Raw genomic sequence first — 57671 nt, 5'->3', positions numbered from 1 at the left:
CTGGAAGGGCACCGGGTCTTCTTCTTCGACAATGGCGGCGTCAAGTTCTGCCAGAGCCGCCTCCGGACCTTGCGTCTGGAGCAGGTAATTGACCAGATCCGCCAGAGGGGCGTTATCATCAGGAGCCGCCCTGTCCGCAAGTTGGCGCAGAAAGGCTTCGGCTTTGTCGTTTTCTTCGCGTGACAGATAGAACCGCAGCAGCATCTGCTTGGTTTCGACATCCTCGGGGAAGCGTTCCACCATGCCCAGCAACTGAGTTTCGATGCCTTCCATGTCATCATTCTGTGACAGGATGTTGAGCCGCTGACGCCAGTAGAGCATATTTTCCGGCTCACGTTCCAGCAGCCAGTCCAACTCGATCAGGGCCTGTGTCATGTCCCCGTTGAGCAGCAGGGCATCCAGCACCAGCTTGCGCAGCATCACATTGTCGGGCAACGCGCCCAGCAAGTCTTGTGCGGCACGCGCCTGTTCGCGCCGTGCGGGATCATCATTGGCCAGAGAAGCCGTGCGATAAGCCAGTGCAATGGCGATGGCCTTGGCGCGCGTGTCATCCGGTGCAAGCTCAACCGCTCTGGTGCCGTGGCGTTCCAGTTCTTCCCAGTTGGCGCCGTTAAAAGCCATCTCGCTCAGTAGGATGCGGGTTTCCGCATCATCTGGGTATTGCTCGGCAAGGCGCAGGAACTGGCCATAGGCACCGTGTATGTTGTTCTCCTGCTCCAGAAGTGTCGTGGCGAGCAAAGATCGTGCCTCGCGGTGGCTGCCGTCGAATTCGAAAACATTGCGCAGCTCGACCATGCCGCGCTCGTAATCGCCGCTTTCAATCAATTTCAGGCCGCTCTGGTAATATTCCTCAGCGCGTTCTTCGGATGATTTGCATGCGCTCAGCGCCATCGCAATGACTAATATGATAGGAACACTTTTAAACAATCCAGCTCTCCGCACTACATCAACATCCTCTTTAAAATAAAAGTGCTAACAGTTTATGCCAGAGTGATCTCATACACCAGAACATTGTACCTAGAACATCGTCCATTTACTCTGCAACATATCCGGCGGCCTTGAAGAGGTTTCGGCACTCGTTTGGTGGGAAGAAGTCACAGGTTTGGGCGACAGATTGAAAGAGCGCGTCGAATGTGTGGGCCTTGAGCCGTCGCAGGTGTGAGCTACCCCTCGAAATTCGGACACTGACGTAAGCTGCAAACTGTTGTCTGTTGATCTTCAACACTAAGGAGATTGACGATGTCGAAACGGAAGCAACATCACCCAGAGTTTAAGGTCAAGGTGGCGTTGGGAGCGCTGAAAGGCGAAGAAGAGGTCAGCGAGCTGGCCAGTAGGGCCGGGGTTCATCCGACGATGATCCATCAATGGAAGCGGGCTCTTCTTGAAGGCGCGTCTGGTGTATTTGAGTGTGGTGTCTGGAAGGCACCGGAAGTCGATGAAGGGCGGGCCGAAGACCTGCACGCCAAGATTGGGGAGTTGGCCGTCGCCAATGATTTTTTGTCCAGAAAGCTCAAACCTTGGACCGGCAAGTGAGGCGTAAGATGATCGAGCCCACCAATGCCGACTTGTCTATTGGCAAACAATGCAAGCTGCTGTCGATCTCGCGGTCGTCATTTTACTATGAGGCGCGACTGTTCTTTGATGTGTGCCAATGTCACCAGATCAGACCTTTGTCTGCGGCTGGCAGGGCGGCTGTTGCTGTAAATGCTATCGAAGGAGCGGCATCCAAACCGTGACAGGTCCAATCTGTGTTTGACGTGGCTCTATGGGCCAACACGACTATATTCTTATGCTGGCTCTTGCTGAGCTGCCGGCTCTGCCTGGCCTAATGGCCACCGCGCTGTCTTCCATGATCTTGCGCAGCCAGTTCACAGAAAACTCAGTTTGGTGATTTCGCGTTCGAGGTAGGCTTCTCATGAGTGCGCCGATCCTTCTGGAACCATCGGCTCGGCGTCGAGAAGCAGATCCCAAAATCGGCCACAACCTGTTTGCGTGGCAACCTGTCCGTTATCTTTGTTCCGAGACCGTGCCCACGTTTAAATACGCATTCAGAATAGTTCCCAAAACATTGGTTTGTTCGGCAATTTCACGTTCGCAGGTGTCGAATTGGCTGTAGCGTGTCGAATTAGTGCGCGCGACGATGAGGGCGCAATCAACGTTTTTCAGGAAGGCACGTGTGTCATCGTTGACCAGTACTGATGGTAGGTCAAAGACCATAATATCAGGTTTGTATTCCCTCTCGATGTGGTTGATAATATCCGCGGTTTCTTCAGCTAACAGTAGCCGCGTGGGATCACCTTCTGCCGCAAGTGACATTGAGACCGCTACGTTATCGCCGATTCGTAACGCTTGATCATTAAATTCTACGCGCCCGGCAAGCAGGTCGCCGATACCATGAGAGGGTGTTGCTCGGAAAAACGAGTGAACCGAAGGATCACGCAGATCCAGATCCATCAAGATAGCGCGCAGATCTTTTTGCCTGCCAAGACCCAATGCCAGATTGCACGCCGTGGTAGTTTTCCCAGAATTCGGCATTGGCGAGGTAATCGCCAGCCGTTTCCAGCCGTTCTGGCGCATCTGCAACAGGACCTTGGTGCGCAGTATGTCGAAGGGTGCCGCACTTGGTCCTGCCTGTCGGGTAACGACGCGGTGCTTGCTCAAATGCTGATCAGAGACGTCAATGGGAGTCAACGCCTCCCATAAGTCGGTTTGGAGTCCCTTATTTTTCTTTGTTCGTGAGGTACCATCATAATGCGTTTGGTGGGCCATAGGAGACGTAGGATTACGGGCCTCGCGGGCTTTTTCCAAAGCAGCTTGTAATTTTTCCATACTCTTTAGCCTTTTATTCTAACCAAGCCCCAGACGGGACAAGCCCTTCTGTACGATAAGCTCTAGAGAAAGATAATTAGTGTCTATATACCAAAGGGCTAAAGGAACACTTATCAATACAAACATAGTGGCACCGATGATGCTGGCGCGGCGTATAAAACGTCGCCTGGGGCTTTCCATATAGGGGATCGTTGCTATCAGGGTGATGTCGAAGCGACTCATCAGCTCTGCAGGGCGACGGATGGTGCGGTTAAGAAGCTCGAGCAAAACAAAATACACGCTGGCGAGTCCGATCCCTGCAGCGGCACCGGCAATTGCGATCAAGGGCCGGTTTGGGCCGGTTGGCACATTGGGAATCGTCGCGCTTTCGATGATGGTGATGCGCTGGCCTTGCGCCGTGGTTTCGATCCGTTCACTCATCTGAGAGGCGTTCAGGTTCAGCACGGCGGCGTTATAGCGGCTTTCGATGATCCCATATTCACGCTCCAAACCGTTCAGAATGATGCCATTGCTGGAACTCCGGGTGATGGCTTGTTGCAACTGTTCAAGCTCTGTTGTCGTGGTCGCGATGTCCCGTTCAATGAAATCTAGTCTTGTATCGATCTCAGCGAGGGTCGCCGTTAGGACTGGATCCTCGACAGAGATATCTTCCTCGGGTGTCAAAGTTGCCGCTTGATCCGCTGCGATGCTGGTCTCAATTCTCTCCACTAGAGCGCGCAGGCGGATGATGTTGGGGTGGGTTTCAGAATAGCGTAACAGCTCCTGATTAAGCTCTGCCTCGACATTTCTCAGGCGCTGTTCATCGGCGGTTAGGGTCCTTTGGTTTTCCCGCTGCCGCACTTCTCCTGTTGCCTCATAAACCTTGAGAATATCTTCGCGCTGTGCCTCATAGATGCTGCGTTCGCTTTCTAGTCTTTCCAGCCGTTCCTGCAGCAGTGTCTGTCTCCCCAGTCGGTAGCTCTGGTTCTCGGGAAGGGCTGCCACGTTGTCAGATTTGAACTGGGAAATTCTGGCACTTTGCATGGCAAGTTCCTCTTCCATGCGTTGAACTTCCTGCTGGAAAAATTGCAGCGTGTTTGCCGCCCGCGAAATGCGGAAGCTGGCGTTTTCGTCCAGAACGATGGTAACATATTCATTCACCACCGCCGCGGCGATACGGCCCGAACGTGCCTCGAACACGATGCGCAAAATCGTTGCCTGATTACGGCCTTCACTGCGCCGGATCTGTGTTGCTTGCCGCATCGCCAGCTCAACCTGATCAGGGTCCATTTCACCAATGTGTTCAAAGACATTTAGGCGATTGGCGATATCAATCAAGTTAGCGCGCGTCAAAAGCCTTTCCTGAATAATGTCAAGCTGTTCCAGCGCATCGGTCTGAATGGTCGAGCGGACCATCTCATCCGGGATCTGGGGCGCTTCGACCAGCAGGCGGGCCTCTGTCGACCACGTCTCGGGCAGCTTTAGCGCAGTGATCACTCCAAGGCCTGAGCCCAGCAGCACGAACAGCATCATCACCGGCATGCGGCGCACAAGAAGTTTCCAGTAGAATGCGATATCCAGATTCATTCTGCAGCCTTTTCAGGAAGATCCACCCGGTCGGTCAGGACCAGCAGCGGGGGGGCCGGTTTCAGAATCAGCCCGTCACGGATCAGCTCGTTGAGGATCGGCTTGCCGACAACCGTATTGCCCGCACTTGCCGCATAAACCAGCGCGAGATCGCACAGCTTGTTGATCGACCGCGGAATGCCTTCTGCCTCAAGGTGGATATGGCTCAGGGCAGGGGCGGTGATTTCATCCCCCGTGCCACCGACCCGTTGCAGACGGTGTTTGATATAGGCCACGCTGTCGGCGCGCGAAAAAGGGGCCAGATGATAGGTCGCGGTCACACGTTGGGCAAACTGGCGCAATTCAGGGCGCGAGATCAGATCGCGCAGCTCCGGCTGGCCGGCCAGGATGATCTGCAACAACTCGTCCTTGCCCGAATTGATGTTGGTCAGCATGCGCAGCTCTTCGAGCATCTCAGCGCCCAGGTTCTGCGCCTCATCGATGATCAGCACCACATGGCGCCCTGCGGCATATTCACTCACGACAAAGTTCTGGAAATGCTGGAACAGCGACACGTAATCTGTCTCAGACGGCAAGGCGACATCCAGCGCATTCAGCACCCAACGCAACAGATCGCCCCGGTCTCCCTGTGCGTTGGACACCAGACCCAGCGTGATGTCGTCATCCACTTTCCGCAGCAAAGCCTGCAGCAGCATCGTCTTACCCATCCCGACCTCACCGGTCAGCATCGTCAAGGGGGCATGCGTCATAAGCCCATATTCTAAAACGGAAAACGCGCGTGTGTGAGATTTTGACAGGAACAAGAAATCAGGATCGGGCGACAAGGAGAAAGGTCGCTCGCTGAAACCGAAATGTGTATTGTAAAGTTCAGCGGCCATAGCTCTGAAACTTTATCCTTATCCTGATACCGACAGCAAAGACGTAATCATCTTGCTTAATAGTTACCAGAAGGGGCTTTATTGCCAAAATAAGTATATTTCAAGGCGCGCATCTCTCCGAGTGTAGCGATATTGCTCCAAAATTTGATTCGAAAATACCGGCGGAGCAGGCCGACTGTTAACGCGTTAATTCTTCTCGCCTGACAATTAGTCACCTTACATGATCAATTTTTTCTACCTCTGCGGGTAAAATATTGATTTAAGCAAAAATTTCTATCAATTCCCCTAAAAATTTACCAAACAATGCTCTCTGGGCTATGCTTGGTACCAGACAAAATGCTAATAATTTTCTAAGTCGCATCTGGAAGACTTTATTAGGCATTTTTGCGCATGTGTTCTGTAATTAATGTTGTGTAAGTAAAAACGATGCGCGTTGTGTGTAACAGTATTTGGAGCCGGATCATTTAGTCCGGAAGTGTATATGACATTACATTTTGCGCCGCACGTTGTGGAGATTAAAGAACAGTCTCAGCAGATTCAGAAGCCAGAGGTGGCGTCCGGACCTGTGACCGGTGTTTACCGGGACAAGATCAAGCGTTTCTCTGATGTCGTAGCGACTTTAATCATAATACCTATTATATCACCTGTTATTGCACTCATGGCTTTGATCATCGCGTTTGACGGACATAGCCCGTTGTATTCACAACTGCGTGTTGGCAAGAACGCTCGGACCTTTCGAATCTGGAAACTGCGGACCATGATCTATGATGCAGATGATTTGCTTGAGGCGCATCTGGCCGAAAACCCCGAAGCCCGCGCCGAATGGGACAGGACTCAAAAGCTCAAGCATGATCCGCGGATTACTTTTGTCGGGCGTGTGCTGCGCAAAACCTCGATCGATGAGCTGCCCCAGTTGCTGAATGTGCTGAACGGTACGATGTCTCTTGTAGGCCCCCGCCCAATGATGGTGTGCCAAAAGGCGGCCTATCCCGGCAAAGGCTATTACCGTTTGCGTCCCGGCATCACCGGCCCATGGCAGGTGTCCGACCGTAATAAGGTCAGCTTTTCAGACCGCGCCCGCTATGATGATGCATATTATCAGGACGTTTCGTTCAAAACCGATATCCTGCTTTTGCTGCGTACCGTACTGGTCGTACTACGGGGAACCGGGTATTAGGCGTTTAATATCTACTCTTTGGTCTAAACCCCCTGTCTTTCAGACGGGTGCGCTTTAGCACGAAAAATGGTCCTATGTTCGTATTCCATGGGGAGGCATTGCGTCTACTACCACCTCGTTTGGTCGACCAAGTATAGCCATAAGGTGCTGCAGGGCGACATCAAACTGCGGGTCCGCGATATCTGCCGTCAAGTCTGTGAGCAGAGTGGCGTCGAGATCATCCGCGGCGTGCTCTCAAGCGACCACGTCCACACGTTCGTGTCAGTCCCGCCGAAACTGGCGATTAGCGACCTAAAGCGTTTCGACATTAACCTGAGACATATCCTGCAGCCTTGAAGTAGTTCCAGCACTCGGTCGGGTCGTAGAGATCGCAAATTGCTCCGATGGCCTCGAAGACCTCTGTGAAAGTTCTGGCCCCGATCTTTCGAAGATGGGCTTTCAGCTTTGAGAAGGCTTGTTCGATGGGATTCAAGTCCGGCGAGTATGGCGGCAGGTAGAGGAACCAGGCCCCATCGGAAGGTTTGTGCGTAGGATTACTCTAAGCAAAAACTGTGGACGAACATTTATGTTCGTTTGGTTTTGGACCTGTCGCGCTTTCGTGCCGCCCCAAGTGCTCGTTTAGGCCAAGTCAACCTTCGACAAACTTGGCGCGGATCAACCTAGCATTCATTCGAGCACGTCCTCTTTGATCTGATCCAGTATGTCTGTTCTGCTTGGCCATGTCTCTGGGCCGATATGGAGATGGCAACCACATCTCGTTGGGTTACGTATGCGTATTATCGCCTAAGACAACATACGCAGGTCGGATACGTGTGATCACTTCTTAAAAACTGCAGGATATGAAACCGATTGAAACAGACCGGCTCTAATCCAGTTTCTATTTTCGGTTGCTGGTTGGTATGCGCATGTACCGTCTATCCTTGAGTCGTGTAGTGGTCTCCTGCGGTTTCAAGTGCATCTGTTTTTGCAGCGGTAAGACACGCGCATAGACAGGGTGTCGCCGGAGTGACTCGGTCGCATTGCTAACGTCCAGAACTGCCTCACTTTCGGGGTTTTGCTCTAAAAACCAGACGCCGGACCCTAAAAGAAAAGCAAATAGCGAAAAGGGTGCTGACCAGATATGCACCGTCGCCAACGTGAAACAGACTCCGACCAACGTAAACACCCACCCGCGGCGCAGCAGCAACAGCGTCGTGTCTTTATCAAAAACCTTGCGCCCCACCTTCCAAATCAGGATGAAGTAGCCTGATGCCAGAAACGTAAATCCTGGAATGCCGTAGCGCATTGCTGTCAAAAGCCAGAAATTATCTACACTCGATCCCATGAAACGTGGGCGGACCCAGTCTTGGAAACCTAGCCCAAAGATCGGATTGGCCCAGACGTTCACCATCCCCCACTCAAAGATGTAAAGCCTTGTGTAAGCGGTTTGTGCAGAGAAGGTTGCATAAGTTAAAAATACCCGCATCGGCGTCCGGGTGGAGATCAAATCTACAGTGATATATGCCAGAATGACCATGATCAGCAGAAGCGTCCAGCGCGCCTGCATCCGTGCAAAGGCCCAAGACCAGCCGATCATAAAGAACTGCAGCAACATCGCGAGCAGCGCGCCGCTGGAGAGCGCAAAAAACGTGCAAAGCGCGATGATACCCGTACGGAATACCCTCTGTGGTCCGGCCAATTGCCCCTGTAGTGCTACATAAGTGAGCGGAACCGCGGTGGAACAGACGAGACCATATAAGATCGGGTGAGCGAAAACGACCTGAACCCGTTCCAGCCCCCAGCGCGTATTGTTGTTGTCGCTAGGACTGCGGACGCCAGGAATGGCATCGGCGATTGTCATCAGGATGGCGTTTCCGGTGACCTGTTCAATCAACACCGGAATGATGGTCAGCGCAACCAGAAGGCTCCATGCCTTACAGAACCCAAGAAAACTCTCCTTGTCGCGGATACAAGCGCGGGCCACCATATAGCCACCCAGAAACTCCATCGAGGTGGAGCCCGAGTTTTCAATGACCATTTCGGGATTATTGACCGCCAATGCGACGCTGACCCAGACCAGATACAAGATGAACAGGATGTCTGTCAGGCAGATCCGACCATATTCACCCCTGAGCATGTTCACGAACAGAAAGGGGGTCAGGATTAGCAGATAAAGCCGCAACGGCGACATCGCCAACGGCCCCAAGTCAAACCCCCATGGCAGGAACAGAAAGATGATATATAACAGCACTAGCCGCGGCACCCGCGATGTGGTTAGTGCTGCGGCAGGCGTGCCGCTAAGCGCTGTTGCACTTTTGAGGGGAGGAGCGTTGGAAATCATCCCTGCGCCTCAGTTTTCCTGCAGCCGGGTGGCGCCCAGACCCGCTTGATCTGCTTCTCCGCCAGCTCTGGTACGGAAATTATCCAGCGCATAAGGGGCTGCTGCCAGGCCATTTTCAAAGACGCGCGTGTAATGGCCAGGTTGCATCAAGGACATGTCCTGAATAGCGAGGTTGCCTACCACACGCCATCTTTGCCCAGTGACGCGGATTGCGGGCGCGACATTGTTCTGCAGTGTCACATTCACCGATTTATCTGCCACCTTGATCCGAGGCATCCAGTGTTTGGGCCCGCGGCCTGAGGGTGGGGGGATTTGTCCGCGTCGCGGTGCGCGGATCAGCGTGTTGTTGCGGATCGTCAGCCCGTCGGTTTCCCCTATGGAAATGCCATGCAGGTGGCCATTGATGATCACATTATCTTCTATCAGGATATTACGGTAAAACATCGCGCGACCTTTCCCTTGGCTGTCAACCGCTTCATTGCGCATGAACAAAGACTGGGTGTGATCGCCCGCCCCAATGTTGAGTACATTGCCCCGGATTATAATGTCGGTCGTTGGCGTTTCTGCGCCATTGGTCCAGAACTGGATCATGTCTGCGTGATCGCGGGCCTCCATATTCCGGCGAAAGTCATGTACGTAGTTATTTTCAATCAACAGGTTCGTCACCTTGACAAAGTTCATACCATCCGACCGCATGCCTGACAGATCATTACCACGTACAATGTTTCCATTACCTGAACCCATGGTCAGGCCTCGATAGAAATTTTTGAACATATTGTTTTCGATCCTGATGTCATTGCTGTTGCGGATACTCAGGCCCAGCCCAGCACCGTACCCGTCGCCTCTGATGCCCGTACCGTGGGCATTGTCCCCGTCGAACACTGAATCTGTGATAACGATGTTGCGCGCATTCTTTATTTCAAATGGCCGCTCCTTGAAGCTCCCGGATGTTGCACGATAGTCGAATAAAATCTGCTGAAAGACCATGTTTTGTGCATCGTTCAGACGCAGCCCGGTAAAGATCGCTGGCTGTTGCGAATCCTTCGAACGCAGTGTGACGGGGCCTGGGAAACGAGGGTCGACCTTACCTTTAGGCCACAAAGCCAGAATGCCGTATTCGCCGCCCTGCAGGACAAGTACATCACCTGCTTGTGCCACCCTGAGTGCGCCTAGAAGCCCGTCATCGTCCCGTACAGCGATCTCTCGAGCCTGCGTTATAACGGCACAGAGCATCCAAATTACAATACATCCGATCGTACGTGCTACACGGAGGCCCGGGCGCAGGACAGCTGCCTTTGGAGCGGATCGGTAGGTCGTTGTATGAAGCATTGGAATACCACTCTGTCTGTCGATGCGGTTGCTTTAATATCCAAAGGGATACGCGGGCAATAGATCGGCGCGCAAGCCTTTGAGGGATCACAACCCTGCGCTGATGGCACGGCCCATCAGCGCGGCACCTTCGGTTGTATAATGGTTGCTGTCAAACAATAGTGGCACGCCCTCCACCCAAGCCTGACAACTGTCCGGACCAGTTGGGCAGACTTGGCTCAGCAGGTCGATATGTTCGCCACCAGCCTGTGTGACGATGGCACGCAGTACCTCATCTCGCTGCCATTGTCCGGGCCGCAGATGGTTCTGCAATTGCACTGTCTCCTCCCGGCCCTGAAGGGCTGCGCGTGCCAGAATCCGAGGCAGGGTGGCCGCGTAGGTGACCGTATCGCCCAGTACCACCACTCGTGCCACACCGCTATCGCGCATTTTGACGATACCCGCTGCCAGCTCTGGCAGTTCGCTGTCGCGCCACACACCGCTAAGCACAACCGTTCTGGGCTGAGTCTGCGGCACCCACTCATCGTAGATGAAGGCGCTTAACTTGTGACAAAAGGTCGTCGGAGCATGATTTGGTAAGGGCCTGCAATTGGTTGAACTGGCCTGCACCACATTCAGATCAGGGCGCGCAGCGGCGATCCCGCCCCAGATATGGGCTGCATGACTGTCGCCAAATACCAATACAAGAGGACGAGTGTCTGCTGCCAGACAGTTCGCACTATCATAGGCTTTGAAACCACCGCTCCTTGGATCGAGGTGGCATTTGTGGTATTGCCAGCGTGCGCGAAATTCAGGCCGATCAAAATAGTCCGCATAAGCGTCCAGCGCGACCACCCGTGCCGGATAGTTGCGCAGCGCTTGGGGGTTTTGAATCAGACCCCAGCCCGCCGCCGCTCCGAGAACTAATGCTGCACTTGCTGGCCACAGCACCCGCCTGTTGGACAGTTGCGATGGCAGCTTACGAAAAGGCTGCTCGACATAGCGAGTACTAAGTGCAGCCACTATGATCGATACCAGCCCCAGGGTCAGCATCTCGACCGCCGACAGATAAGGGTCTGTACGCAGCTTCCACAGCACGATCAACGGCCAGTGCCACAAATACAAAGAGTATGAAATCTTGCCGATCCAGACCGGCCCCGATGTCGACAAAAGGCGTCCCGCAAAATTATTTCTTCCTGCGGCAATCAGCGCCACCGCACCAGTCACCGGTAATAGGGCTGCAGGCCCGGGGAATACACTGTTGGGAGTCAGCCAAAACAATCCTGCCGCGATGCAGGCCAGCCCAAAGGCAGCCAAGCCATTCGCGACCAGTCTGTGCGATGCGTTGCGCGCGCCACTAATTGCCAGAAGCGATCCCGCCCCCAACTCCCAATAGCGTGTGGGCAGCAGATAAAAGCTCGCGCGTGGCATCGGTTCGACCGCATAGACTGACAGTACGAATGAAACCAGCACGCTCAGTGTGAATAGCGGTAACAGAAACCGCCGAGCGTAACGATAAACCAGCCACATTGCGACTGGCACGAGAATATAGAACTGCTCCTCCACTCCTAGCGACCAAGTGTGCAGCAGCGGGTTTTCCTTGGCGTCGGGAGTGAAGTAATCCAGTTCGGACCAGAAAAAGATGTTAGATACAAACAGAAGTGCTGCGATAATTGAGCGCCCCAGCACTGCCATTTCGGACGGTAGCAAAATAAAGACGGAGAGAGCGATCGTCGCGATCAACACCGCAAACAACCCTGGCAGGATACGTAACGCGCGACGGCGGTAGAACTGCACAAGGTCAACACGCTCCGCCTCGAGGTCACGCATTAGAATAGATGTGATCAGATAACCCGAAATTACAAAGAAAATGTCCACCCCAGTGAACCCCCCGGTAATGCCGGGAACACCGAGATGAAAAAACAGGACAGCAAGAACCGCGATGGACCTGAGGCCATCAATTTCGGGCCGGTATTTCACCTCTCTCTCCTGCAGCATAAAGGGGCATGTGTAGGTCCAGCAGAACGTATTTTAAATACTACGCTGTAATATGGTCGTGTTAAACACGCCGCGCTTGAGATAGGCAAGCATGATATAGTTAACACAACGTTGCCGATGCCCCCATCATGCAGATGTAATCACCACAGAGCCACGAGGTTGGAGGCGGTCGTGCCTGTTTTGTGCACACGCAGGGTGTGCAGAGGCAACAACGTGCCTGTGGCACTACAGTCAAGGTTATGGTGCCTTCATCGACCAACCTTGCAGTGATGTCTCCACCATTGCCGACATATAACGCGCGGGGCAGGCCCGGCAGATCGGTGTTATTGTCGGGGGAAACGGGTATGCCTGACCGGATCGGCGCATTGAGGCTTTGACTATGGGAGGCGAACGTATCCATAGAGGGGCTCCTGATGTGAAACAGAGCAGTATTCATCACTTATAAAGATTGACATTTTCCTATAACACCCCGTGGTACGTATATCGTGCGGATGCGCGCAAGCTTCGCGGTGTTCAGTGAAATCGGGTAGACCGACCACGGGCCCAGCGGTGGATACGGGGCATATGGCTCAGGACTAGATGCGCCAAAAGGCGCGGATCGTTCGGCGTAATTTTACGGGCAGCGGCAAAATAGCGCCGGGCGAATTTAGGCCGCTCAGCACGCATAAGGTAGCTGCCAGCGGCGGCATAATGCCGAGCAAGCGCAGGGCCCACATGGCCCGCACGGCGCAACTTTCCCGTGATGTAGGCATAGCTCAGGACCGAATAGCGTGGGTTATGAGAAATATGGTCGTTGCCTGACGCTACCCGAGGCACATAGCTGAACACGTAAAGCGGCTGTGGCACGAACCCGAACTTACCCTGACGTGTCAGGCGCAACGTAAAATCCCAGTCGACATTATTACGCAGGCGTTCGTCAAATGGCCCGGCTGCAAGTACTGCAGATTTCTTCAGCAACATCGTGGGCATATCGATGAAGTTGCCTTCTAGCGTGGCGTCGAATAGATTCCCGCTGAGAGGTCTACGGTGGATGGGGGGCAACACGCGGGCGGCGGCTTGGGCACGGGCATCTTCGGTGGTGTCGGTGTGGGCGATGGCTGCGGCATAGACGCCGATGTAATCCTCAGGCAGAGAGCAAAACAGTGCCATTTCCTGCGCGAACCGGTCGAACAGGCTAATATCGTCGCTGTCCATGAAGGCTACGAGATCACCTGTCGCTGCCGCTAGCCCGCTGTTGCGAGCCGCCGCTGCTCCACCATTCTTTTCACGCCTGACCAGCCGTACGCGCGAGTCTTTCAAATCGGTTACCGCTCCTTCGATATCATCGGTGGAACAATCGTCCACAATCAGGATTTCAAGGTTCTGGTAACTTTGCGCGCAGATACTGCCCACCGAGCGGACAACTTCGTGGGCGCGGTTGTACACAGGCACCACAACACTGATTAGGTCACCGTATTTCACTGCGTCCCTCATAAAGATTTATTGCGTCAACAATTGCATAGACGCTGCATCGCGGCAAGGTTAGGCTGCGCTAAACGAAATGGAGCGTCTGGAAATGCTGCAAAATTATCGACTCGTCTGGGGTATTTTAAGTCGCCGAGAACGGGGACAGTTCATCCTCTTGATTGTAATGTCGATCCTAATGGCTTTGTTCGAGGTTGTAGGCGTTGCCGCAATCCTACCGTTTCTAGCGATGATCGGCGACCCCTCGATCATTGAGACGAACGTGGCCATTGCCCTGTTTGCGCGAGTGATTGGGTCGACTGATGTTAAACAGATTACGGTCGCCTTCGGGTTCACTGTTCTGGCGATGCTGGTGCTGGGCATGGCAGTGCGTGCCTTGGGGACATATGGCCAAGTAAGGTTCAGCATGATGCGTGCTTTTACCATCGCTACCAGGCTGCTACGGGTATACCTGCGCCAACCTTATGTCTGGTTCCTTACCCAGAACACATCCGAATTCGGCCAATCATTACTGTCGGAAATCGACATGGTTGTGCGCCAGTCCATTTTGCCCGCAGTTCTGCTCGTCTCCAACATTACGATCACCATACTGATCGTAGCGGTGCTGTTCATTACTGAACCAGCCGTAGCGCTTGGAGCATTTGGGCTACTGGGTGGGGTCTATGTTCTGATCTATTTCGCCCTGCGTAAACGCCTTGATCTCGTGGGCAAAGAACGGATCGACTTTAACAAGGAACGTTTCCGGACGGTGCAGGAAATCGGCGGTGGCATCAAGGAAATCAAGGTCATGGGTCTTGAAGACATAGCCCTGAGTCGATTCCACGGGCCCGCCTTTGGTATGGCGCGCACCCAAAGTGCGGCAAATGTGATGGGAAAGATCCCGCGCTTTGCTCTTGAAGCGGTGATTTATGGCGGCTTCATCTTAATGGTGTTGTTCATGCTCATCGTGAAAGAGCGTCAGATTGAGGAGCTATTGCCATTATTCGGCCTGCTAGGCCTGTCCAGCATCAAATTGTTTCCTGCTCTGCAGACGATTTACGCCCAACTTAGCCTGATCCGCTTTACCGCTCCCGCACTGACCCGACTGCATTGCGATGTCACTACCCTGTCAATCCCACCGGTCACGCCCGAAGGTGCGCCGATCCGCTTGAACAAAGTGCTGGAAATTTCGGATTTGCACTTCAGATATCCTGAATCTGACCGATCCACTCTGCACGGTATCTCAACCACAATTGCCGCGCGGAGCACAGTCGGTATTGTCGGTGGCACTGGTGCGGGCAAAACCACGGTGGTGGATCTGATCCTGGGCCTACTCGCCCCGACAGAGGGTGAAATCCGCGTCGATGGTACCCCGATCACTCCCGAGCGGAGGCGCGACTGGCAGAAAACACTGGGCTATGTTCCCCAAACAATTTTTTTAATTGATGACACGGTTGCGGCCAATATTGCTTTTGGGGTGCCCCCCGAAAAGGTGGACATGGCAGCCATCGAAGCTGCGGCCCGTACCGCCAACCTACACGAATTTGTTCTGAATAACCTGCCTGAGGGCTACAATACCCGGGTGGGCGAACGCGGAGTGCGCTTGTCAGGTGGCCAGCGCCAGCGCATTGGCATCGCGCGCGCGCTGTATTTCGATCCCGATGTACTAGTGCTGGATGAGGCAACGAGCGCGCTCGATAACCTCACCGAAAAGACCGTGATGGAAGCGGTTGATAATTTGGCTGGTGCAAAGACAATCATCATGATTGCCCATCGCCTCAGCACGGTACAAAACTGTGATACCATCTTGCTATTGTCGCATGGCAAGATCGTCGCCGAAGGCCACTATAAAGCCTTGATGCAGAACGAAGAGTTTCGCCGGATGGCCAACACATAAATGCAAGGATGCTTTGGTATGTCACAGAAGATTTTTGGAATCGGGTTTCACAAGACTGGAACAACCAGCTTCGGCGAGGCGCTTAAGGAACTGGGCTATAACGTCACTGGACCTAACTGGATTTATCACGGCAATATAGCGCGTACGTATCTGCCCCGCTGCCGTGCACTATCGCATGATTTTAATGCCTTTCAGGACAACCCATGGCCGTTGGTATACCGCGAGATGGATGCGATGTGGCCAAAGGCAAAATTCGTTCTGACGCTGCGCGATCCGCAAAAATGGATAGCCTCGCAAACAAGACACTTCTCGCGCGATACAACCCCAATGCGCAAGTTCATTTATGGAGCCGACAAGGGCCATCCCTCAGGCAACGAAGCACATTACATTGCCACCTACAAACGCCACAATTCAAATGTGCGTACTTATTTTGAGGGCCGCCCCGACAAACTTCTGGAACTGGATTTCGAAAATCCTGTGGATTGGGCACCGCTTTGTGCATTTCTGGGCAAACCCGTGCCAGATACCCCCTTTCCGCATACAAACCCAGCAGGAACAGATCGTAGTGTGAGTCTCCGTACAAAACTCCGGCGCAAGATACGTACCCTGTTTTCTGTCTGAAACCGACCACCAAGTATCGCCCCGATCTGCCGGTTCCACTCCACTTATGCATCAAAGGTATCAAGCCCTGGATAACGGGGCTGCTATACATGCACTGATCTATCTGCCCGTTCGTGCAGACACTCAGCGGTACAGACTGTTGCGCAAGGCATATCGAGCCTCTTGCGCGAAACTGCGCAGCCGGCGCTGCACCCGACCCCAAACCAATGCTCCACCGCGTTTGTTGCGTAGGGCGGCATATTGCGCGCGTATGCTTTGTGCCTCGTCGGGGTCGACGCCATCGCAGGCTGTGGTCCAGCTGGTATCCTTGGCATATCCTGCGGCGACCACAGCCTCAGCCATATCAGGATGAGCACGCAGCTGAGCGGCCACACGAGGCAGGTCACTGCGCCATGTGCCTACGCTCTTGGCTGAAATCTTCCGCACCCCTTTGAGAGCCTTCTGGGCCGCCTCGGAACTTTGACTAACCTTCTCGAAGTTTGAAAAGCTGTGCACTTTCGCCAGGAAAGGGAAGCGAGCCAGGATGAGATCCTGTTCGTGGTCCGGATTCATCACCAAATCCTCATAACGACAGATATGTATGCGCGGATGATCGCGCAAATGAGCAATCAACCTCTCGTTGCGCCGCCACTGAGGAAAATCACACCAGTACTCACCGATACGACTGCCATGCTGGGACACGACGATGTCGCGCGGATCGCGATCCATATACAGGCAGTGCATCTTCTTATCCCATGCCAGCAGCCGTTTGACGTGAATAAGGTCTGTCGGTTTCTTGGAGGCATAATTTGCACTTGCCTCTTTGGGGTACTCGAACAGGCTGATTTCGTGCTTACCAAACTTGTCGATGTCAAAGCAGGAGGTTAGCAGTTCGAAGGCCAGCGTCGTGCCAGACCGCGGCGAAGATCCGACAACATGGATGCGTTTGGGTCTGGGCATGGTTTTTCCTTTGATCGCCTAAGGGCGTATCATCCCGATAACCACATTGCGAAAATGCTTGGCCCTCAGAGCGGCGCGGTCGTGCTGCACCACGCTGCGCAGGCTCCAGAATGTAGCGCGAGAAACGTTAAATCCGAACAGAGTGACCCAGGCGGCGCTCCCTGCCAGCCTACCGCTATGCTTGCGGTGCAGGCGTACTGTGGCGTCCGTTAGCATCAAATCGCGCTTGTGGTTCAACTTACGCGCCGAGGCCGAGCCGTAATGTACGATCTTGCCCACCGGCGCAAACATCAGCAGCCAGCCCGCGTCGCGCATCCGCCTGCACCAGTCTGTTTCCTCGCCAAAGAAGAAGAAATCCTCATCCAGTTGTCCTACCTGCTCCAAAACCTCGCGGCGCAACATCATGTAACAACCCGAGATCACCTCGACCGCACGTTCATCATTGCGCTGCCAATGAGTCATTTGGTAGCGACCAAAGACCTTTGGCCGTTTCAACTTCCAAAGCCCTGAAGACATGAACATAAGATCCAGCAGCCGAGGCCACATCGAACAGGTTCGCTGCATAGTGCGGTCAGGGTTCAGCACGAGGCAACCCATGGCACCGACGGTTGAATGATTGTCCAGATAGCGCAGGCTCGCCCCCATCACATCGTCCAACAAATAGGTGTCAGAGTTCAGCAGCAGAATGTAGCGGCCTGTGCAGATTTCGAAACCCTGATTGTTGGCGGCGGCAAAACCGCGATTGTCGGCGTTACGGATTTGGGTGACCTGAGGGAACTCTGCTTCAACCATCTCAGGCGAGCCATCACTTGAGGCGTTGTCGACCACGATTACCTGTATGTCTAACCCCCCGGCTTTATCAAAGACTGAGGCCAGACAATCGCGCAGCATGTCGATCGTGTTCCACTCCACAATCACGATCGACAGGTCGGGGCGGGGATCGCTCATGTCATGCCCTCCGCTCGGCGGGCGATGATATCGCGGTAAAAGCTCAACATTAGCTCCGCTTTATCGTCCCAACTACCAAATGAATGCAGCCGTTCACGCGACCCTTGCCCCAGCTTTAGGCGCAGCGCAGGGTCCATAGCCAGTGCACGCACGGCTTCGGCGATACCGTTAGCAAAGTCGTCAGGCGTGGTTACCGGCACGCGGATGCCCGATGTGTCGTCAATCAGGAAATCGGGGCCTCCGTTGGCCGCCGTCACGATGGGGAGACCATGAGCCATGGCCTCAAAGAATACGCCGCCCATCGGCTCGCGGAAACTGGGAAAACAGAATACGTCCGAAGCGGCGTAATACTCTTCAACTTTTTCGCGGGGTATCTTGCCCAAAAAGGTAATCCTGTCGGCCACACCAAGTCGATCAGCTTCAGCCCGGCAGTTGGTCAAATCCTCTCCATCACCGGCACTTACCAGACGAACATTTGGCAGATCACGCAACCGCGCCATGGCGCGCACTGTGTCACGCAAACCTTTGGTACGGATAGTACGCCCGGCATGGAACAGCGTGAGTGTACCGACCTCGGATTGCCGCGTACGCTCAGGAGCAAAATTGCCGTAGCCCCGCTCGGGTAGCGCGTGAAACCGCCTGATTCCGACCGGGGCCAGCCGGGCGACCACATAAGGGGCGACCCCCAACACCAGATCAGCACCCGCATAGCCTGCGCGCAGGAACGGATCATAGCTCAGGCGCACATCATCGATCTGGCGCAGACGTGCGCTGATCGAACTGGTCGCCTGCACCTCTTTTTCGAATCCCGCGGGCGTCTTTAGCCCGCCGCCCAGAGGACCCACCACATAAGGGAAGCCAAGGTTACGTAGTGGCGTAGTATGTCGCATGCCTTGGGGCAAGATCTGGTGACCAATATGAAATGTCTCTCCGTTCCGCTGCGCATGTTTGATCCAGCGTCGCGCTTGGGCGTGAAACAGCGGCAGGGCCGGTTTCACCTGTGCGTTAAAGCGTTCGAGCTTGCGATAAAGAAATGGAATCTCAGGCCAAGTTACGACACGAGCCCGTGGCAACTGTTCGGCTAGGGGCACGGCGCCGATACGCGATGAAGCCAGACATGTCACATCCGCCATGCGCGATAGCGCCTCGACCCAGCGATAAGCCCACTCCGGTTCGCTCAAATCATTGCCATCAAGCGAGGGGGCGATAATAACGATACGCAGAGTGTCGGGCATTTTGGTCCTCAAAAAATTCCCTTGTCTGCTGAATCTGTGCAGACTTTGCTGATTTCAGCAAGATGTTAAAAACGTCGGCGGTGTCATGCGGACTAATATCGCCTGTGTGTATCAATAACAAGGAAACATGACTGATATCTTTACACGACAGCGACTTGCATGCCGCAGTGCAGGAAAATAGAAACCAAGATACTCACGCGGCGTTGACACCAGCCGACAACCGCCCAGACTCTCACCATCCTCGTTGCCGTCCGGCAACCGGGGTATGACATCGTCCGGGACGCCCGGACCCTAAGCTGGTATTCGCATGCAGCCTTTTTATTACACTGTCTCTACCAATTTCGGAGACCACATGAACAGCTGGCTGTGGCCAACGCTGATCCCGCAGATGCTTGAGCGGGAGGACGATGTGCGCCTTGTTGGCGTTGGTTCGCTATTGTCGCGCAATCTGGACCTGGTGCTAGGGCGCAAAATCATTTTTGGGACGGGGTCGGGTTACTCCAGCCCACCCAGCCCTGAACAGGCAAAGGCCTGGAAAGTCTACTGCGTACGTGGGCCGCTGACGGCGGGCCTGATGGGGCTAGACCCAAGCTTAGCGGTGACAGACGGGGCGTGGTTGATCAACCAGATCCCGCAATATGCAAGCCTGCCGACTGATCGGCACGGCACTGTGTTCGTGCCACACTGGACCAGTGCTAAGTTTGGCAATTGGGACCCTGTTTGTACGGCTGCGGGCGTGCATCTTGTTGATCCGCTTTGGGACTGTGCGCGGGTATTTTCCGACATAGCCAATGCCGAACTTGCCTTAGTAGAATCTTTGCACGGCGCTATTATCGCCGACTATTATCGCACACCTTGGATTCCAGTGGTATCTCCCAGCCGTATCCTAAAGTTCAAATGGCTGGACTGGTGCGGTTCGCTCGGATTGGACTATGCGCCGTATGAACTGCCGCCTTCAGACTACGTGGACTGCTTGATACAGCGTACCTCTCCCAATAGCGTGAACACCAATATACACCAGATCGAGGTACCTGCCGATACCTACGATGTAGTGCAGACAGCCCCCCCCCCCCGTAAAGCTGGTGCGACTTATTTCGCTAAACGCCGGCTTAAGTCGCGACTGCGCACGGTGCGCAACTATGGTATCGACCGGCTGGCCGATATGCGTAACGGCAAACTGTTTAGCAGTTGGAACAGGCAGCACACGGACCGAATGGCTGCTTATTTTACCAAATTGCAACACCAGTCCCCTTATTTGAGTGCGGATGACGTACGCAGCGCCAAGATTGAGGGGCTCAATATTGCGCTTGAAAAGATGCAGCGCGACTTCGAAAAAGGGCTGATATGAGCAGACAGACAGTTCCTGCGGCCCCGCCGCTTCTGAAAGATATTGATCATGGGTTCTGAAAAACCGCACAAGATCGACAAGTCCCGCTCTCAGCGGATTTGGCGACTGATCTCTTCGACATTTGATCCAAGGGTGTGGTTGCACGGTATCAAGGTATTGAATTACTATGGCCACACCCATGTGAGCGAACGGCGCAAGGCCACACTTGGCCGCGATGTACGCATCAGTCCTATGGCTAGTTTTGCCAATGCACAGAACCTGATCATCAAGAACCGCGCGCGTATTGGGGCGAATGTCAGCCTATGGGCGGGGCCGGGGCGTGGGCGCATTGTGATCGGTGAGGATACGATGATTGGCCCCAATGTGATGGTCACAGCCGCCAACTACCGCTTCAATGATGGCAGTCCTGTCACGTCGCAAGCAATGGACGAAAGTGATACCATCATTGGGGATGATGTATGGATCGGTCACGGCGCAACCATCCTGCCTGGTGCTAAAATCGGTGATGGTGCCGTGATCGGCGCAGGGGCTGTCGTCCGTGGTGAGGTGTCGGCAAACGCAGTGTTAGCGGGAAATCCCGCCAAAGTCGTGGGGTCCAGGCTCATCCGCGCAGCCGAAGATACCCTTGCCACCGTCACTGGGCCCGGCAATGTGCAGATCACTGCTCTGACCACCGCCGATCCCCCTGCCGCAGCATCAGTGGTTCCTGGTCAAGCGAAACGGCACTACTCGATCGACATGCCGCAGATGGCCCTGTCCGGCCTGAGCGAGGCCTGGCTGTTCAAGGAATTGGGGGATATCCATTGGCAAATGATCACCGAATTTTTGCAAAGCCCATCAAGCGCGCTTGCCAATGAGACAGGTGATAGGCTTTACGCCACATTCACACGGCTTTATCTTGAGGTGACACCCAAGCTACGCGACTTTCAGGAAAACGATATGCTCGAGTTGTCCTCCACGCTACAGCGCTATGGGGCCAGCTTCTTTTTCGGCATGCATGATCTGCGCGCTCAAGGTGCCGGGTGCCGGGCGCAAACAATGTCGACTTTCGCCAAATACGGCGAACGGGGCAAGAATACCTCGCTGATCAAAGGTACACCGACGCTTGTGGATCCCGACAGTGTGCCTTCAGTGGCCGAGTTCCCCGCCTTTGGCATTCAATACAGAGATCGCCGCGGCACAGAGCCTGCCGAAGCGATATTTGAATGTGAATACGAAATCCTGCCCTCGCATGATATCAACGGGGTTGGACTACTCTATTTTGCGGCCTATCCGACTATTTTTGATCTGTGCTTTGAAAAATTCGAGGGTAAGGGTTTTCTCATCGACTACAGCACTGTTAGCAAGGATTTGTATTACTATACCAATTCTGAACCAACGGAAACGCTGATCTTTCGGGTGCACAGCCGGGAAGAAGACAAGGAAACAATACGTCACACCGCCTCGTTATCGCGCAAGGGTGACGGCAAGCGCATGGGCGAGGTGATCAGCGTCAAGCGACGCTGATCAGATATACTGCAGACTGCGTCTTATACGAACACAAGAGCGTCTGCGTCCCATGTGAAGTGCGCCTCGTCTGAAAGATTAAAGTCGCTGACCGATCCATCCACGCTGTCGCTCCACTTATGGCCAAGGGTCCACCCCCAGTTGTGCATACCGTCACGCGCGACGAAATCGGTCGTCATGTCTTCTAAAACAACCTGACCGTTCAGAATAACCTGAAGATGGTCGTCTTCTCGGTCAAGGAGCACTGTCAAGTGGTGCTCGGTGTTCTCGCCGAGGTCGATATCGTCGACTTTATAAGTCTTGAGGCCTTCGTTTTGTGTAGCGACCCGCAAGATCAATTCATCCTCCGCGGCGGCCGCTGAGAGGCGCATGTGATTGTTGAACAAATGCCCTGTATCTGCAGAATTGTTCAAGGTGAATTTCATATCTACCACGATCTCATCCGTGTCACGGTAGTCTCCCAGCTTGCCTAGGACGACAACACCTGTCTCACTATCAAAGACAAAAGCGTCGCCATCTGTGATGTCCCCTTCATATGTTACATCGCCGCGCACCGCGTTATCCATGGTCAGTACGGATGCAAAGTCAGCGGAATATTGGGTGCTGAAATCATAGGCAAAACCCGGTACGGGCACATCGGCATTTCCAACGACAGGCTCGGGATACGCCTTTGAAGACATAACTTCCAACCAGTCCATTCTGTCCGGCGCATACTCTGCAAGAAAGTCTTCGGCGCTGACATAGTACCCGTTGGCCTCGTGGTTGAATGACTGAGCAATCGTATTATCTGCCACGATCCACTCAGAATTTCTTGCGACAACTCCTGGCATAGAAGACATAACGTTGTTGGTCAGTACCACATTGGTCGAGTCCTCAGACAGGCGGATCCTTGGGTTTTCTAGGTGACCTACATCCCGAGGCACTTCACCATCTGAATGCAGCAGGATATTGCCATTGATGGTTAAGCCATCTGTTTCACCCACGACGATGCTGTTAATATGCGCATTAATCAGTAGGTTATCCTCGATCGTGATATTGCGATAGAACATGTCTAATCCACCGTCCTGACTGTCTACCGCCTCGTTGCGCATAAAGATGCCTTGGGTATGATTGCCACTCCCTATATCCAGTAGGTTGTGACGAATGGTGATGTTGCTGCTGGGAAAATCGGTGCCGTTGGTCCAGAACTGGATCATGTCCGCATGATCGCCAGCATCCAGGTTACGCTTGAAATCATGGATGTGATTGCCTTCGATCAGAGCATCGACCACCTTGACCATCGTCAACCCGTCCGCGCGAACCGAGTGGATGTCGTTACCCGTAAAAGCAACGCCGGTCGTCTCACCGATGCCTACGGCTTTATAAAAGTCAAAGAACGTATTGTTCTCAACGGTCATGTTCGAACTCTCACGGACCGACAGGCCAACGCCGGTACCGAAACCATCAGCACGTATGTCTACGCCCTCGGCAATATCTCCCTCGAATACGGAGTTCTTGATCGTGATGCTGTCAGAATTAGTGACCTCGAAAGGACGGTCTAAGACCGATTTTCCAACCGGTGCATCATAATCAAACTTGAGACCGTCAAACACGATATTGCCCGCATCGCGCACCGCCAGTTCACCGATTACGGCGGGATTGTCCGGATCCATAGACCGGATCGTCACGGGGCTGTCAAATGTGATATCAAAGCCCAACCCTTTCCAGATTCCGATCTTGTCGTAGGTACCTGGGGCCAGTTGGATTATATCTCCGCCCTGTGCCTGGGACAGGGCAGTGTACAGCTGATTTACAGACGAAACGGTACTAATGGTCATAATATATACCTCTATATAGTTTGCGCTATACCGGGAGTGTCCGGCTTTGAGGCAGAGATGCGTTGTAAAGACCGCGTAACTTTGGCCGAAGGTTGTTTGAACTACGATTGGTGCGTTGCATTTTTAACTTTTTGTCCGAATTGGAACGCCGACATGAACAGGCTCCGGCAGGAGATCATGAGCGTGTGTTAATCTAAGAAGGCTGAGGAGCATTCCAGACCGAGCGCGCTAGGCTTCATGGAAACATAAATGCCTGATCCATGAGATCAGGTGCCAGAAATCTTGCGCCCCAAATGCTCAGGCGGTCATCGTCGCGGTAGACGGCCTTACCGTCTTTTTCGACTAGGTATATAGGTGCACACAGATAATCAGCAGGACTGACCGAGCGCACATTGCGATCTTCAAGCAGAGGTTCTATACTCGCCCTAAAACGCTGGTTGCGGATTTTTGTCGTCTTCAAGTCGGGTGCGCGAGGCATGGCGCTTCCGGTGTAATGAGCGCTAAAAAGCGCTTGAGGAACGAACCGGTCGATTTCTGGCACAGTATCAATAATGATCACCTCAAGGTCTCTCTGGCGAAGTTGCTTGATTGCTTCCTGTATCGCCTGAGCCACATATGCATGGTTTTTCTCAAAATGCGCAGTCTCTATCAGGCCAATTTCGGGTACGAACAGCGCCGGCCTTCCCGGTTCGCTTGGTGCTCGCAAACCTTCGACCGCTATCGCCCAGCGGGCGTGCAATACGACCGTTTTGATATGTGATGCTTCATCCAGAAAGGCTATTACTGCGCTATTCTGCTGATTGCATACCGATCTTCCCTCGCCGCGGTCCGCACGGATCATACCCAGCAGAGGTGGGCAACCTGCCGTCATCGCGACAAGGTCCAATATCTGGTGATCGATCATCTACTGGTGCATGCCCGGTAACAATGCATCAACATGAGAAGCGCCCCAGAACAGGGACCACCGCCAATGCTCGCAGCCGGTCTGTATCACGTCTATAAGAGTGATCAACCACGGTCTACTCACAGTCTACAGTCTAAGATCAGGAATTTCAGTCTTTGCCAGATAATAATTAAATCATGGTTAGTATATAGTTATTTATCCTGTATTCTACACGACAAGCGGTTTTTGGCCTGAAGTGAACCACCTGTCCGGCATCAGACCCCATTGTCGTCCACGCTGCAATCCGCTAGAATGTAAGACAGTTTTCTATAAGCTGGATCGATATGAATGTCTGACGTGGCGATCGTCATCCCGCACTATAATGACGTTACACGGTTGCTGCGTTGCCTCGCCGCATTGATACCACAAGCAGAAGCCTACCGGGCGGAAGTCATTGTGGTTGACAATAGCTCAAGCCAAAGCCTCGAGCCGCTGCGTGTATCCTATCCAGGCCTGCGCATCGTTACCGAACCCCTCAAGGGGGCAGCAGCCGCGCGCAATCGCGGTGCCCGTGATACCACAGCGGCCTATCTGTTCTTTCTGGATGCCGATTGTGTGCCGCATCCGGACTGGCTCGAAACCGCACTCAACATACGATCAACTGCCGATGTGGTAGGGGGGCGTGTCAGCGTTTTCGACGAAACCCCCGCTCCGCGCAGCGGTGCCGAGGCGTTCGAGACGGTGTTTGCCTTCGACAACCGAGGCTATGTAGAAAACAAGGGCTTTTCTGTGACTGCCAACTTGTTGACACGACGTGATGTCTTTGAAGATGTGGGGGAATTCGTACCTGGCCTCTCAGAAGATTTCGACTGGTGCCGACGCGCCACTGGCAAAGGCTATAGCCTAGTCTATGACGACACGCTACATGTCAGTCATCCCACCCGCTCGGACTGGGCAGCACTCCATCGCAAGTGGCAGCGCATAAATGCCGAAAGTTTTGGGCTGATTGGAACGGGGGTTGTTGCACGCATCACATGGAGCCTACGCGGTCTTGCGATGCCGGTCAGTATCGTGGTGCACAGTATGCGAATCCTGACGACGTCTCGACTGCATGGCATGCGAGAAAGAGCCGCTGCCTTTGCTACCCTAGCAAGATTGCGCATCCAACGCTGCGGTTGGATGCTACGTCAGGCTCTGACAGGACGCGCCTGAGCTGCAAGATTTCATTCTGAGGAGTTTTCTTTATCTGCGTGATTACTCACACGTCATTAATCTTTACATACTATCTTACCTTGGCAATACAGGTTACCATATGGATTCTTGAGAACTGGCACCCCAAGATGGCGAAATATGCCAAGAGACGCTGAAAAGACACTATACGACCGACAGGTGATCTGCTTGACAGGACGTGTGAAGCATAAAAAAAGTATACCTTGGCTGGGTGCTAAAATAAAAGAACCATCAAAATGAAAATTGCAGTTTTAGGTCTGGGCTATGTCGGCCTGTCAAATGCAGCTTTGCTTGCGCAAAACCATGATGTCATCGGCATCGATCTCAATGTGGAGCGCTTGGCTGCGGTCAATGCAGGACAAAGCCCGATCCAAGACACCGAACTGGCCGCATTTCTCGCCGACAAGGACCTGCGACTTACAACCTCTACAGATTCTGACACTGCCCTGCGTGAAGCAGATGTGGTGATCATAGCCACCCCTACCGACTACGACCCCAAGACAAACTATTTCAACACATCCAGCGTCGATACTGTGGCAGAACGCGCCCTCAAGATGAGCGAAACCAGTACTGTGGTGGTCAAATCCACGATTCCCGTTGGCTACATAGCAAATGCGCGAGCCCATTTCGACAGTGATCGGCTGATCTTTTCACCCGAATTCCTACGTGAGGGTCGTGCGCTTTACGACAACCTGCACCCCAGCCGCATCGTGGTGGGTGATACCGGCCCACGTGGACGTCAGTTCGCCGACCTCTTGTTGGAGGGTGCCGCAACATCAGACATCCCAGTACTGTTAACCGACCCGTCAGAGGCCGAAGCTATCAAACTTTTTGCCAACACTTACCTTGCAATGCGCGTGGCCTATTTCAACGAACTTGATAGCTATGCAATGGCCGGTGGCATAGACAGCCGCCAAATCATCGAAGGCATCTGCCTCGACCCGCGCATCGGACAGCATTACAACAATCCATCTTTTGGCTATGGCGGCTATTGCTTACCCAAGGACACCAAGCAGCTGCTGGCCAATTACGCTGCCGTACCGCAAAATCTGATGCAGGCTATTGTAGACGCCAATCGTACCCGAAAAGACTTCCTGTCCGAACAGATTCTTGCTCGGAAACCCGCCTTGGTCGGCGTGTACCGCCTAGCGATGAAAGAAGGGTCAGACAATTTCCGCCAAAGCTCGATCCAGGGGATCATGAAGCGAATTAAGGCCAAAGGAATCGAGGTTATCCTCTACGAACCCGAACTGCGCGAGCCCACGTTTTATGGCTCCAAAGTCATCACCGATCTCGCTACATTTAAGGCGCAAAGCGACATCATCATCGCCAACCGGCATGCCCCTGTCCTAGCAGATGTGTCGGATAAAATCTTTACCCGTGACCTGTTTCACTCCGATTAAAGCAGCAAGCACATTCCACACCGGTATACCACAGGCGCAGACACGGGCTATCGAACTGTAAATAGAACAGAAACTCAATGGCTCTGCGCGCAAATTCTATGCAGATGTTTTTTTACACATAATATCCAGTCGCTCTTTAAAGCGGTTACAGTTTTGATTGAATCAAAGGGGTTTCACAGCTGGGCAGTTTTCTGGCAATCCCCCCATTTTTAATGGGGTTCAGCCATAGAATTCAGGCGGCTGTTTTCAGTTTCATGGCGGGTGTGATGCCACCTATGCCCATGTTGGGTCGCTCATTGTTGTAAGTCCAGAGCCATTCAGTCGCTTGCTCTTGTGCCTCCTCGATGGTTTCAAAGATATATTGCCCCAGCCATTCGCCACGAACGGTGCGGTTGTAGCGTTCGATATAAGCGTTCTGCTGCGGCTTGCCCCGTTGCACGGCAACACATGCAAAGCATGTGTGAGAGTGGGGCTGGATGTATTCCAGCCGAACATTGCGTTTCTCAGCCCATTGCATCAGCTTGCCGCTGACATATTCGGTGCCATAACACCTTCGGAATAACGCTGATTGAGAGGCTATGATTGCCTGCGCAGCCGTCAAATAGCGCAGCAGGTGGTCATAGCCGGGTCTCAGGTCCCTACAGTGGTTTTGCACAAACCACACCGCAAAGGAGACCGACTATGACCGAGATGACTATTGCACAAGATACACCTGTTTTGGTTGCCATCGACATTGCCAAAGCGCGGCATGAAGTTTTGATTGCTGTTCCAGATAAGAAACGCCGACGCCGTTTAACCGTCTTGAACAGCCTTGCCGACTCTAACCGCCTCGTCACCGCGTTGAAGGAATACGGACGTCCAGTTCGTGTAGCCTTTGAGGCGACCGGTAATTATCACCGGGTCTTGCTGAGATCGCACGGGCCATAACCACGTGATTGCCCTCTCCCACAAGGTTCGGATCTTTGTAGCCAGCGATCCGGTGGACTTCCGCAAGGGTCATGACGGGCTGGCCGCTTTGGTGCAGAGCCACCTGCGCCAGAAGCCGTTTGATGGGTCGGTCTATGTGTTCCGGGCCAAGCGCGCGGATCGGCTGAAGCTGATCTACTGGGACGGTAGCGGGTTGGTGATGGCCTACAAACGGCTCGAAGATAACAGCTTCACATGGTCCCACTGCCCGGCAGTCGCTGCAAAGCAGCGATGAGAGGGGGCGATCAAGAACGGGGTGATGCGTCTGGAACCGGCTCAGTTTGAAGCGCTCTTTGCTGGTCTTGATTGGCGGCGGGTTCAGCCTTTAGAGGTGGCGGCACCTGCTGCGGCGGAGTGACTCACGGAGCCGTTTGCACGGGCCATGCTGCCTTTGTTTTGTCATGAGATTGGGCATGAGCGTGCCTGATAAATTACCTGATAATATCGCCGATCTGAAGGCGACCATTCGTGCGCAACAGGATCAGAATGCGCGACTTGAGGCCTTGGTTGCCTCGTTCAAGAAGGCGCTCTTCGGGTCCAAATCCGAGAAGATTGACCCGGCCCAGTATGAACTGGAATTCGAGGATATCGAGACCACCATCGCGCAGGTGGAAGCCGAGATCGACGCAGAAGAGCGGAACGCGCCCGTGCGGCCCCCAAAGCCGCGCCAGACCAATCGCGGATCACTACCCAAACATCTGGAACGGGTTGAGGTGGTCATTGAACCCGAGCGATCCTGCGCCTGCGGAACTGAGCGTCACGTCATTGGCGAGGATGTCAGCGAACGGCTGGACATCATTCCGGTCCAGTTCCGGGTAATTGTCACCCGCCGCCCTGAATACGCTTGCCGGTCCTGCGAGGGCAGGATTGCTCAGGCTCCTGCACCCGCCCACATCATCGCGGGCGGTATGCCAACCGAAGCAACGCTCGCCCCTTTCGGCAGATTTGCATAGCAAATCGCCTGTCGGGCAGTGCATGTGCTCGTCTCAAAATACGCGGACCACTAGCCACTTTATCGGCAGGCGCAAATCTATAGCCGTCAGGGGATCGATTTGGACCGCTCGACCTTGGCCGCATGGGTCGGCAAGTCGGCGTTTGAACTGACCCCGGTTTATGATGCGCTGACGGCCGATCTGAAGCGCTCCACCAAACTCTTCATGGACGAAACACCCGCACCGGTTCTGGCCCCAGGGCGCAAACGCACCAAAACCGGATACTTCTGGGCCCTTGCCCGTGATGACAGGCCATGGGGCGGGGATGATCCGCCCGGAGTGGCGTTTACCTATGCGCCCGGTCGGTCAGGGCAGCATGCGGATAACATCTTGAGCGGCTTCAGCGGCGCCCTGCAGGTTGATGGATACGCAGGCTATAACCGCTTGCTCAAACGCCCTACACAGGATGTGGTGCTGGCCTATTGCTGGGCACACGCGCGGCGAAAATTGCATGACGTCACCCAATCTGGCGCTGCTCCAATCGCGCAGGAAGGCCTGGCTCAAATCCAGGCACTCTACCATATCGAAAAAGACCTGCGCGGCCTGCCTGCCGATCAACGGCACGCTGCACGACAGGACCGCTCAGAACCCATCATCGACGCCTTCGAGCTCTGGCTCGCCCAGAACCGCGCCCGCGTCTCGGCAAAATCGCCGACCGGAGAGGCCCTGAAATACATCGCTAAATACTGGGAAGGGTTATGCCGGTTCATCGACGACGGTCGCATCGAACTGGATTCCAACGCCGTCGAGCGCACCATCCGTCCCATCGCCCTCAACCGCAAAACTGGGCCGTCATCGCATCCCTGATCGAGACCTGCAAACTCAGCGGGATCGAACCCATGGCTATCTGTCCGGTGTCCTGAGAGCTATCGCAGGCGGGCACAAACAAACAGACATAAAAGAGTTGCTGCCGTGGAACTACGCCAAACCCGTGTGAACGGCGCACCGCTTACGACTGATCAGACCTTGAACTTCGAACACCTACGGGCCCGCAGCAAGTAGACAGCAGCATCAGAAGCCGGATACATGTTAGCACCCGGTGGCGCGTCAGAAACTTCTCAAAATCACCTCTTGCGTTGAGGGCGGTTATACATGTTGCATTAACCTAGTTTTGTTAGAGTGAGCGTAGCGAAAGGACCATATCGTGCCGCGTAAACAGCCGTTCGGGCGACATTGATTTCCGGCTGCAGTTATTCTGCGTGCCGTGCGGATGTATCTGCGATATCAGTTGTCCTACCAAGACCTCGTTGATCTGCAGGCAGAACGGGGCCTGGACGTAGATCGATCTACTGTCTACCGCTGGGTTCAAAAGTTTGGCCCTGAATTGGCCAAGCGAACAGAGAAGCACCTTAAACGCAGCAGCCTCGATTGGCATGTTGACGAAACCTACATATGGGCCGGTGGAAAATGGCGGTACCTGTGGCGCGCAATTGATGCGAACGGCTAGCTGGTGGAGTTTCGCCTCACAGCAAGACGAGACGTCAAAGCTGCTAAAGCCTTTCTAAATAGAGCTATTGAACGGGTGCGCTTGCATCGACCCGTATCTATTTGCACGGACAAGGCACCGACATATCGTAAGGTGATCCGCGAGATCAATCACGATTATGACCCGCACTTCAACTCCGTTACTCACATCGGCCGCAAGTATCTCAACAACCGCATTGAGAGTGAACATGCGGCATTGAAGAGGTTGCTCGGTTACCGCCAGATTTTCCGATCATTGCGATCTGCGCAGGCGACGTTAGCGGGGATCGAGACGAAAAGGACACTCAAGAGAGACCACATTCACAACAAGCAGCCACGCGTTAAAGGCGAGATTGCATTCATGCATCAGCTCTTTCAGGAGGCTGCCTAAAATCAGCGTTCAGTTGTATAGTTTTGGCCCACGAACTTTAACGCGCGTCCAGCATCACGCCTTGCTCCGCTTGGCGTAAATTCGGTCATAGGCCTTCAAAAGCTGTGGGGTCGTGTGCGTCCAGGACAGGTTATCCAAGACACGGGCTCTGCCCTTTTTACCCATCTCAACTCCACGGGCGGAATCGGCAATCAACTCGGCGAGTTTGTTGGCAAAATCGACGGGATCGTTGGGCAAAGCATAAAGCGAAGCCTCGCCGGCCGACACACGCCCCTCAGTCAGGTCGAACTGTACGCTGGGTTTCTCTAGAGTCATGTACTCCATTGTCTTGTTCATCGTCGAGATATCGTTCATCGGGTTCTTGGGGTCAGGCGACACACCGATGTCAATCACGTTGAGAGCATCCAATAGATCCGGCCCGTAAAGCGGGCCTGTAAAGGTGAAATAATCGCCGACACCCTGCGCTTCGGCATCGGCAACAACCTCATCCAGAGTTGGGCCAAAACCTGCAATGACAAAATGTACGTCCGTATGGTTTAAGTCCTTGATCAGATGGCGCGCAGCCTGCACCAGCAAGTCCATCCCTTCCTGCTGGCCAATAACACCCACATAACCCATCACCGTTTTGGCACCCTTGCGGTAGACTGGATCACCCGGACCGGGCAGGAACGTATCGATTTTGGGCGCAGACCGGACTACGAACACATCCTCCGAGGCCATCTTGCCACGCCTAATTGCGATGTCACGGAAACTACCGTTGGTAGCCATAGACACGGACGCTGTTGCAAAGGTGAGTCGTTCACAGATCAGCATTATCTTGTAAAGCAGTCCCTGCTTGTCGAATTTCGCCTCGTACAATTCAGGGCAGACATCGTGGTGATCAAACAGATAGCTGACGCCCCAAAACCGGTACCACAGCGCCAACACGAAAATCAAATCTGGCGGATTGCAACCCTGGATAACCTGAAAGGGTTTGCGCCGCCATACCGTCCGAGCCAGACAAAACCAGTGCCACATGGCATGCAGGTATTCGCGTGCATAGGCCACAGCCCCTGAATGAGCTTCAGGCGGCTCCGAATGGCGATAAATGTGAACGCCGTCGATCACCTCGTAGGTTTTGTTCCAACCGCAGCCCATAGGACAGATCACAGATACTTCATAGCCTGCCTGTTGCAGCGAGGTTGCCTCAAGCCAGACGCGCCGATCCAGCGGGACCGGCAGATTTTCTACCACAATCAGAATGTGCCGGTCAGAATGTAACGCCATGAAAGACCCTGTCACAATTGTGTGAAATTAAGGTATCTCATCACAGTGTAAAGATATCCTGAATCACTAGAAGTACCTATAGATCAGCTAGATGTATTCTACTAGGGCTTGTTGACGTTCAGGATTCCCAATTGGCGCGACTTCTGATTCAAGGTTGCAAACAATGGAGAGCAGCCTTGATCCGACGGGTACTGACCGATGCCCATTGAGCGATTATTGAACCCTTTTGCCGTAGAACTTCGAAGCATGCGGGCCAAACTGGCCGCGATTCGCGCTTGTGTATTGAAGCCGCTCTGTGGATCGTGCACACAGGGGCGAAGGGGCGTGAACTACCCAAGGAGTTCGGTAAGTGGAATTCGATCTTGAAACGGTTCCGCCGGTGGGTGAAAGCCGATGCTTTTTATCGCATGTTCAGAGCCTTATCCTCTGGTGTCAATTTTGAGTATGCAACGATTGACGGCTCTATCGTCAAAGTCCACCGCTCTGGTCAGGGCGAAAAGGAAGGCTCTCAGCCAGGCCATAGGACATTCGCGTGGTGGGATCACAACCAAGATACTTGCCCTCACAGGCGCCTTGGGAAATCTCATCAATTTCTGCCTGATGCCTGGTCAGGCACATGATCGAAGCGCCGTGCCCGATCTCATTGACGGCCTGTCCGCCGATCGCATGTTGGTTCACCGCGCATTTGATGCGGATTGGTTGCGGGCAGAATTGGCCTATTTTGTTGAAGAAGTCGCCGTGATTTGGGGGGTTGGCCGCCTCGCGGCGTTGGTCCCGGGCTTATTGTTCCGCCCGTTGTACTGGGCGGCTTGTTGTTCTGTCGTTTTGGTGGTTCAGATCATATCGCGATCCTTGTTCCGGCGGTCTTGGGCCTTAGTTTTGCAAGTTTTCGGAGGTTCTGGGCGATTGCTGCGAGTGTAAATTCGTCCTGTACACCGCAGGTGCCTCGAAGCCGGAGCCGCCCCAGGCCGAGAGTGCGTTTGAGGTGGGCGAAGAGCATCTCGACCTTTTTGCGTTTGGCCTGGGCCTTGGGGTTGAAGGGAGACTTGGCAGCCAGTCGGGCAAAGTCACGCGCGTCCTCATGTTCTTCGCGACCGATGAAGCGGGTGTTAGTGTTTGGGCAGCATTTTGGTTTTGAGGGGCACGCATCGCATATTGCTTTGGTGGCGCGGTATCTGCGCCGCCCGGTTTTTGGCTCTTTCCTGCGCGGGTCAGAATAGTTCCGGCGGGACTGCAACAGGTGCTGGCCTTCAGGGCAGGTATAGCGGTCGTTGTCTTCGTCCCATTCGAAGTCGGAACGGGAAAATGAGCAATCCTTACGCTCCGACTTGTCCCCTCTCATGCATGTAAACATGCACTGCCGGGCAATGGACCAGAGGGATAAACGGAATGATGCTGCGCTTCTTTGTCAGCCACGCGAGGTTCTCCGCCGATCCATAGGCAGTATCCGCAACGAGCCAGTCCGGTTTGATACCAAAGCGCTCTTCTGTTCGACCAACCATGGTTTGCGCCGCGCCCACTTCGGCCTGCCTGATTGAGCGTGTCGCCTCGATATCCACGATGACGGAATGGTCCGTGTCGATCAGATAGTTGTTCGAATACGTGAAGATCGCAGGGCCCTTGCGCGCCGCAGTCTATTACCGGCAGGGCATTGCACAGCAATGTCCCGAGAGGCATTGGCTGGCCGGGTCGGAATGCGACGTGAATTTGGGTTTGACAGATGTTGACGCTCCAAACGCTTTGTCGTCAAGAACATCAAGGTATTCCCGGACAGCCTGGGGCGCATCATCCGGATCGATGGCGGATGCGTCCCAATCTGCCTGAGCAGTTGAGTTCATTCTGTCGACATCTGCTTCGATTAAGCTGGCATCAACAGCAAATCCATGACCACCGACCAGACCTTCCGAGATACAGCGTGCAACGGTGGCTTCGCACAGGAACTGCCCAATTCATAAGACAAGAGGGGCGGTATTTAGAGAACGTGCTGTGATCGGGTACCTTTTGGTTCAAGCCGAGGCGGCAGAACCAGCGATAGGCCAGGTTCAAATGAACTTCGTCACAAAGCCGCCGTTCTGACCGGATGCCCATAGCATATCCAACTATCAGCATCCGTACGATCAGTTCAGGATCAATCGAGGGACGTCCGAGGTGGCTGTAATACTGCTTCAACTGCTGGCGGATTGTGCCAACGTCCAGAAACCGGTCAATCTCCCGCAGCATATGGTCCGACGGGACATGCGCCTCCATGTCAAAGTCGTAAAACAGCAGCGCCGGAGCTTCCTGAATGCCCATCATCGCAAAATCCTCCCCCAATCCACAATAGCGAGTGAATCAAAGGACTTGCTTCAAAGCAACAAGACTTCTTCAACAAAATAAGCCGAAAACGGCATAACCCCGGTCATCCCACCAAAATCCATTCGTCGACTCCCCTCAACCTTCGACAAAGAGACATACAAGTGGCGGCACTTGATCGAGAATTACTTTGGCAAACTCAAGGAAAACAGAGGTATTGCAATACGATCATGCAAAACGGGCCAGAGCTTTGCTGCGTTCATATCATTGGCCGCTGCGCTCATTCAAATCAGGTGAACGTCAACAAACCCTAGCAATCAGATGTTAGGGTTGCGTGAACCTCACATGGCGGTACCGCAGCAGGGGCGATCTGCCACATCGCAGGCGCCAGAACCAAACCCTGGTCCGCCCATCTCAGAATCCGGACCAAGATACCAAAGCATACTTGAAGTGGGCGTTCGAAAATGAAGACTAGCTGACCGGCGATATTATCGAACCGGCTGGAAAGGCTGCCCTATCCAGCAATCAACCCCATGGATTCAAGCTTCAGGAGCACCTGATGAGCACAGTTATCCACATCTACATTTTCGGTCTCAACACGCAACTCAGGATTTTCTGGCACGTCATAGGGATCGGAGATGCCAGTGAATTCCTTGATCTTGCCTTCGCGCGCCAGCTTGTACAGCCCCTTGCGGTCGCGACGTTCGCATTCCTCGATCGACGTGGCCACGTGCACTTCGATAAAGGCACCAAAGGCTTCCACGTCCTCGCGCACCGCACGGCGGGTAGAGGCATAGGGTGCGATGGGCGCACAGATCGCGATACCGCCGTTCTTGGTGATCTCGCTGGCCACATAGCCGATGCGCCGGATGTTCAGGTCGCGGTGCTCTTTGGAGAACCCCAGTTCTGAGCTGAGGTTTTTACGCACGATATCGCCATCCAGCAGCGTCACAGGGCGCCCGCCCATCTCCATCAGCTTGACCATCAAGGCATTGGCGATGGTGGATTTACCCGAGCCGGAAAACCCGGTGAAGAACACGGTAAAGCCCTGCTGGTTGCGGGGGGGCCGCGTGCGGCGCAGCTCGGTCACTACCTCGGGGAAAGAGAACCATTCGGGGATCTCAAGACCTTCCTGCAAGCGGCGGCGCAACTCGGTGCCCGAAATGTTCAGGATGGTCACGTCATCCTTGTCCTTGATCTCGTCCATCGGTTCGTATTGGGCGCGTTCCTGCACCCAGACCATATGTTTGAAATCAACCATTTCGATGCCCATTTCTTCCTGATGCGCGCGGAACATGTCCTGCGCGTCATAGGGGCCATAGAAATCATCACCGGCGGAGTTCTTGCCGGGGCCTGCGTGATCGCGGCCCACGATGAAATGGGTGCAGCCGTGGTTCTTGCGGATCAGACCGTGCCAGACCGCCTCACGCGGGCCGGCCATGCGCATGGCAAGGTTCAGCAGGCTCATCGACGTGGTGGCGGCGGGGTATTTGTCCAGCACCGCCTCATAGCAGCGCACGCGGGTGAAGTGATCGACGTCCCCGGGTTTGGTCATGCCCACGACGGGATGGATCAGCAGGTTGGCTTGTGCTTCGCGGGCGGCACGGAACGTCAGTTCCTGATGCGCGCGGTGCAGCGGGTTGCGGGTCTGAAACGCCACGACCTTGCGCCAGCCCACTTTGCGGAAATAAGCGCGCAGTTCATTTGGCGTGTCACGACGCGCACGGAAATCATAGTGCACAGGCTGCTGGATGCCGGTCACGGGGCCGCCCAGATAGATCTTGCCTACGTGGTTATGCAGGTAGTTCACCGCCGGATGCGCAGAATCGTCCGCACCAAAGACTTTTTCCGCCTCATGGGCCTTGTTGGGCTCCCAACGGTCGGTGACGGTCATGGTGGCGAGGATCACACCTTCCTGATCGCGCAGGGCGATGTCCTGCCCGATCTCCAGCCCTTCGGCGAATTTCTCATCCACATCCAGATTGATCGGCATCGGCCAAAGCGCGCCATCGGTGGTGCGCATGGTGTCGACGACGGAATTGTAATCCGCTTCGCTGAGGAACCCCTTGAGCGGATTGAACCCCCCGTTCATCAACAGCTCCAGATCACAGATCTGGCGCGGCGTGAGATCCCAGCTGATCAGGTTGCCAGCCTCAGTCTTGAGCTTTTGCGCTGACTCGTATGACACATAAAGTTCGGGGATCGGGGCAAGGTTCAAAGCGTTCATAAAATATTCCTACGGTACTCGGTTTTTGCTGCACATGCATAATTATGGGGTCTGGGCGTCTTTAAGGACTCCAGCCCGCGCAATTCAAGTGTTTTCGTGTGAAAGAGTGAATGTGAAAGGTCTGGCTGCGTGATCTTGCCGATCATTGCGAACAAAGCCCACAGCTACGTCAAAGTCATGCCTGAGATGAACTTTGGAAACAGACTGGATGACGCGATGATCCATATTGGTCGAAAACATCTGAACAATTGTTTCAAACGCAGCAGCAGGATATATACAAAAGTAGAACTTTTATGATTTTGTGTTTTTTTGACGGGCCCATCAACTAAGGCGGCGCGTCGATGTCACCTGCAGAAAACGATGAGCCGTTCAGGCGGGACTGACTGATGGCAAAAGCAATTGGGTGCCCTGTAAACAGATCCGTGTCGACAAGTTGTCTTCGGTGGAAATTGGCGGTAGCTGCGGCCAGCCTTAGCCAGATTGAAAAGCCCGCTGAGCTGCTCTCGAGGCCCCCTCGTTCATGACGTGGCTTTTGGGTTTTTGGCGTGTGATCCCTCACACCTCGTAATAGCTGCGGTACCAGTCGACGAAATGTTGCAGCCCTGTGCGGACATTTGTGGTGGGGCGGGGGGCCGGTGAGGGCCTCCAGCAGGGAGGTGTCCGCCCAGGTGGCGGGTACGTCGCCGGGTTGGGCGTCCCGAAACACCTTTTCGGCCTTGCGCCCGCAGGCGGCTTCGATCGCGGCGATGTAATCCATCAGCTTGACGGGCGTGCCGTTGCCGATGTTGACCACGCGAAAGGGGGCGACCGGCGAGAGGCTGTCACCCGGCACCGGGGCCTTCGGGTCCGGGATGGCATCGGCCAGTGCTACGATCCCTGCGACCAGATCGTCGATATAGGTAAAGTCCCGCTGCTGGTTGCCGTGGTTGTAAACCTCGATGGGGTCTCCGTTCAGAATTGCCTTGGTGAATTTGAAATGCGCCATATCGGGACGCCCCCAGGGGCCGTAGACGGTAAAGAACCGGAACATGGTGATCGGCAGCCCGTAAAGATGCGCATAGGAGTGTGTCATCGCCTCGGTCGCCTTTTTGGTGGCGGCATAGAACGACATCTGCGTGTCGACTTTATGTGTCTCCAGATAGGGCATTTCGGTATTGGCGCCGTAGACCGAGGAGGTCGAAGCCAGCAGCGTATGGGCGGGGGGATGCGCGCGCACCGCCTCCAGCAATTCCGCCGTGCCCACAAGGTTTGACTGCACATAGGATGCGGGATTGTCGATGGAGTGGCGCACGCCGGCTTGGGCCGCGAGATGGATGACAAGCTGGGGTTCATGCGCTGCAAAGAGTTGTTGCAACAGCCCCGGTGTCTCAAGGCGACCGATGACGGGGGTGAAATGCGGAGACTGCGCGAGCATCTCATGGCGGCGCTGTTTGAGGATCACGTCATAGTAATTGGTCATCGCATCCAGACCAATCACCCGCCAGCCCTCTGCCAGCAAGGCCCGGGCTGTGAAATACCCGATAAATCCGGCAGTACCTGTGATGAGCGCAGTTTTCATGATGCCGGAGTGATGGCGCAAAACCGGATTGATAGAAAGCCGAAAAGTACGCCACATTGAATTTTTCGGGGCAGTAGAATCCTGGGACAGATTGGCGGGAAACCGCGCAAACTATCATAGAATTCTTGTGAAGACGGGCTTTGGCAACGCTATTTCACATGCTAAGAGCTGCAACAAAGGCAACGTGGGGCATAACGTACGGGCTGCAAACTGTATTTGAGCGAGGAACAGGCATGAAAATTCTGATTACCGGCGGTGCTGGCTACGTGGGCAGCGCCTGTTTGCGTTACGTTGCAGAACAAGGCCACGAGGTGATGGCCTATGACAATCTGACCATGGGTCATGCGCAAGCCGTGGAAGGCCACCCTATCGTGCAGGGTGACATCGCCGATACAGAGCTACTGACCAACACGCTGCGCGATTTTGGTGCCGATGCCGTCATGCATTTTGCTGCCGCCACATATGTAGGTGAAAGCGTTCAGAACCCCGAACTTTATTACCGCAACAATGTGGGCGGCACGCTGAGCCTTCTCAATGCGATGCGCGCAGCAGACGTGCCGCGGATGCTCTTCTCTTCGACCTGTGCCGCATATGGCATGGCCGATTCCGATACCATGTCCGAAGCCACGCCGCTTGATCCTTTTTCACCCTATGCCCGCACCAAACTGGCCGCTGAATGGATGATCCGCGATTTCGCCCATGCCTATGACATGGGGTTCACACTGCTGCGGTATTTCAATGCTTCGGGCGCAGATGCAAATGGCCGCCATGGTGAGGATCACACTCCGGAAAGCCACCTGATCCCCCTAGTGCTGCAGGTGCCGCTCAGCCAACGCAACAAGATCATGGTCTTTGGCGAAGACTACCCGACCCCGGATGGCACATGCATCCGCGACTATGTGCATACACACGATCTGGCATCGGCCCACTTGCTGGCAATTGAGGCAACCGAGGTCGGCACCGATGAGGTGTTCAACATCGGCACCGGCATCGGGCAGTCGGTCATGCAGATCATCGAGGCCTGCGAACGGGTCGCGGGCCAGTCCATTGCCCGCGAGGTCGTCGCGCGCCGCCCGGGTGATCCACCCAAGTTGGTGGCCGATCCGACCAAAATCAAGACAAAACTGGGCTGGGAGCCGCAATACACCGATATCGACGCGAACATCGCCACGGCCTGGGCCTGGCATAAGGCGCGTCCGAACGGGTATCATGGCTGATACTTTCAGCATGCAAAGATCTGGAGCTGACCAGTATTATCATTGAGAGACTCAATTCAGAGGTCTGTTTTTTCTGCACCCTGGAAACCGGACGTTTGCAGAGAGTGTTTGCCACAAAGATCATCTGACAGAATCTGGAAAGAATTCTAATCCAATTATACCTTTAATAAAAACGGCATACGATATATCAAGCATTGGGTTAAATGAGGATGAAGAGTTGAAGATTAAAGAAACCAAACTACCTGGTATTTTTGTTCTGACACCGCATAGATTTAGCGATGCACGCGGTTTTTTCAGTGAAAGCTGGAGCCAACGCGCGGCGGCTGAACAAGGCTTTGATTTCAAATGGGTGCAGGATAATCATTCCATGTCACGGCAGCCAGGTACAGTGCGAGGGCTGCATTTTCAGTCCCCCCCCCATGCGCAAGCCAAGCTGGTGCGCTGCGGGCGTGGGGTGCTTTTTGACGTCGCCGTCGATATCCGGCGCGGCTCGCCGACATACGGGCAATGGGTAGGCGAACAGTTGAGTTTCGAGAATGGCAAACAGCTTCTGATTCCCGCAGGGTTTCTGCATGGCTTCGCGACACAGGCGCCCAATACCGAGATCATTTATAAATGCTCCGATTACTATGCACCTGACTTAGACCGAGGGATACGCTTTGATTGCCTCCAAATCGGGATCGACTGGGGTCTGGGCAATTTAGAGCCTATTCTATCGAAAAAAGATGCCACGGCCCCCAGTCTGGCCGACTTTCACAGCCCTTTCGTCTATGAAGAATGAATCCATAAAACTCTTGGTGACAGGTGGGGCGGGGTTCATTGGCTCCGCAGTGGTACGACAGGCCATCGCACAGGGGCACCATGTCGTGAACTTCGATGCGCTGACCTATGCGGCCTGTCTCGATAATGTGGCGCACGTGGCGGATGACCCCTGCTATGTCTTTGAACAGGCCGATATTCGCGATCGCGCAGCGCTAGACCGGGTATTTACGACGCATAAGCCCGACGCCGTGATGCATCTGGCCGCGGAAAGCCATGTGGACAGGTCCATCGACGGGCCAGGCGATTTTATCGAAACGAACATCACCGGCACCTATCATCTGCTGGAAGCCGCGCGGGCCTATTGGACAGCGCAGGGTAAACCGCAAGGGTTCCGCTTCCATCATATCTCTACAGATGAGGTATTCGGTTCGCTGGGCGAGACCGGACAGTTCACGGAACTCACGCCCTACGACCCGCGCTCACCCTATTCGGCATCAAAGGCCGCGAGCGATCATCTGGTGTGCGCCTGGGGCGAGACCTACGGGTTACCCATCCTCATGACCAATTGCTCCAACAACTACGGGCCTTACCATTTTCCGGAAAAACTAATTCCCGTAGTGATCCTGAACGCCCTTCGCGGCGCACCAATCCCCGTCTACGGCAAAGGCGAGAACGTGCGCGACTGGCTCTATGTGGAGGATCACGCAGATGCGTTGCTGACTGTGCTGCAAAACGGCACAGTGGGGCGCAGCTATAACATTGGTGGCAAGAACGAGGCGAAGAATATCGATATAGTTCGCATGATCTGCGCCATACTAGACACTAAACGACCCAAAACCACGCCCTCAGGTGACAAAGCGGCAGAGCAAAATAGGCTCTCCTATGCGGATCAGATTACTTTTGTTACAGACCGTCCAGGCCATGACCTACGCTATGCGATCGACCCCACGCGCATCGCCACGGAACTGGGCTGGCGGCCTTCGGTAACGCTGTCGGAAGGGCTGGAGCGGACCGTGCAGTGGTATCTCGACAACGAGGACTGGTGGTCTGCACTGCAGAACCGCGACGGCGTGGGCCAGCGCTTAGGAGCGCGTGCATGAAGGTTCTGGTCTTTGGCCAGACAGGCCAGCTAGCTACGGAACTGGCGCAATTTGATGGAGTGACCTGTCTTGGGCGCAGAGATGCGGATCTGACCAATCCTAGAGCCTGCGAGGCGGTGATTGCGCAAGCGGACATGGATGTTGTGATCAATGCCGCCGCCTACACGGCCGTGGACCGCTCCGAAGAGGATCGAGACACCGCAATGATCGTCAACGCCATGGCCCCCACAGCGATGGCCGCAGCAGCAGCGACGCGAGGTATCCCTTTGGTACATATTTCCACCGATTACGTATTTGACGGCTCCGGCACCACACCTTGGAAACCTGATGATGCCACCGGTCCTCTAGGGGTCTACGGGTCCAGCAAGTTGGGTGGAGAAAAGGGTATAACTGCCACTGGCGGGACACATGCTATCCTGCGGACGGCCTGGGTATTTTCGGCCCATGGAACCAACTTTGTGAAAACAATGCTTCGTCTCGGGGCAGAGCGGGACGCGCTGAATATCGTAGCGGATCAGATTGGTGGGCCTACACCCGCACGCGATATTGCAGCGGCCTGCATGCGCATTGCGCGGGCGCTCACCGAGGACCCCACAAAATCAGGCACCTACCATTTCAGCGGGGCTCCGGATGTCAGTTGGGCCAATTTCGCGCGCGAAATCTTTGCGCAAAGCGGGCTGTCAGTCGATGTGACCGACATTCCCACCACTGCCTATTCAACCAGCGCAAAACGCCCGGCAAACTCGCGACTCGATTGTCGCATGACCACTGCCACCTTTGGCATAGCGCGCCCCGACTGGCGCCGTGGTTTGGCGCAGGTCGTTGCCGATCTGAACACCTGAGAGGAACCATCCGATGCATCCCCCAAATGATCACACCCAGACGAAGCGCAAAGGCATCATTCTGGCAGGCGGCTCCGGTACGCGGCTCTACCCTATCACGCTGGGGGTCTCTAAACAGCTATTGCCGATCTATGACAAGCCAATGATCTATTATCCCTTGTCCGTGCTGATGCTGGCGGGAATCCGAGAGATCGCGATGATTACAACACCCCAGGACCAAGCGCAGTTTCAACGTATGCTGGGAGATGGATCTCAATGGGGAATCACACTCACCTACATTGTGCAGCCCTCACCCGATGGGCTGGCGCAAGCCTTTATTCTCGCCGAAGAGTTTCTGGCCGGCAGCCCATCTGCGCTGGTATTGGGAGACAATATCTTCTTTGGGCACGGGCTCCCCGAACTAATAGCGGCAGCAGATACACAATCCGTTGGTGCCACAGTCTTTGGCTATCAGGTTACGGATCCCGAACGCTACGGTGTTGTGGATTTCGACGATAACGGCGTCGTCAGGGGAATCATCGAAAAACCCCCGGTTCCACCCTCAAATTTTGCGGTCACGGGACTCTATTTTGTTGATGGGACAGCGCCAGAAAAGGCGCACATGGTCAAACCCTCAGCCCGCGGCGAGTTCGAAATTACCACCCTACTGGAGTTCTACCTGAACGAACAGACTCTGACAGTTAAGCGTATGGGGCGCGGCTATGCCTGGCTTGACACTGGAACCCACCACAGCCTTCTTGATGCGGGAAACTTCGTGCGAACCATCGAACAGCGTCAGGGCCAGCAGATCGGTTGCCTCGAGGAGATCGCCTTTGATCTGGGCTGGATCACTCGAGCGGACCTTGACCGCGAGGCAGCCAAATATGCCAAGAACACCTACGGTACTTACCTAAGCACGTTATGACAGTGAAGTTCGGAACAAGCGGGCTGCGCGGGCTGGTCACGGGCATGACACCCACGCTGATCGCATCTTATGTGCAGGCCTTTCTGATGGCCTGTGACACAAGAAGTGTTCTTTGCGTCGGGCGCGACCTGCGGCCATCGTCGCCACGGATTGCGAATAATGTGATCGAAGCGGCCCGCGCGAGTGGCGTTCGTGTCATTGATTGTGGTACGCTGCCCACACCCGCCCTTGCCTTAGCCGCACAAACAGCCGGCGGCGGGGCGGTGATGGTCACCGGCAGCCATATCCCGGCAGACCGAAACGGGCTAAAATTCTATACTGTCACAGGCGAAATCACCAAAGCGGATGAGGAGACAATCATGCAGCATCTGCCGGATGTACCCTCGCCACAGGGTACTCCCGGCGGCCCACTCAGTACAGACAGCAGCGCCTTGCAGGCCTATGTCTCGCGCTACATTGATGCCTTCGGACCAAAGGCGTTGAGCGGTCAACGCATCGGCGTCTATACCCACAGTGCCGTGGGGCGCGACGCGCTGATACAGATCATAACGGAACTCGGGGCCGAGGTCATCGAGCTTGGCCGCTCTGATGATTTTATTCCGGTCGATACCGAAGCCGTGGATCCAGAAGTGCGTGCGCAGATAAAAATGTGGGTCAAAGGTCATGGTCTTAATGCGCTGATTTCTACCGACGGGGATTCTGACCGCCCCCTACTAGCAGATGAGACCGGACGCATCGTACCTGGCGACATCCTGGGCCAGATCACCGCAGAGGCGCTGGGGGCCGAGGTTATCGCCACCCCGATCTCCTCCAACAGCGGAGTGACGCAGAAGGGCTTTGATGCAGTACACCTGACACGTATCGGATCGCCTTTCGTCATCGCTGCCATGGAAAATGCGCAGGGCCGCATTGTGGGCTATGAAGCAAATGGAGGTTTCCTGCTGGGGTTTGACGCCATGGGGCCGACAGGCCCGATCCCCGCACTGTTAACACGCGACTGCACACTGCCCATCGTCATGACGCTTTATGCGGGACGCAAAAGCATTGCCGCTCGCGTCAGCCAGGAGCCGCCTGTCGTTACGATAGCAGACCGCCTTCAAGGCCTGGACCCAGACAAAAGCAAGAGACTGATCGAGCAATGGCAAAAATACCCCGCTGCGCGTGCCGCGTTTCTAAACTCATTGGGCAAAGAGGAACTCAGGCTGGACCTGATGGATGGAGTACGCATGATTCTTACAGACGGGGATGTGATCCATATCCGCTCTTCGAAAAATGCACCAGAGCTTCGCCTATATCTGGAGACAAAGAGCCACGCAAGCGCTTACGCTTTGTGTAGCGAAGCGCTCAAGCTTCTTAAAAAGCACTGTAAATACCGTGATCGGCCTTGCTAAGGTACATTCACACTCAACACAAGGCACGGGCATACCTTGGCCTTCGGGGCTCATGATGTTTCCATTCGCGATTGGTTCAAGTCGACATGGGACTCAAGCCTACATCTTGAGGTTGCTCAATATCAGGTAGGTCATGGAGTGAATGCAAGCTGAATGCCATCAAGAACTTCGTTGTAGTTAAATAGGCGTATGGGACACCGAGCTTCCCCCTTTGAAGTGGTCATTAAGAGACCCAAGCCGGAAGAGACTGTCGTGAAGTTACGGCAGGTTGAAGTTCTGATGGTGCAAGGCATACCAAGAATCGATGCGATCCGTCATCAGCGTGACTGAACAAACCTATTACCGCTAGAAGAAGAAGTATGGCGGAATGGGCACGGAACAACTCAAGGAACTGAAGCGGCTACAGAAAGAAAACGAGCACCTTAGGCGTGCGGTTTCTGACCTGAAATTGGACAAGTTGATCTTGAAGGAGGCCTCATTGGGAAACTTCTGAGCCTTTCGCGTAGGCGGGCCTGCATTGATCATGTGCGCTGCAAAATGAAGGTTTCCGAGCGTCGTGTGTGCCGCGTGCTGGGCCAGCATCGATCAACACAGCGACGCTTACCATGTGGGCGTTCTGACGAAGAACGCCTGATCGCAGCTATACTTTCTTTTGATAGGTCTTTTCCTTCCTCTGAATCGCGCCGGGTTTGCCGGAGGCTGATTTGTCTTAGTTACGCGGCCATGTCTGATCTTTCCAGAGCTGCATAAAAGTTTGCCTCTGCTTCGGCTGGTGGGATGTTCCCGATAGGCTCCAGCAGGCGGCGATTGTTGAACCAGTCGACCCATTCGAGGGTGGCATATTCGACGGCTTCAAAGCTGCGCCATGGTCCGCGCCTGTGAATGACCTCGGCTTTGAACAGGCCATTGATCGTCTCCGCCAGGGCGTTGTCATAGGAATCTCCAACACTGCCAACAGAAGGCGCTATTTTGGCTTCGGCCAGCCGTTCGGTGTACTTGATCGACAGATATTGCGAGCCACGGTCCGAGTGATGCATAAGTTGGTCCTGTGCTGGCCTGCGTTGATGAATGGCCTGTTCAAGTGCGTCGAGAACAAAGCCAGCGTTTGCTGTGCGGCTCGCGCGCCAACCGACGATGCGCTGTGCAAAGATATCGATGACAAAGGCCACATATACGAACCCTTACCAAGTTGCGACGTAGGTGAAATCACTCACCCAGAGTACGTTTGGCGCAGGCGCATGGAACTGACGGTTCACGCGGTCCAATGGGCAGGGCAGCGCCTTGTCAGGTACGGTTGTTCGTGGCTTCTTGCCACGAATGACGCCTTCGATACCAATGTTTTTCATCAGGCGGGCCACCGTGCAGCGTGCAATGTCAAAGCCTTCTCTGCGCATCTGGTGCCATATTTTGCGCACACCATAGACCTTGAGGTTTTCCTCAAAGACCCGCTCAATCTCGGGCTTGAGTTGCTCATCACGTTTGGCACGATCCGACAGACGCGACGGATCAGCCTGCTTGGCCAAATGATCATAGAAAGTGGCTGGGGCAATCGGCAGAACCCTGCAAATCGGCTCGACCCCATGGTCCGCACGGTGATCGTTGATGAAGCGGATCATTTCTTGAACGGGCGGTCGAGCTCCGCCTGGGCAAAATACGCAGAGGCTTTGCGAAGGATCTCATTGGCTTGTTTCAACTCGCGGTTCTCGCGTTCAAGGGCCTTCATCTTCTCGGCCATCTGGATCGTGATACCCCCGCGCTGGCCGGTATCAACCTCACCCTTCTTGACCCATTCGTTCAGCGTTTGAGGCGCACAGCCGATCTTCGCAGAAATTGACAGGATCGCAGACCAGCGACTGTCATGCTGACCTTGATTGTCCAAAACCATCCGTACGGCTCGTTCGCGCACTTCTGGGGAATATTTGTTCGATGTGTTGTTCATGATGCTCCATCCTACTCATGAGTTGGAGCCTCCGGCAAACCCGGCGCGGTTCACTCTCACAATTTCACGTTTTCTATATGTTGAAATTCGACGTGCCATCGAACCCTGTCCGCGCGTGAAAGCCGCCATATGCAGCTCCAAATGCCCGCTTGCCCAAATCTGGCGCCATCTTGTTAGCCATTACAATTGCTGCCACCTTTAGGGCGTCGAATACCGAAGGGGGGAGAATCCTACGTAAAGGTTAAAGCCGCCGTTCGTCGAAAGCGCGGCGTATGCTGGCTCTGAGCCGATTTTGTTAAAAACTCGAAAAGCCTGCTGCCTCAATTTTTCGCCAGAAACCGGTGCATCTGAATAGTTGAGCCGGTTTGCGCAGAAGAGACCATGAGAGCGCTTCACGTCGCCAAAGCGAGGATTTAGCCGACCCTCTGGTTAAAATTTCCGACTATCTTTCTATGGCTGTTTTTTAACCGGCTTTCGAAAAAATTGGAGTCTTTCAACAAAATAGCCCTTATTGATGGGTGCTGTAGTTCGCACGAACGTCCGCTTTCGTGCCTCGGCTTTGACGAAGCGCGTCGAGGGTTACCTACCTGAAGAATTTCCCCATTTCAATCGAGCTGACCGACGCGAACTAGGCAGCACACCCATTGATTTCTTCTTTTTGGCAAAGGCTTGTGATTCAATTCCCGCATGGCAATAAGCGGGAGCGGAAAAATGGCACGGTCAGACATGAGCAATCTTGAGTGGGAATTCATCAAGGCGGTCCTACCCAATGAGACACGCGGCAAAAAGCAGGTCGATGACCATCTATAACCGTTTCAACCGTTGGAGCTATGCAGGCCACTGGGACCGCATCATGGAAGCCGGCGCCGGCGCTGATAACGTGGATATGGTCATGGTGGATGGAACGACGGTGCGTGCCCATTATTCTGCGACCACGCTCCAAAAAAGACCCGCGCCGGTGCTTAGGTCGCTCTCGAGGCGGGTTAGGGACAAAAATTCATGCGCTTACCAATCAGGACGGGTTGCCGATCCGGTATGAATTGACACCCGGCGAGGCCCATGACGCGCCACCGTGCGAAACGCTACTGAACAACCTACAACCTGACCAACATGTGCTGGCAGACAAAGCATATGACGCAGACTGGATCAGGGGATTGATCTGGGAACAGGGTGCGATCGACGTGATTCCGCCAAAATCCAACTGCAAATTACCCGCCGAATTCGACGCTGAAATCTACCGCGAGCGCAACAAGACCGAGCGCTTCTTTGGAAGAAGCTCAAATCCTCGTTCCGCCGCATCGCAACCCGATATGAGAAGACATCACGAAACTTCCTGTCGATGATCAAACTCGCCTCGGTCAGGCTGTGGATCGAGTTTTATGAGTCCGCTGCCCAGTCGGTACCGTCGGATAGATTTCTGCGCGGTCAGGGTGAGGAAATTTGGCGCGGTTTTCAACTCATAAGTAAGCGATGGGATGAACGCCCCCGGGGCGACATCTAATATGCCAATGTAATGGGTGTTGAAACCTTCTACGAGGAGAAAGTTCATGAACAAGGTTAGCTTTATCGGCCTGGATTTGGCCAAGAACATATTTTAAGCGCATGCTTCCAGCGCCGATGGATCGGTTGTGTTCCGGCGCAAATTGTCACGTGCCCAGCTGTTAAAATTTCTGAGCGAGCAGCCGCCATGCGTGGTGGCAATGGAGGCCTGTGCGAGTGCCTATTACTGGGGATGGGCGATCGGCGATCTCAGTCATGAAGCTAGGTTGATCCCGCCTGCTTACGTCAAACCTTTTGTGAAGCGTCAAAATAATGACATGGCCGATGCGGAGGCGATCGCAGAAGCAGCGTTCCGTCCGACCATGCTGTTTGTTGCAGTGAAGAGCGAAGCGCACCCGCGATCTCCTTGTTCGGCAGCGCACCCAGACGATTAACGCCTTGCGGGCGCATTTGGCCGAACAGGGCATTGTCGCGCCCGTCGGTCCTGCCCATGTCGGCCGCCTCGCTGCATTTGTCGATGGCGACGATGGCGCGTTGCCTTCGGCGGTGCGGTATCTCGCGCGATCGCTTCTGGATCAAATCGCAGGTTTGAGCGAAAAGGCTGCGGATTTGGATGCTGAACTGCGCAGACGTGAAAGCACCGACGATGGAGACCTTCTCGAAGGTGCGCGACTTCGCAGCCTAGGTTGGTCTTACGCCGAGACAGCATTCGAGGGGCGGCAAAGAGCGCCTTGGCCGGACATCAAAGATGGGCCAGCGTGATATCCGAAGGTTGCTGATCGTCGGCGCTGTTGCAGTGGTTAGGTGGGCTTCACGCAAAGGTGCCCCTGAAGAGTCTTGGCTTGCGCGGATGCTGGAGCGCAAGCCGAAGATGCTGGTTGCGATAGCGCTGGCCAACCGCATGGCTCACACGACATGGGCGCTAATGCGCAACGGTGAAGACTACAGAGATCCGGCGATGGCGATCGCATAGGTTAAGATCGCCGGGATGTCGCCGCGAATGTGAGCAGGACGGAAAAACGTAAGGGCAAACGATCAAGAGGCCAGATCGGGAAAACCATTATTCCGGACGATGCGCCATCGACCGCGGGTAAACGAACTGAACCCGATCTGCATATCTCCATACAGGCCCGCAGCGCATGAAAGGCCGCAACTTCGAGGCCGGACACACGACCACACCTGATCACATGCCCAAACGGTCCAAAAAGCGCTTGCATTCATAGGGGCGTCCACACACGGAGCATTGAGGGCGACAACACCTGTTCCGGCGAACCATCATCCGTGCGCAGCTGCAATGCACTTTGCGCTCATGGTACCGGCGTCACGCTGACGCAGCTCACCTCGCGGGAATAAACCGCTTGAGCGGATCCTGTATCTCTTTCAGCACCTCAAGCAACCGCGCTTCGGCGATGTCATCCTCTTCCCGCGGGTCCATAAGAGTGGTCAATCGGACCAGCGCCCCATCGGTCCGGCCCGTGGTGATCCCATCGATCATCAGCCAGTATTTCGCCGCGAAATCCCATGCGATACGGCGGTCCTGCTGCTGGAACCAATAATAGACCATCATACGCGTCTCACCTTTTTGGATGATGGCGCGATTAATCCGAAACGGCACGTCAGACTGCATCACTTCGGAGAGGTCACTACGCTCCAGCCAGGCGATTTCCCATCCCGCGCCAGGCAGACAGATTTCGGGGCTGTGTACACCGCCTTTGATCTGGTCTTCGTACCAGGCCATGAACAAGCCGACACTGTGTGTGTCACCTGCCTTGGTGAGGGTCACCTGATGATAATCATCCGCTGCCAGCGTTGCCTGAATATCCGGGGTGAGAAACTGGCGCGGACCCTGCTGTCGCCATTCCCCCAGCGCTCGGGGGAAAAGCGCAAAGCTGTCGCGGTCCGGGGTGACGTTCTCACGGTCCGGAATAGCCTGCAGCGCCATGACTGCCCCGAGCATCAGTACACTCACGGTAATCAGCGCCTTGGACGGCTGGATGTACTGAAGACGGGAGAGCTGAGCACCCAAACCGGCGGTGTCCAGATCAAGCGCGTCTACCAGGGTCGGCCGCTGAGGATGTAAAAACAGCATCAGCCAAGCTAGACCAAAGAGAATAAGGATACAGGCCAGAAAGATTACCCAGCCTTCGAAGAAATGCGTAAAACCATCCAGCCACTCCACCCCGTAATACTGTACGATCACGCCCGCTACCGCGATACGCACCGAATTCATGAAGATCGCAATCGGAACAGCCGCCAGCAGCAGGACGACCTTGTGCCAGTTGGGTCCCTTGTAGAGCGTGGCAAAAATATACGAAAAACTCATGATCGGGAACATATAGCGCAGACCCGAACAAGCCTCTGCCACATGCAGCTTGAGGATGCCCAGATCGATGATGTTGCCGTCCAGAAATACCGGCACGTCAAACAGGCGCAGGAACCACACGCCCAGTTCAGACGAGACAAACTGCAGATAGGTCGTTGTTTTATAGTAAACCAAAGCGGGAAGCGGCAGCATATAGACCAGATGCACGACCCCGGGCCAGAAATGTTTACCTGTGTCCCAGCCCCAGCTCACCAGCAAGACGCCTCCGATCCACAGAATAAGCCCATAGGCGACAATATCCCCTATGCCCGCCAGAATACCAAAGCCTGCCATCACCAGCGACAGCGTCACCAGCGCCACACCGGGCCAGCGGTTGCGGTAAATATCCGGGTTGATCGGGTAGTTTTTCAACTGCTTGAGAAACAGGAATGCAGACAGCACCGGAATGAGCGGGCCGTGGCTGTATTCTGGCAGTTGCCAGGCCTCCAGCAGGGCGCTGATCCCGTCGGCAAAGAACACCCCTGCCCCAATCACGGCCACCAGCAGCCAGAAAACACCCCAACTCAGGAATGCAGCAAAACCACCCCGCACCGAGGTCTGAAAATCAGAGGCCGACATAAAAATACTCCCACACACCCAACTACTGGCACTTAATGGCACCGCAATGGCAGGTTTTTGCGCTCATTTCCATAGTATCATACCCCGCCTGACGAAAATATGATGTTGATGGGAACTCTTTAACGAATGACCCTCTAAAACCGGGTTAATTGCTTTGGAGATCCCGGACGGCCGTCCGGCTAACGTCTTGAACCGGGCTTTGAAACCTGAAAAGCAGTCAGCAGTTGCAGTAAGGAGCGCCCCCATGAACATGATCACCCCTGTTTTGTTATGCGGCGGCTCCGGTACGCGGCTATGGCCTTTGTCGCGCAAATCCTACCCCAAGCAATTCGCAAACCTGCTGGGGGATGAGACCCTGTTTCAGGCCTCTGCCCGCCGACTTTCGGGTGCAGCCTATGCGCCCCCCGTGGTGGTCACGGCCTCTGATTTCCGCTTTATCGTGACTGAGCAATTGCAGGGCATCGGCGTCGACCCCGGCGCGATCCTGATCGAACCTGCGGGGCGCAACACTGCCCCCGCCGTACTGGCCGCCGCCTGTCATATCGCCGCAAGCGATCCCGACGGGCTGATGCTAGTGGCCCCGTCTGACCATGTGATCCCCGATGCGCAGGCGTTCAGTGCAGCGGTCAACGCCGGGGTTACAGCCGCGCAGGCCGGGCAACTGGTGACCTTTGGCATCACGCCGACGCAGGCCGAAACGGGCTATGGCTATCTGGAACTGGTGGACCCCCCTAAGGGTACGACCCCCGCGCCGCTGAAACGCTTTGTCGAAAAACCCGACCAGACCCGGGCCGAGGCGATGTTGAAAGATGCGCATTTCATGTGGAATGCCGGCATCTTCCTGTTCCGCGCCAGCGATATCATTGCCGCCTTCAAAGCCCACGCAACCGCTTTGTTAGAGCCTGTTTCCAGTGCCTATGCGCAAGCCAAGGCAGATCTGGGGTTCCTGCGGCTGGACCCGGACAACTGGGCCCGCGCCGAAGATATCTCCATCGATTATGCGGTCATGGAAAAGGCCGACAACCTCAGCGTCGTGCCGTTTTCAGCAGGCTGGTCTGATCTGGGCGGCTGGGACGCGGTCTGGGCCGAAACCGGACCGGATGCCGAAGGCGTTGCCACCTCAGAGAATGCCACCGCCATCGACTGCCACGACACGCTGCTGCGCTCGGAAAGTGCTGCGCTCGAGGTTGTAGGCATCGGGCTGGAAAACACCATCGTCGTGGCCATGCCCGACGCGGTGCTGGTGGCGGATAAATCCCGCGCGCAGGACGTGAAACTGGCCGTGGCCGCGCTGAAGGAAAAATCCGCCCTGCAGGCTGAATCCTTCCCCAAAGATCACCGCCCCTGGGGCTGGTTCGAAAGCCTCGTGATCGGCCAGCGCTTTCAGGTCAAGCGCATCCATGTGCATCCCGGCGCCGCCCTGTCGCTGCAAAGCCATCACCACCGGTCTGAACATTGGATCGTGGTGGAGGGCACGGCACGCGTCACAGTGGACGAGACGGTGAAACTCGTCAGTGAGAACCAATCCGTCTACATCCCGCTGGGGGCCACGCACCGCATGGAAAACCCCGGCAAAGTGCCCATGGTCTTGATCGAAGTGCAGACCGGCAGCTATCTGGGTGAAGACGACATCATCCGCTACGAGGACGTCTACGCGCGCGACTGAGGTCCGCGCGTATGACCACCAGAGCCCTGCAAAAGTTTTGAACCGCGAGAGTCATAAACGAATCACCTCCGAGTCTCGAACCCACAAAAAGAGATATTTTTTATCGTTTCTCGTATGGCGGGAATTCGCCGACCACTTCTTGCACGCTCTCCCTAACAACGTGCCCTTGCTCTGGGCATATTTCGCGTTTTCCAAGACGTTATCCGCCAGAATACTTTGCAATCGTGTTAAAACTAATATAAAAAATAGGTGTTTATTGATGGCTAGGTCGATTGTGACTAGGTCGTTCTATGAGTTTGGCCGCTGCCCGTGAGCAGTATGGCAATATGAGGAGAGTAAAATGAATTTCACGAAAATGCTTTTGACGGCGACCTTTGCGCTTGGCGCTATGCTGACTGGCGCAAGTGCTGCGACGATCGTATCCAACGTGTCCGGCAACGTCTGCGAAGGCGGCGTTGCTCCTGCGGTTGGTGCACCGTGCCCTTCCGCCTTCAATCTGGGCGACTTCAACTCAACCGTAGACGACCCCACACTTGAAGTCGTAGGCGACACCAGGATTTGGGGCGGCGTTGCGCACCGTACAAATACGACCTTCTTTGACAGCTGGACCATGGACTTTGGGTCAACGTTTTATTCCGGTACGTTCAACTATCAGGCGACATCGGCAAATTTTGATGCAGTCCTGACAGTCGGCGGAGCACCATTCACTTTCACAACACCCCCTGCAAACGGATCAATCGATATTGGTACACTGACGGGCGTTGTCACATTCGTACTTAACCCGATTGCAGGTAGCTTCGGCCCTAATCCTGACGAAGTTGCCACTTGGGACCTGGAGTTGTCTCAGGTTCCGTTGCCCGCATCCGCGCTTTTGCTGATCGCCGGTATCGGTGGCTTGGGCGCGATGCGCGGCTTTGGCCGCAAGTCGTGAATCACTCCGTTATCTGACTTTGAAAGGGCGCCTCTTGGGCGCCTTTTTTCTTTCTGGTGGCATAATTAAGAGGGCGCCTCGCGGCCTTGTATCATGCTTCTGCATACGCGCCCTTTTTGCGGATATCGCTCAAACGAATCACCTTGCGCCAAAGAAAACGATAAAAGTGAAAAATCGCAGCGGTGCTCGCATGGCGAGTATTTGCCGAACCGGAACGGACCAAACGGGAAACTAAATCGCCGTAGGTGGTCTTATTTTTTGGTTAACGCGCCGCTGAGACTTTGTCATTCCTCAAACTTATCCGTATAAATACACTCAGGCATTCGCGTTATTCGCGCGCCTGATTACCAGTTTTTGTCGCGGCGAAAAGCTGCCCGACATCTCAAGGAGTACGAATATGAAGCTGACGGCAATTCTGATGGCAGCGACATTCGCTGTCGGTGGAAGTTTCACTGCAGCTAGTGCAGCGACCATGACATCGGGCGCGACGAATGCAATATCAGGAAATATCTGTGAAGGGGGTGTGCCCCCGATCGACGGTACTTGCCCTGCCGATCACAATCTTGGTGACTTCGGAACGAATTTCAACAAGGTAAAGATCAGTCTCGACGGTGATGCCACCATCTGGGGCGGTGTTGCCCACCGCGACAACAGCAGCTCGAGCGCACTGCGATTTGTTGATAACTGGACCATGAATCTGGGCAGCAAAGCGTTCAAGGTCACGTTTAACTGGCAGGTCAAATATGCCCGGACAAACCCGAACTTTGATGGTCAGATCGTCGTGGGCGATACGCTTTCGGGGAACACCATCGTCGGCGGGAGCAGTTACGATTTCACCACCGGACCAAAAGACAACCCCGTCAGAACCTCTGGCTCAATTGACCTTGGAGAGTTGACCGGAGACGGCCTGTTTTTCTCCGTCGATCCGATTTTAGGTCAGTTCGTGACAACAGCCGACCGAAGCACCCATGAAGTCGGCACATGGGATCTGCAGCTGATAGAAATCGCTCCCGTGCCACTGCCTGCCTCCGCGCTCCTGCTGATGGGCGGTCTTGGTGGTCTGAGCGCGATGCGCGGCTTTGGTCGCAAGTCCTGAAGTACCGACATTTAGCTGAATTCGAACAGGGCACCTTGATCGGGTGCCCTTTTTAGTTGATGGCGAAGCCTAATCATCCACAAAATATAACTCTCCCGGTATGCCGACACTTATAGCAGAAAAATAAATGTAAGAAATGGCTTAAGTGATTTCATGAACAGGCTACATTATCGTAGGCCCACCACCAAAAGAGTCAGCATAAACAGTTTCATCACATTATCTCTGCCATGGCAATTTTCGCATGCGAAACTATCTCACCGCTGCCACTGCTGGAGTAGAACCGCACCTCACCGCGCGGCCAACCAGCGGCGCAGATCTGCTTCAAGCGTTGCATCTACATTCACCCCGGACAGGGTAATCCGCCCCCTGCCCGCTTCCAACGTCACGCCTGGCAGGATTTGCTCGGCCGGTTTTGGCGGTGTCGCTGTGCGCGTCTTCAGGGCTGCATCCAGCACCTTACGCTCGGCTGTGGCGTGCTGCGGGTCGGCTGCGCGCAGCGCTTTTGTCAGGCGAGCACCAAAGCGCTTGTCTGTCTGCAACGCGGACACCAGCGCGAGGCCAACCTTTTCGGGGATAGCCGCGGGAAACCGCAGGTCTGCGTCCAGCTTTTCCACCAGATGCGTGAACGCCATGATCTTGGATCGTTTCGGTGCGCGCGCGGCGGAAAACAGGCTCTGTACAGCGGTATGTATGTCTGAAAAGACACCTGCGCGGGCCGCTTGCACCGCGATACGGGCACGTTCATAAAAGCTCAGATCCGCGCGGATTTCATTTTCCTCCACCATCGCCAGATAAGAGGCGCCAACATCCTGTGGTGTGCGCAACAGAGCATTGATCGTTCTGAAACGATCCTCTTCGGTCTCCTGCAAAAGGGCCTGCAATGCCGTGAGGCGCCGCCAGCCTGAGATCAACCCATAGCGCCCCTGCCCCAGATCAAGCACCTCGATCGGCGTTTGCTGGCCGCGGGCGCGCAGGCTGTCCTTGAGCACCGCCATCTCTTCCGCATCGAGAACCACGCGGTCGCGCACCAAATGCGTGGCGTCGATGTCCTCAAGCGGCAGGGACAGCACCATCCGCCCCTCGGTACGGGCACGGCGCAATTCACCTGCGACCTCCTCGAAGGCGGATTGCTCGGCGGCATCGCCCGTGACATCGGCAATCGGGGGTCGTCTGGTGCCATGCCCCATCCACCCCAGGGCGGCTTTCGTTTCCGGCGGGGCCTCTGTCAAGGCGGCGGGGCTGAGACGTTTACGCTTGGCCATGAGATTTCCTTTCGCAGAACAGCAGGCAGGATGGGGCAGGGTGGCTTACTGCCCGGTTGATCCGGCGTGCGCAGAGACTGATATAGGCTCTAACACGGGGCATTTGGCACTTTCGCATGCGAAACGTCATTCCGCGGCCGTCTCTGTGGCCCCGGCCGCCTGCGCCAACTCATCCCGTCGCCAGATTCCATAAAGCAATCGCTTAAAGGCAGCATAGGTTTCATCAAAGGTCGCCCGCCCCCGCGCATAGGTATCGCGGTTGAAATCACGGTAATCGGCCTCGTAGATACCGTTGACGCTTTCCCCTGCCTGCCCGATCAGCGCTGTGAAATCCTGCCGGAAGGGCGAGAGCGTGCGCCCCATGTAGCTTTGCATCAGGCTGGCCATTTCGCTTTGCTGAGAGGCATCAAAGCGGGTGATCACGGTTTGCACCGCGTCCCATTCAAAGGCGAGTTCCTCGCGGCCCAAGGCACGGGCGGCCATATTCTCGCCCTCCTCAATCGAGGAAAACGTCGCATGCAGCATGTCGAAAAACCGCCCCGTGCTGTCAAATTCCACGAAAGAGGCCCCGACAGGCACCAGCAGGATATCGGCTGCCGACAGCCCGTTGATGGTGAGGTAGCCGAGGGCAGGGGGGGTATCGAGGAAAATGAGATCATACTCCTCCAGCACCGCGCTTTCGGCCAGCGCATCGCCCAAAGCGTCCCACAGCTTCCACGACCGTGCGGCCATGCGCCAGACGGGGATCTGAAATTCGGACCAATAGAGATTCAGCTGTGCGCCGATCAGATCAATATTGGGCCAGTGCGTTTTCTGGATGATATCACCGGGCGTGATCTTGAGCGCCTCAGATAGGATGTCATCAAAGGGCAGGGGGGCCTCACCGCGATCCAGTCGGCGCTGGTTTTCTGCCCGCAGATGGGTGGCATAGTGCTTGGCCAGCAGCGGGAATACGGTTTGCCATTCGTCGTCAACCTGCGCCCCAAAGATCGACGACATGGACCCCTGGCTGTCCAGATCGACCACCAGCACCTTGTAGCCATCCAGCGCCGCAGACATCGCCAGATGCGCGCAGGTGGAGGTTTTGCCGACCCCGCCCTTGAAATTGGCCACAGCGACGATTTTCGCAGGCAACCCCTTGGGACGGTAGGGCAGGTATTCCTTGGCTTTGGAGCCTTCTTGCCCGAAATGTGCCCGCAGGCGCAGCACTTCGTCGAGGGTGAACCACTTGGCGCCGCCCTCGGTCTCGGAAATACCCTGCGGCAGGTCGGGGTTCTGACGCAGCACGCGGCGGAAATGCGCAGGCGCGACAGGGATCAGGTATTTGGTGATCTCCCATGTGGAAAAAGAGCGCAGATGCCGGGCCCCGCTTTCATCCAGACCACGGCCTGCCAGATCGTTGCGCCCTTGGTTGCAGGCCTGAGCGATGCCCAACAGGGCGGTTGTGTCCATGGGTGGGGGGAGTTCCGCACGTGCCTTGTCGGGGGATATATTGAAATAGGGGGGGCTATCGGTCATCTGCTCTGATCCTCGGGGCTAACGCTTGTAACGCGTTTTCCCCAAGATGCCATAAAAGGGAGTACATGAGAAGAGGGTTGTTACTTCACACTGTTTTTCT

At 54.9% G+C, this 57671-nt stretch carries 36 protein-coding genes, 14 pseudogenes and 1 other annotated feature (1 of these 51 running past the window's edge); of the genes and pseudogenes, 26 read left to right on the top strand and 24 right to left on the bottom strand.

The genetic code is table 11. The features are described from left to right. Positions 1-927: the 5' portion of a tetratricopeptide repeat protein gene (locus tag RLO149_RS22790; protein ID WP_245538206.1), read on the bottom strand. The gene continues 1494 nt to the left of window position 1, outside the view; the window shows 927 of its 2421 coding nt (coding positions 1-927); the start codon lies at positions 925-927; its stop codon lies off the left edge, out of view. A 312-nt stretch (positions 928-1239) separates the two neighbouring features. On the opposite strand from RLO149_RS22790, the gene RLO149_RS22785 reads away from it, so the two are divergent. Continuing rightward, positions 1240-1533 (top strand): transposase, encoded by a 294-nt coding sequence (locus RLO149_RS22785; RefSeq protein WP_013959974.1) that lies wholly within the window; start codon positions 1240-1242, stop codon positions 1531-1533. A gap of 474 nt (positions 1534-2007) precedes the next feature. Here RLO149_RS22785 and RLO149_RS22775 read toward each other — a convergent pair whose 3' ends face one another. From RLO149_RS22775 to RLO149_RS22765, 3 genes are read right to left on the bottom strand one after another with little or no spacing between them, the layout of a single operon-like run. After that, positions 2008-2829, bottom strand: coding sequence for a CpsD/CapB family tyrosine-protein kinase (locus tag RLO149_RS22775; protein WP_013959973.1), 822 nt, complete (start codon positions 2827-2829; stop codon positions 2008-2010). Between the two features lie 18 nt (positions 2830-2847). Further along, positions 2848-4395 carry a GumC family protein gene (locus tag RLO149_RS22770; protein WP_013959972.1) on the bottom strand — a complete coding sequence of 516 codons (1548 nt, stop codon included), beginning with the start codon at positions 4393-4395 and terminating at the stop codon, positions 2848-2850. After that, complete coding sequence (locus RLO149_RS22765; RefSeq protein WP_013959971.1) at positions 4392-5273, bottom strand: ExeA family protein; 882 nt, start codon at positions 5271-5273, stop codon at positions 4392-4394. Before RLO149_RS22765 ends, RLO149_RS22770 begins: the two co-directional genes overlap by 4 nt. A 481-nt stretch (positions 5274-5754) precedes the next feature. Here RLO149_RS22765 and RLO149_RS22760 point away from each other — a divergent pair, with 481 nt between their 5' ends. Both RLO149_RS22760 and tnpA read left to right on the top strand, forming a co-directional pair. Continuing rightward, entirely contained in the window at positions 5755-6450 is a 696-nt protein-coding gene (locus RLO149_RS22760; protein ID WP_044025833.1) for a sugar transferase, read from the top strand. A gap of 66 nt (positions 6451-6516) precedes the next feature. Beyond that, positions 6517-6750 (top strand): annotated as a pseudogene (gene tnpA / locus RLO149_RS22755) (IS200/IS605 family transposase); the annotation flags it as partial. 7 nt (positions 6751-6757) lie between these two features. Here tnpA and RLO149_RS23415 read toward each other — a convergent pair. The 6 genes and pseudogenes from RLO149_RS23415 to RLO149_RS22735 all read right to left on the bottom strand — a co-directional run. Beyond that, positions 6758-6961: pseudogene (locus tag RLO149_RS23415) on the bottom strand (transposase); the annotation flags it as partial. Positions 6962-7327: 366 nt separating this feature from the next. Further along, positions 7328-8467, bottom strand: a complete 1140-nt coding sequence (locus RLO149_RS22750; RefSeq protein WP_217517521.1) for an O-antigen ligase family protein — start codon at positions 8465-8467, stop codon at positions 7328-7330. A gap of 312 nt (positions 8468-8779) precedes the next feature. Beyond that, positions 8780-9928, bottom strand: coding sequence for a right-handed parallel beta-helix repeat-containing protein (locus tag RLO149_RS22745; protein WP_044025832.1), 1149 nt, complete (start codon positions 9926-9928; stop codon positions 8780-8782). 258 nt (positions 9929-10186) lie between these two features. Continuing rightward, positions 10187-12058 carry an acyltransferase family protein gene (locus RLO149_RS23010; protein ID WP_013959966.1) on the bottom strand — a complete coding sequence of 624 codons (1872 nt, stop codon included), beginning with the start codon at positions 12056-12058 and terminating at the stop codon, positions 10187-10189. Positions 12059-12216: 158 nt separating this feature from the next. Continuing rightward, positions 12217-12476: pseudogene (locus tag RLO149_RS24605) on the bottom strand (spike base protein, RCAP_Rcc01079 family). Positions 12477-12589: 113 nt separating this feature from the next. Further along, the gene (locus tag RLO149_RS22735) at positions 12590-13537 is read right to left on the bottom strand and encodes a glycosyltransferase family 2 protein (RefSeq protein WP_013959964.1); all 948 of its coding nucleotides are present in this window, start codon (positions 13535-13537) and stop codon (positions 12590-12592) included. Between the two features lie 79 nt (positions 13538-13616). On the opposite strand from RLO149_RS22735, the gene RLO149_RS22730 reads away from it, so the two are divergent. After that, positions 13617-15416: an ABC transporter ATP-binding protein gene (locus tag RLO149_RS22730; RefSeq protein WP_245538203.1), complete on the top strand. Its 1800-nt coding sequence runs from the start codon at positions 13617-13619 to the stop codon at positions 15414-15416. An 18-nt stretch (positions 15417-15434) separates the two neighbouring features. Continuing rightward, complete coding sequence (locus RLO149_RS22725) at positions 15435-16037, top strand: sulfotransferase family protein (protein ID WP_013959962.1); 603 nt, start codon at positions 15435-15437, stop codon at positions 16035-16037. Between the two features lie 123 nt (positions 16038-16160). On the opposite strand, the gene RLO149_RS22720 is transcribed toward RLO149_RS22725, so the two are convergent. The 3 genes from RLO149_RS22720 to RLO149_RS22710 are packed head-to-tail and all read right to left on the bottom strand — an operon-like array spanning position 16161 to position 19159. After that, complete coding sequence (locus tag RLO149_RS22720; protein ID WP_013959961.1) at positions 16161-16976, bottom strand: sulfotransferase family protein; 816 nt, start codon at positions 16974-16976, stop codon at positions 16161-16163. 18 nt (positions 16977-16994) lie between these two features. Then, a complete protein-coding gene (locus RLO149_RS22715; RefSeq protein ID WP_013959960.1) occupies positions 16995-17924 on the bottom strand; it encodes a glycosyltransferase family 2 protein in 930 nt (309 codons plus the stop codon). After that, positions 17921-19159 (bottom strand): glycosyltransferase family 4 protein, encoded by a 1239-nt coding sequence (locus tag RLO149_RS22710; protein ID WP_013959959.1) that lies wholly within the window; start codon positions 19157-19159, stop codon positions 17921-17923. Before RLO149_RS22710 ends, RLO149_RS22715 begins: the two co-directional genes overlap by 4 nt. Before the next feature lie 352 nt (positions 19160-19511). Between RLO149_RS22710 and RLO149_RS23005 the strand changes: the two genes are divergently transcribed. Both RLO149_RS23005 and RLO149_RS24395 read left to right on the top strand, forming a co-directional pair. Further along, positions 19512-20507 (top strand): glycosyltransferase family protein, encoded by a 996-nt coding sequence (locus tag RLO149_RS23005; RefSeq protein ID WP_013959958.1) that lies wholly within the window; start codon positions 19512-19514, stop codon positions 20505-20507. Positions 20508-20555: 48 nt separating this feature from the next. Next, entirely contained in the window at positions 20556-22013 is a 1458-nt protein-coding gene (locus RLO149_RS24395; protein ID WP_148264532.1) for a Pnap_2097 family protein, read from the top strand. A 23-nt stretch (positions 22014-22036) separates the two neighbouring features. On the opposite strand, the gene RLO149_RS22695 is transcribed toward RLO149_RS24395, so the two are convergent. Both RLO149_RS22695 and RLO149_RS22690 read right to left on the bottom strand, forming a co-directional pair. Then, positions 22037-23830: a right-handed parallel beta-helix repeat-containing protein gene (locus RLO149_RS22695; RefSeq protein WP_013959956.1), complete on the bottom strand. Its 1794-nt coding sequence runs from the start codon at positions 23828-23830 to the stop codon at positions 22037-22039. 235 nt (positions 23831-24065) lie between these two features. Then, the gene (locus tag RLO149_RS22690; protein WP_013959955.1) at positions 24066-24734 is read right to left on the bottom strand and encodes an SGNH hydrolase domain-containing protein; all 669 of its coding nucleotides are present in this window, start codon (positions 24732-24734) and stop codon (positions 24066-24068) included. Between the two features lie 327 nt (positions 24735-25061). On the opposite strand from RLO149_RS22690, the gene RLO149_RS22685 reads away from it, so the two are divergent. Together RLO149_RS22685 and RLO149_RS22680 are read left to right on the top strand one after the other, a co-directional pair. After that, on the top strand, positions 25062-25925 hold the full coding sequence (locus RLO149_RS22685; RefSeq protein ID WP_013959954.1) for a glycosyltransferase family 2 protein: 864 nt from the start codon (positions 25062-25064) through the stop codon (positions 25923-25925). A 254-nt stretch (positions 25926-26179) separates the two neighbouring features. After that, a complete protein-coding gene (locus RLO149_RS22680; RefSeq protein WP_013959953.1) occupies positions 26180-27346 on the top strand; it encodes a nucleotide sugar dehydrogenase in 1167 nt (388 codons plus the stop codon). 232 nt (positions 27347-27578) lie between these two features. Here RLO149_RS22680 and RLO149_RS22675 read toward each other — a convergent pair. After that, positions 27579-27890: pseudogene (locus tag RLO149_RS22675) on the bottom strand (integrase core domain-containing protein); the annotation flags it as partial. Between the two features lie 137 nt (positions 27891-28027). On the opposite strand from RLO149_RS22675, the pseudogene RLO149_RS22670 reads away from it, so the two are divergent. From RLO149_RS22670 to RLO149_RS22655, 4 pseudogenes are all read left to right on the top strand, one after another. After that, positions 28028-28252, top strand: a pseudogene (locus RLO149_RS22670) (IS110 family transposase); the annotation flags it as partial. A 25-nt stretch (positions 28253-28277) separates the two neighbouring features. Continuing rightward, a pseudogene (gene tnpB, locus RLO149_RS22665) lies at positions 28278-28670 on the top strand (IS66 family insertion sequence element accessory protein TnpB). A gap of 55 nt (positions 28671-28725) precedes the next feature. Further along, a pseudogene (gene tnpC / locus RLO149_RS22660) lies at positions 28726-30241 on the top strand (IS66 family transposase). A 255-nt stretch (positions 30242-30496) separates the two neighbouring features. Next, positions 30497-31159, top strand: a pseudogene (locus RLO149_RS22655) (IS6 family transposase). 54 nt (positions 31160-31213) lie between these two features. Here RLO149_RS22655 and RLO149_RS22650 read toward each other — a convergent pair. Beyond that, positions 31214-32425 (bottom strand): glycosyltransferase family 4 protein, encoded by a 1212-nt coding sequence (locus RLO149_RS22650; protein ID WP_013959951.1) that lies wholly within the window; start codon positions 32423-32425, stop codon positions 31214-31216. A 212-nt stretch (positions 32426-32637) separates the two neighbouring features. On the opposite strand from RLO149_RS22650, the gene RLO149_RS24600 reads away from it, so the two are divergent. Continuing rightward, positions 32638-33045: a transposase gene (locus RLO149_RS24600; RefSeq protein WP_083825523.1), complete on the top strand. Its 408-nt coding sequence runs from the start codon at positions 32638-32640 to the stop codon at positions 33043-33045. A 218-nt stretch (positions 33046-33263) separates the two neighbouring features. On the opposite strand, the pseudogene RLO149_RS22640 reads toward RLO149_RS24600, so the two are convergent. The 3 genes and pseudogenes from RLO149_RS22640 to RLO149_RS22630 form a co-directional block, all read right to left on the bottom strand. Then, positions 33264-34720 (bottom strand): annotated as a pseudogene (locus tag RLO149_RS22640) (transposase). Between the two features lie 511 nt (positions 34721-35231). Beyond that, positions 35232-36944 carry a bifunctional sulfate adenylyltransferase/adenylylsulfate kinase gene (locus RLO149_RS22635; protein ID WP_013959949.1) on the bottom strand — a complete coding sequence of 571 codons (1713 nt, stop codon included), beginning with the start codon at positions 36942-36944 and terminating at the stop codon, positions 35232-35234. 555 nt (positions 36945-37499) lie between these two features. Then, a pseudogene (locus tag RLO149_RS22630) lies at positions 37500-38502 on the bottom strand (NAD-dependent epimerase/dehydratase family protein). 233 nt (positions 38503-38735) lie between these two features. Here RLO149_RS22630 and galE point away from each other — a divergent pair. The 7 genes and pseudogenes from galE to RLO149_RS23485 form a co-directional block, all read left to right on the top strand. Then, on the top strand, positions 38736-39719 hold the full coding sequence (galE, locus tag RLO149_RS22625; RefSeq protein ID WP_013959946.1) for a UDP-glucose 4-epimerase GalE: 984 nt from the start codon (positions 38736-38738) through the stop codon (positions 39717-39719). Between the two features lie 217 nt (positions 39720-39936). Then, a complete protein-coding gene (gene rfbC, locus RLO149_RS22620) occupies positions 39937-40500 on the top strand; it encodes a dTDP-4-dehydrorhamnose 3,5-epimerase (RefSeq protein ID WP_013959945.1) in 564 nt (187 codons plus the stop codon). 4 nt (positions 40501-40504) lie between these two features. Then, entirely contained in the window at positions 40505-41581 is a 1077-nt protein-coding gene (gene rfbB, locus RLO149_RS22615; protein WP_044025838.1) for a dTDP-glucose 4,6-dehydratase, read from the top strand. Further along, positions 41578-42423, top strand: coding sequence for a dTDP-4-dehydrorhamnose reductase (gene rfbD, locus RLO149_RS22610; protein WP_013959943.1), 846 nt, complete (start codon positions 41578-41580; stop codon positions 42421-42423). The genes rfbB and rfbD overlap by 4 nt, the downstream gene beginning before the upstream one ends. Before the next feature lie 13 nt (positions 42424-42436). Next, positions 42437-43327 (top strand): glucose-1-phosphate thymidylyltransferase RfbA, encoded by an 891-nt coding sequence (rfbA, locus tag RLO149_RS22605; RefSeq protein ID WP_013959942.1) that lies wholly within the window; start codon positions 42437-42439, stop codon positions 43325-43327. Continuing rightward, complete coding sequence (locus tag RLO149_RS22600) at positions 43324-44718, top strand: phosphomannomutase (protein WP_013959941.1); 1395 nt, start codon at positions 43324-43326, stop codon at positions 44716-44718. The genes rfbA and RLO149_RS22600 overlap by 4 nt, the downstream gene beginning before the upstream one ends. Before the next feature lie 216 nt (positions 44719-44934). Next, positions 44935-45352 (top strand): annotated as a pseudogene (locus RLO149_RS23485) (transposase); the annotation flags it as partial. Positions 45353-45431: 79 nt separating this feature from the next. On the opposite strand, the pseudogene RLO149_RS22590 reads toward RLO149_RS23485, so the two are convergent. Further along, positions 45432-46657: pseudogene (locus RLO149_RS22590) on the bottom strand (IS3 family transposase). Further along, positions 46260-46376 (bottom strand) — a sequence feature (AL1L pseudoknot). (Overlaps the previous pseudogene by 117 nt.) Before the next feature lie 711 nt (positions 46658-47368). Between RLO149_RS22590 and RLO149_RS23390 the strand changes: the two are divergent. Continuing rightward, a pseudogene (locus RLO149_RS23390) lies at positions 47369-48050 on the top strand (IS5 family transposase); the annotation flags it as partial. 154 nt (positions 48051-48204) lie between these two features. Then, a pseudogene (locus tag RLO149_RS24440) lies at positions 48205-49130 on the top strand (IS110 family transposase). Between the two features lie 363 nt (positions 49131-49493). On the opposite strand, the gene xrtD reads toward RLO149_RS24440, so the two are convergent. Further along, complete coding sequence (gene xrtD, locus RLO149_RS22565) at positions 49494-51098, bottom strand: VPLPA-CTERM-specific exosortase XrtD (protein ID WP_013959938.1); 1605 nt, start codon at positions 51096-51098, stop codon at positions 49494-49496. A gap of 244 nt (positions 51099-51342) precedes the next feature. Between xrtD and RLO149_RS22560 the strand changes: the two genes are divergently transcribed. The 3 genes from RLO149_RS22560 (at position 51343) to RLO149_RS22550 (ending at position 54791) form a co-directional block, all read left to right on the top strand. Next, the gene (locus tag RLO149_RS22560; protein WP_013959937.1) at positions 51343-52764 is read left to right on the top strand and encodes a mannose-1-phosphate guanylyltransferase/mannose-6-phosphate isomerase; all 1422 of its coding nucleotides are present in this window, start codon (positions 51343-51345) and stop codon (positions 52762-52764) included. A 340-nt stretch (positions 52765-53104) separates the two neighbouring features. After that, entirely contained in the window at positions 53105-53695 is a 591-nt protein-coding gene (locus tag RLO149_RS22555) for a VPLPA-CTERM sorting domain-containing protein (protein WP_013959936.1), read from the top strand. 397 nt (positions 53696-54092) lie between these two features. Beyond that, positions 54093-54791 (top strand): VPLPA-CTERM sorting domain-containing protein, encoded by a 699-nt coding sequence (locus RLO149_RS22550; protein ID WP_013959935.1) that lies wholly within the window; start codon positions 54093-54095, stop codon positions 54789-54791. Between the two features lie 287 nt (positions 54792-55078). On the opposite strand, the gene RLO149_RS22545 is transcribed toward RLO149_RS22550, so the two are convergent. Continuing rightward, entirely contained in the window at positions 55079-56053 is a 975-nt protein-coding gene (locus RLO149_RS22545) for a ParB/RepB/Spo0J family partition protein (protein WP_013959934.1), read from the bottom strand. A gap of 126 nt (positions 56054-56179) precedes the next feature. After that, positions 56180-57571 carry an AAA family ATPase gene (locus tag RLO149_RS22540; protein ID WP_013959933.1) on the bottom strand — a complete coding sequence of 464 codons (1392 nt, stop codon included), beginning with the start codon at positions 57569-57571 and terminating at the stop codon, positions 56180-56182. Between the last annotated feature and the right edge of the window lie 100 nt (positions 57572-57671).

The sequence above is a fragment of the Roseobacter litoralis Och 149 genome, from assembly GCF_000154785.2.
Classification (GTDB): Bacteria; Pseudomonadota; Alphaproteobacteria; order Rhodobacterales; family Rhodobacteraceae; genus Roseobacter; species Roseobacter litoralis.
Note: the sequence above shows the minus strand (reverse complement) of the source record. Positions and strands in the feature narration are given on the sequence as shown.

Excerpts from the sequence above, each read along its gene's own strand:
- galE (WP_013959946.1), top strand. The coding sequence starts at position 38,736 with ATGAAAATTCTGATTACCGGCGGTGCTGGCTACGTGGGCAGCGCCTGT.
- RLO149_RS22775 (WP_013959973.1), bottom strand. The coding sequence starts at position 2,829 with ATGGAAAAATTACAAGCTGCTTTGGAAAAAGCCCGCGAGGCCCGTAAT.
- RLO149_RS22720 (WP_013959961.1), bottom strand. The coding sequence starts at position 16,976 with ATGCCCAGACCCAAACGCATCCATGTTGTCGGATCTTCGCCGCGGTCT.
- RLO149_RS22545 (WP_013959934.1), bottom strand. The coding sequence starts at position 56,053 with ATGGCCAAGCGTAAACGTCTCAGCCCCGCCGCCTTGACAGAGGCCCCG.
- RLO149_RS22695 (WP_013959956.1), bottom strand. The coding sequence starts at position 23,830 with ATGACCATTAGTACCGTTTCGTCTGTAAATCAGCTGTACACTGCCCTG.
- xrtD (WP_013959938.1), bottom strand. The coding sequence starts at position 51,098 with ATGTCGGCCTCTGATTTTCAGACCTCGGTGCGGGGTGGTTTTGCTGCA.
- rfbA (WP_013959942.1), top strand. The coding sequence starts at position 42,437 with ATGCATCCCCCAAATGATCACACCCAGACGAAGCGCAAAGGCATCATT.
- RLO149_RS22690 (WP_013959955.1), bottom strand. The coding sequence starts at position 24,734 with ATGATCGATCACCAGATATTGGACCTTGTCGCGATGACGGCAGGTTGC.
- RLO149_RS24395 (WP_148264532.1), top strand. The coding sequence starts at position 20,556 with ATGGGTTCTGAAAAACCGCACAAGATCGACAAGTCCCGCTCTCAGCGG.
- RLO149_RS22600 (WP_013959941.1), top strand. The coding sequence starts at position 43,324 with ATGACAGTGAAGTTCGGAACAAGCGGGCTGCGCGGGCTGGTCACGGGC.
- RLO149_RS22685 (WP_013959954.1), top strand. The coding sequence starts at position 25,062 with ATGTCTGACGTGGCGATCGTCATCCCGCACTATAATGACGTTACACGG.
- RLO149_RS22715 (WP_013959960.1), bottom strand. The coding sequence starts at position 17,924 with ATGAGCGATCCCCGCCCCGACCTGTCGATCGTGATTGTGGAGTGGAAC.
- RLO149_RS22540 (WP_013959933.1), bottom strand. The coding sequence starts at position 57,571 with ATGACCGATAGCCCCCCCTATTTCAATATATCCCCCGACAAGGCACGT.
- RLO149_RS23005 (WP_013959958.1), top strand. The coding sequence starts at position 19,512 with ATGAACAGCTGGCTGTGGCCAACGCTGATCCCGCAGATGCTTGAGCGG.
- RLO149_RS22765 (WP_013959971.1), bottom strand. The coding sequence starts at position 5,273 with ATGGCCGCTGAACTTTACAATACACATTTCGGTTTCAGCGAGCGACCT.
- RLO149_RS22680 (WP_013959953.1), top strand. The coding sequence starts at position 26,180 with ATGAAAATTGCAGTTTTAGGTCTGGGCTATGTCGGCCTGTCAAATGCA.
- rfbD (WP_013959943.1), top strand. The coding sequence starts at position 41,578 with ATGAAGGTTCTGGTCTTTGGCCAGACAGGCCAGCTAGCTACGGAACTG.
- RLO149_RS22770 (WP_013959972.1), bottom strand. The coding sequence starts at position 4,395 with ATGAATCTGGATATCGCATTCTACTGGAAACTTCTTGTGCGCCGCATG.
- RLO149_RS22710 (WP_013959959.1), bottom strand. The coding sequence starts at position 19,159 with ATGCCCGACACTCTGCGTATCGTTATTATCGCCCCCTCGCTTGATGGC.
- RLO149_RS22750 (WP_217517521.1), bottom strand. The coding sequence starts at position 8,467 with ATGGTCATTGAAAACTCGGGCTCCACCTCGATGGAGTTTCTGGGTGGC.
- RLO149_RS22730 (WP_245538203.1), top strand. The coding sequence starts at position 13,617 with ATGGAGCGTCTGGAAATGCTGCAAAATTATCGACTCGTCTGGGGTATT.
- RLO149_RS22555 (WP_013959936.1), top strand. The coding sequence starts at position 53,105 with ATGAATTTCACGAAAATGCTTTTGACGGCGACCTTTGCGCTTGGCGCT.
- RLO149_RS22785 (WP_013959974.1), top strand. The coding sequence starts at position 1,240 with ATGTCGAAACGGAAGCAACATCACCCAGAGTTTAAGGTCAAGGTGGCG.
- RLO149_RS22760 (WP_044025833.1), top strand. The coding sequence starts at position 5,755 with ATGACATTACATTTTGCGCCGCACGTTGTGGAGATTAAAGAACAGTCT.
- RLO149_RS22650 (WP_013959951.1), bottom strand. The coding sequence starts at position 32,425 with ATGGCGTTACATTCTGACCGGCACATTCTGATTGTGGTAGAAAATCTG.
- RLO149_RS22560 (WP_013959937.1), top strand. The coding sequence starts at position 51,343 with ATGAACATGATCACCCCTGTTTTGTTATGCGGCGGCTCCGGTACGCGG.
- RLO149_RS22635 (WP_013959949.1), bottom strand. The coding sequence starts at position 36,944 with ATGAACGCTTTGAACCTTGCCCCGATCCCCGAACTTTATGTGTCATAC.
- RLO149_RS22550 (WP_013959935.1), top strand. The coding sequence starts at position 54,093 with ATGAAGCTGACGGCAATTCTGATGGCAGCGACATTCGCTGTCGGTGGA.
- RLO149_RS22725 (WP_013959962.1), top strand. The coding sequence starts at position 15,435 with ATGTCACAGAAGATTTTTGGAATCGGGTTTCACAAGACTGGAACAACC.